General features: G+C 68.7%; 57 protein-coding genes (2 of these 57 running past the window's edge). 17 read left to right on the top strand and 40 right to left on the bottom strand.

What is annotated here, in order from left to right:
• Positions 1-806, bottom strand: partial view of a dimethylargininase gene (ddaH, locus tag BLW75_RS21235; protein WP_091598015.1) — the 5' portion only. Its footprint begins 40 nt before the window's first position; only the first 806 of its 846 coding nucleotides appear in the window; its start codon is at positions 804-806; its stop codon lies beyond the left edge, outside the window.
• Between the two features lie 74 nt (positions 807-880).
• On the opposite strand from ddaH, the gene BLW75_RS21240 reads away from it, so the two are divergent.
• The 4 genes from BLW75_RS21240 to BLW75_RS21255 all read left to right on the top strand — a co-directional run bounded on the left by BLW75_RS21240 (position 881) and on the right by BLW75_RS21255 (position 5,355).
• On the top strand, positions 881-1,327 hold the full coding sequence (locus BLW75_RS21240) for an Lrp/AsnC family transcriptional regulator (protein ID WP_005151923.1): 447 nt from the start codon (positions 881-883) through the stop codon (positions 1,325-1,327).
• Between the two features lie 13 nt (positions 1,328-1,340).
• Positions 1,341-2,093, top strand: a complete 753-nt coding sequence (locus BLW75_RS21245; RefSeq protein ID WP_034310728.1) for an enoyl-CoA hydratase — start codon at positions 1,341-1,343, stop codon at positions 2,091-2,093.
• A 290-nt stretch (positions 2,094-2,383) separates the two neighbouring features.
• A complete protein-coding gene (locus BLW75_RS21250; protein WP_034310727.1) occupies positions 2,384-4,291 on the top strand; it encodes a 2-oxoacid:acceptor oxidoreductase subunit alpha in 1,908 nt (635 codons plus the stop codon).
• On the top strand, positions 4,288-5,355 hold the full coding sequence (locus BLW75_RS21255) for a 2-oxoacid:ferredoxin oxidoreductase subunit beta (protein WP_034310725.1): 1,068 nt from the start codon (positions 4,288-4,290) through the stop codon (positions 5,353-5,355). The genes BLW75_RS21250 and BLW75_RS21255 overlap by 4 nt, the downstream gene beginning before the upstream one ends.
• A 70-nt stretch (positions 5,356-5,425) precedes the next feature.
• Here BLW75_RS21255 and BLW75_RS21260 read toward each other — a convergent pair whose 3' ends face one another.
• The 3 genes from BLW75_RS21260 to BLW75_RS21270 all read right to left on the bottom strand — a co-directional run bounded on the left by BLW75_RS21260 (position 5,426) and on the right by BLW75_RS21270 (position 8,334).
• On the bottom strand, positions 5,426-6,736 hold the full coding sequence (locus BLW75_RS21260) for a sunset domain-containing protein (RefSeq protein ID WP_034310722.1): 1,311 nt from the start codon (positions 6,734-6,736) through the stop codon (positions 5,426-5,428).
• Between the two features lie 15 nt (positions 6,737-6,751).
• Positions 6,752-7,777 (bottom strand): polyprenyl synthetase family protein, encoded by a 1,026-nt coding sequence (locus BLW75_RS21265; RefSeq protein WP_034310720.1) that lies wholly within the window; start codon positions 7,775-7,777, stop codon positions 6,752-6,754.
• Positions 7,778-8,028: 251 nt separating this feature from the next.
• Complete coding sequence (locus tag BLW75_RS21270; RefSeq protein WP_034310717.1) at positions 8,029-8,334, bottom strand: DUF6204 family protein; 306 nt, start codon at positions 8,332-8,334, stop codon at positions 8,029-8,031.
• 180 nt (positions 8,335-8,514) lie between these two features.
• Here BLW75_RS21270 and BLW75_RS21275 point away from each other — a divergent pair, with 180 nt between their 5' ends.
• Both BLW75_RS21275 and BLW75_RS21280 read left to right on the top strand, forming a co-directional pair.
• Entirely contained in the window at positions 8,515-9,174 is a 660-nt protein-coding gene (locus BLW75_RS21275; protein WP_034310715.1) for a hypothetical protein, read from the top strand.
• A 112-nt stretch (positions 9,175-9,286) separates the two neighbouring features.
• Positions 9,287-9,922 carry an SRPBCC family protein gene (locus BLW75_RS21280; RefSeq protein ID WP_034310712.1) on the top strand — a complete coding sequence of 212 codons (636 nt, stop codon included), beginning with the start codon at positions 9,287-9,289 and terminating at the stop codon, positions 9,920-9,922.
• Here BLW75_RS21280 and BLW75_RS21285 read toward each other — a convergent pair.
• From BLW75_RS21285 to BLW75_RS21295, 3 genes are read right to left on the bottom strand one after another with little or no spacing between them, the layout of a single operon-like run.
• The gene (locus BLW75_RS21285; protein WP_034310709.1) at positions 9,898-10,638 is read right to left on the bottom strand and encodes an HNH endonuclease; all 741 of its coding nucleotides are present in this window, start codon (positions 10,636-10,638) and stop codon (positions 9,898-9,900) included. The genes BLW75_RS21280 and BLW75_RS21285 overlap by 25 nt on opposite strands.
• Entirely contained in the window at positions 10,635-11,822 is a 1,188-nt protein-coding gene (locus tag BLW75_RS21290; protein ID WP_034310707.1) for an AAA family ATPase, read from the bottom strand. The genes BLW75_RS21285 and BLW75_RS21290 overlap by 4 nt, the downstream gene beginning before the upstream one ends.
• Before the next feature lie 26 nt (positions 11,823-11,848).
• Positions 11,849-12,997 (bottom strand): hypothetical protein, encoded by a 1,149-nt coding sequence (locus BLW75_RS21295; RefSeq protein ID WP_241783528.1) that lies wholly within the window; start codon positions 12,995-12,997, stop codon positions 11,849-11,851.
• Positions 12,998-13,296: 299 nt separating this feature from the next.
• Between BLW75_RS21295 and BLW75_RS21300 the strand changes: the two genes are divergently transcribed.
• From BLW75_RS21300 to BLW75_RS21315, 4 genes are read left to right on the top strand one after another with little or no spacing between them, the layout of a single operon-like run.
• Positions 13,297-13,719: a hypothetical protein gene (locus BLW75_RS21300; RefSeq protein ID WP_034310703.1), complete on the top strand. Its 423-nt coding sequence runs from the start codon at positions 13,297-13,299 to the stop codon at positions 13,717-13,719.
• A complete protein-coding gene (locus BLW75_RS21305) occupies positions 13,719-14,333 on the top strand; it encodes a DUF3558 domain-containing protein (RefSeq protein WP_091598018.1) in 615 nt (204 codons plus the stop codon). The genes BLW75_RS21300 and BLW75_RS21305 overlap by 1 nt, the downstream gene beginning before the upstream one ends.
• Positions 14,333-15,619 carry a PPE domain-containing protein gene (locus tag BLW75_RS21310; protein ID WP_034310699.1) on the top strand — a complete coding sequence of 429 codons (1,287 nt, stop codon included), beginning with the start codon at positions 14,333-14,335 and terminating at the stop codon, positions 15,617-15,619. Before BLW75_RS21305 ends, BLW75_RS21310 begins: the two co-directional genes overlap by 1 nt.
• 27 nt (positions 15,620-15,646) lie before the next feature.
• Positions 15,647-16,399, top strand: a complete 753-nt coding sequence (locus tag BLW75_RS21315; protein ID WP_034310697.1) for an ESX secretion-associated protein EspG — start codon at positions 15,647-15,649, stop codon at positions 16,397-16,399.
• Here BLW75_RS21315 and BLW75_RS21320 read toward each other — a convergent pair.
• The 20 genes from BLW75_RS21320 to BLW75_RS21415 all read right to left on the bottom strand — a co-directional run bounded on the left by BLW75_RS21320 (position 16,352) and on the right by BLW75_RS21415 (position 38,895).
• Positions 16,352-17,134 carry a helix-turn-helix domain-containing protein gene (locus BLW75_RS21320; RefSeq protein WP_034310800.1) on the bottom strand — a complete coding sequence of 261 codons (783 nt, stop codon included), beginning with the start codon at positions 17,132-17,134 and terminating at the stop codon, positions 16,352-16,354. The two genes, BLW75_RS21315 and BLW75_RS21320, sit on opposite strands and share 48 nt — an antisense overlap.
• Before the next feature lie 310 nt (positions 17,135-17,444).
• On the bottom strand, positions 17,445-19,010 hold the full coding sequence (gene nuoN / locus BLW75_RS21325) for an NADH-quinone oxidoreductase subunit NuoN (RefSeq protein WP_034310695.1): 1,566 nt from the start codon (positions 19,008-19,010) through the stop codon (positions 17,445-17,447).
• 3 nt (positions 19,011-19,013) lie between these two features.
• Positions 19,014-20,564 carry an NADH-quinone oxidoreductase subunit M gene (locus tag BLW75_RS21330; protein ID WP_034310692.1) on the bottom strand — a complete coding sequence of 517 codons (1,551 nt, stop codon included), beginning with the start codon at positions 20,562-20,564 and terminating at the stop codon, positions 19,014-19,016.
• Positions 20,564-22,462, bottom strand: coding sequence for an NADH-quinone oxidoreductase subunit L (nuoL, locus tag BLW75_RS21335; RefSeq protein ID WP_034310690.1), 1,899 nt, complete (start codon positions 22,460-22,462; stop codon positions 20,564-20,566). The genes BLW75_RS21330 and nuoL overlap by 1 nt, the downstream gene beginning before the upstream one ends.
• 10 nt (positions 22,463-22,472) lie before the next feature.
• Positions 22,473-22,772, bottom strand: a complete 300-nt coding sequence (gene nuoK, locus BLW75_RS21340; RefSeq protein WP_005151882.1) for an NADH-quinone oxidoreductase subunit NuoK — start codon at positions 22,770-22,772, stop codon at positions 22,473-22,475.
• Positions 22,769-23,617: an NADH-quinone oxidoreductase subunit J gene (locus BLW75_RS21345; protein ID WP_034310688.1), complete on the bottom strand. Its 849-nt coding sequence runs from the start codon at positions 23,615-23,617 to the stop codon at positions 22,769-22,771. Before BLW75_RS21345 ends, nuoK begins: the two co-directional genes overlap by 4 nt.
• Positions 23,614-24,159: an NADH-quinone oxidoreductase subunit NuoI gene (gene nuoI, locus BLW75_RS21350; protein WP_034310686.1), complete on the bottom strand. Its 546-nt coding sequence runs from the start codon at positions 24,157-24,159 to the stop codon at positions 23,614-23,616. The genes BLW75_RS21345 and nuoI overlap by 4 nt, the downstream gene beginning before the upstream one ends.
• Positions 24,146-25,483 carry an NADH-quinone oxidoreductase subunit NuoH gene (gene nuoH / locus BLW75_RS21355; protein WP_034310683.1) on the bottom strand — a complete coding sequence of 446 codons (1,338 nt, stop codon included), beginning with the start codon at positions 25,481-25,483 and terminating at the stop codon, positions 24,146-24,148. Before nuoH ends, nuoI begins: the two co-directional genes overlap by 14 nt.
• The gene (locus tag BLW75_RS21360) at positions 25,480-27,948 is read right to left on the bottom strand and encodes an NADH-quinone oxidoreductase subunit G (protein ID WP_034310680.1); all 2,469 of its coding nucleotides are present in this window, start codon (positions 27,946-27,948) and stop codon (positions 25,480-25,482) included. Before BLW75_RS21360 ends, nuoH begins: the two co-directional genes overlap by 4 nt.
• Positions 27,945-29,225: an NADH-quinone oxidoreductase subunit NuoF gene (gene nuoF / locus BLW75_RS21365; protein ID WP_034310678.1), complete on the bottom strand. Its 1,281-nt coding sequence runs from the start codon at positions 29,223-29,225 to the stop codon at positions 27,945-27,947. The genes BLW75_RS21360 and nuoF overlap by 4 nt, the downstream gene beginning before the upstream one ends.
• Entirely contained in the window at positions 29,225-30,097 is an 873-nt protein-coding gene (gene nuoE / locus BLW75_RS21370; RefSeq protein ID WP_034310675.1) for an NADH-quinone oxidoreductase subunit NuoE, read from the bottom strand. Before nuoE ends, nuoF begins: the two co-directional genes overlap by 1 nt.
• On the bottom strand, positions 30,094-31,473 hold the full coding sequence (locus BLW75_RS21375) for an NADH-quinone oxidoreductase subunit D (protein ID WP_034310674.1): 1,380 nt from the start codon (positions 31,471-31,473) through the stop codon (positions 30,094-30,096). Before BLW75_RS21375 ends, nuoE begins: the two co-directional genes overlap by 4 nt.
• Complete coding sequence (locus tag BLW75_RS21380; protein WP_034310798.1) at positions 31,470-32,234, bottom strand: NADH-quinone oxidoreductase subunit C; 765 nt, start codon at positions 32,232-32,234, stop codon at positions 31,470-31,472. The genes BLW75_RS21375 and BLW75_RS21380 overlap by 4 nt, the downstream gene beginning before the upstream one ends.
• A 5-nt stretch (positions 32,235-32,239) precedes the next feature.
• Complete coding sequence (locus tag BLW75_RS21385; RefSeq protein WP_005151847.1) at positions 32,240-32,788, bottom strand: NuoB/complex I 20 kDa subunit family protein; 549 nt, start codon at positions 32,786-32,788, stop codon at positions 32,240-32,242.
• 6 nt (positions 32,789-32,794) lie between these two features.
• Positions 32,795-33,202, bottom strand: coding sequence for an NADH-quinone oxidoreductase subunit A (locus BLW75_RS21390; RefSeq protein ID WP_034310796.1), 408 nt, complete (start codon positions 33,200-33,202; stop codon positions 32,795-32,797).
• Positions 33,203-33,730: 528 nt separating this feature from the next.
• Positions 33,731-35,017: a geranylgeranyl reductase family protein gene (locus BLW75_RS21395; RefSeq protein ID WP_034310672.1), complete on the bottom strand. Its 1,287-nt coding sequence runs from the start codon at positions 35,015-35,017 to the stop codon at positions 33,731-33,733.
• Entirely contained in the window at positions 35,014-35,718 is a 705-nt protein-coding gene (locus BLW75_RS21400; protein ID WP_034310671.1) for a demethylmenaquinone methyltransferase, read from the bottom strand. Before BLW75_RS21400 ends, BLW75_RS21395 begins: the two co-directional genes overlap by 4 nt.
• Positions 35,719-35,786: 68 nt before the next feature.
• A complete protein-coding gene (locus BLW75_RS21405) occupies positions 35,787-36,557 on the bottom strand; it encodes an AfsR/SARP family transcriptional regulator (protein WP_034310670.1) in 771 nt (256 codons plus the stop codon).
• Positions 36,558-36,626: 69 nt separating this feature from the next.
• Positions 36,627-37,730 (bottom strand): glycosyltransferase family 4 protein, encoded by a 1,104-nt coding sequence (locus BLW75_RS21410; protein WP_034310667.1) that lies wholly within the window; start codon positions 37,728-37,730, stop codon positions 36,627-36,629.
• A 46-nt stretch (positions 37,731-37,776) separates the two neighbouring features.
• The gene (locus tag BLW75_RS21415; RefSeq protein WP_198935717.1) at positions 37,777-38,895 is read right to left on the bottom strand and encodes a glycosyltransferase family 4 protein; all 1,119 of its coding nucleotides are present in this window, start codon (positions 38,893-38,895) and stop codon (positions 37,777-37,779) included.
• A 111-nt stretch (positions 38,896-39,006) separates the two neighbouring features.
• Here BLW75_RS21415 and BLW75_RS21420 point away from each other — a divergent pair, with 111 nt between their 5' ends.
• Positions 39,007-39,837, top strand: coding sequence for an inositol monophosphatase family protein (locus BLW75_RS21420; protein WP_034310664.1), 831 nt, complete (start codon positions 39,007-39,009; stop codon positions 39,835-39,837).
• Between the two features lie 305 nt (positions 39,838-40,142).
• Here the strand turns inward: BLW75_RS21420 and BLW75_RS21425 are convergent, their stop codons facing one another.
• The 3 genes from BLW75_RS21425 to menD all read right to left on the bottom strand — a co-directional run bounded on the left by BLW75_RS21425 (position 40,143) and on the right by menD (position 43,907).
• Complete coding sequence (locus BLW75_RS21425; RefSeq protein ID WP_034310662.1) at positions 40,143-40,595, bottom strand: DUF3592 domain-containing protein; 453 nt, start codon at positions 40,593-40,595, stop codon at positions 40,143-40,145.
• 22 nt (positions 40,596-40,617) lie between these two features.
• The gene (locus tag BLW75_RS21430) at positions 40,618-42,132 is read right to left on the bottom strand and encodes a M1 family metallopeptidase (protein ID WP_034310660.1); all 1,515 of its coding nucleotides are present in this window, start codon (positions 42,130-42,132) and stop codon (positions 40,618-40,620) included.
• A 98-nt stretch (positions 42,133-42,230) separates the two neighbouring features.
• On the bottom strand, positions 42,231-43,907 hold the full coding sequence (gene menD / locus BLW75_RS21435; RefSeq protein WP_034310657.1) for a 2-succinyl-5-enolpyruvyl-6-hydroxy-3-cyclohexene-1-carboxylic-acid synthase: 1,677 nt from the start codon (positions 43,905-43,907) through the stop codon (positions 42,231-42,233).
• 57 nt (positions 43,908-43,964) lie between these two features.
• On the opposite strand from menD, the gene BLW75_RS21440 reads away from it, so the two are divergent.
• The 4 genes from BLW75_RS21440 to BLW75_RS21450 all read left to right on the top strand — a co-directional run bounded on the left by BLW75_RS21440 (position 43,965) and on the right by BLW75_RS21450 (position 47,240).
• Positions 43,965-44,888: a 1,4-dihydroxy-2-naphthoyl-CoA synthase gene (locus BLW75_RS21440; RefSeq protein ID WP_034310655.1), complete on the top strand. Its 924-nt coding sequence runs from the start codon at positions 43,965-43,967 to the stop codon at positions 44,886-44,888.
• Positions 44,889-44,939: 51 nt separating this feature from the next.
• Positions 44,940-46,064: an o-succinylbenzoate--CoA ligase gene (gene menE, locus BLW75_RS21445; RefSeq protein ID WP_034310652.1), complete on the top strand. Its 1,125-nt coding sequence runs from the start codon at positions 44,940-44,942 to the stop codon at positions 46,062-46,064.
• Positions 46,065-46,126: 62 nt separating this feature from the next.
• On the top strand, positions 46,127-46,285 hold the full coding sequence (locus tag BLW75_RS42880; RefSeq protein WP_167337758.1) for a hypothetical protein: 159 nt from the start codon (positions 46,127-46,129) through the stop codon (positions 46,283-46,285).
• Positions 46,286-46,370: 85 nt separating this feature from the next.
• Positions 46,371-47,240 carry a 1,4-dihydroxy-2-naphthoate polyprenyltransferase gene (locus BLW75_RS21450; RefSeq protein ID WP_034310650.1) on the top strand — a complete coding sequence of 290 codons (870 nt, stop codon included), beginning with the start codon at positions 46,371-46,373 and terminating at the stop codon, positions 47,238-47,240.
• Positions 47,241-47,441: 201 nt separating this feature from the next.
• Here the strand turns inward: BLW75_RS21450 and cds1 are convergent, their stop codons facing one another.
• The 3 genes from cds1 to BLW75_RS21465 are packed head-to-tail and all read right to left on the bottom strand — an operon-like array spanning position 47,442 to position 49,284.
• Positions 47,442-48,524, bottom strand: coding sequence for an L-cysteine desulfhydrase Cds1 (gene cds1, locus BLW75_RS21455; protein WP_034310648.1), 1,083 nt, complete (start codon positions 48,522-48,524; stop codon positions 47,442-47,444).
• Positions 48,521-48,799 (bottom strand): DUF4229 domain-containing protein, encoded by a 279-nt coding sequence (locus BLW75_RS21460; RefSeq protein ID WP_034310645.1) that lies wholly within the window; start codon positions 48,797-48,799, stop codon positions 48,521-48,523. Before BLW75_RS21460 ends, cds1 begins: the two co-directional genes overlap by 4 nt.
• Before the next feature lie 11 nt (positions 48,800-48,810).
• Entirely contained in the window at positions 48,811-49,284 is a 474-nt protein-coding gene (locus BLW75_RS21465; protein WP_034310644.1) for an Lrp/AsnC family transcriptional regulator, read from the bottom strand.
• A 248-nt stretch (positions 49,285-49,532) separates the two neighbouring features.
• On the opposite strand from BLW75_RS21465, the gene BLW75_RS21470 reads away from it, so the two are divergent.
• Positions 49,533-49,745, top strand: a complete 213-nt coding sequence (locus BLW75_RS21470; RefSeq protein ID WP_005151795.1) for a BldC family transcriptional regulator — start codon at positions 49,533-49,535, stop codon at positions 49,743-49,745.
• A 148-nt stretch (positions 49,746-49,893) separates the two neighbouring features.
• Positions 49,894-50,076, top strand: coding sequence for a hypothetical protein (locus BLW75_RS21475; protein WP_005151794.1), 183 nt, complete (start codon positions 49,894-49,896; stop codon positions 50,074-50,076).
• 9 nt (positions 50,077-50,085) lie between these two features.
• On the opposite strand, the gene BLW75_RS21480 is transcribed toward BLW75_RS21475, so the two are convergent.
• The 7 genes from BLW75_RS21480 to BLW75_RS21510 form a co-directional block, all read right to left on the bottom strand.
• Positions 50,086-51,420: a MinD/ParA family ATP-binding protein gene (locus BLW75_RS21480; RefSeq protein WP_034310641.1), complete on the bottom strand. Its 1,335-nt coding sequence runs from the start codon at positions 51,418-51,420 to the stop codon at positions 50,086-50,088.
• Positions 51,421-51,498: 78 nt separating this feature from the next.
• A complete protein-coding gene (gene ccsB / locus BLW75_RS21485; RefSeq protein WP_034310638.1) occupies positions 51,499-52,467 on the bottom strand; it encodes a c-type cytochrome biogenesis protein CcsB in 969 nt (322 codons plus the stop codon).
• A 5-nt stretch (positions 52,468-52,472) separates the two neighbouring features.
• Positions 52,473-54,050, bottom strand: coding sequence for a cytochrome c biogenesis protein ResB (gene resB, locus BLW75_RS21490; RefSeq protein ID WP_034310637.1), 1,578 nt, complete (start codon positions 54,048-54,050; stop codon positions 52,473-52,475).
• Positions 54,047-54,820 carry a cytochrome c biogenesis CcdA family protein gene (locus BLW75_RS21495; RefSeq protein ID WP_034310635.1) on the bottom strand — a complete coding sequence of 258 codons (774 nt, stop codon included), beginning with the start codon at positions 54,818-54,820 and terminating at the stop codon, positions 54,047-54,049. The genes resB and BLW75_RS21495 overlap by 4 nt, the downstream gene beginning before the upstream one ends.
• Positions 54,821-54,953: 133 nt before the next feature.
• Positions 54,954-55,643, bottom strand: a complete 690-nt coding sequence (locus BLW75_RS21500) for a rhomboid family intramembrane serine protease (RefSeq protein ID WP_034310631.1) — start codon at positions 55,641-55,643, stop codon at positions 54,954-54,956.
• Between the two features lie 118 nt (positions 55,644-55,761).
• Positions 55,762-56,343 (bottom strand): TlpA family protein disulfide reductase, encoded by a 582-nt coding sequence (locus BLW75_RS21505; protein WP_034310630.1) that lies wholly within the window; start codon positions 56,341-56,343, stop codon positions 55,762-55,764.
• Positions 56,340-56,650 carry the end of a histidine phosphatase family protein gene (locus BLW75_RS21510; protein WP_034310627.1) on the bottom strand. Its footprint extends 322 nt past the window's final position, so 311 of the gene's 633 nt are visible here — the last part of the coding sequence; the start codon falls outside the window, past its right edge; its stop codon occupies positions 56,340-56,342. Before BLW75_RS21510 ends, BLW75_RS21505 begins: the two co-directional genes overlap by 4 nt.

The raw sequence follows: 56,650 nt of genomic DNA on the forward strand, positions 1-56,650 counted from the left end.
CCCGCCTTCCTGAGCTCGGAAATGTCCAGGAAGACGACCTCGTAGCCGCGGTCGGTCAGCCGCGCCGCCAATCCGGTCGCCTCGACCGGCAGAACGACGTTGCGGCCGTCGGACACCCCGTTCAGGCCGAAGCACTCCGCGTCGGCCCGGTCCGCGATTACCGCGTCCGGGAACATCCGCTCCAGCACCCTCCGCGACCCGGCCGAGAAGGCCTCCGGGAAGTAGGCGATCTGGGCGGGCGTGGTGTCGGTGGCCTCGGCGAGCACGAACAGCGCGGTGTCGAGGTGGTAATAGCTCGGGTCGATCAGCCGCAGCGACACGACCGGGACACCGAGGACCTCCTGCGCTTCGGCGTGCGCGGCCGGGTCGGTCCGGAAGCCGGTGCCGGCGAGCAGGACCTTGCCGGTCCACGCGAAGTCGCCCTCGGCTTCGTTGATCTTCTCGGGCATGGTGATGTCGCGGTAGCCGTGCTCGACGAACCAGCGGCGGAAGTGCTCGGCCTCGGCGGTGCGCTGCGGCGCGCGGAACCGCGAACCGAGGACACGACCGTCGACGACGGTGCCGGAGTTCGCGGCGAACACCATGTCGGGCAGCCCTGGCTGGGCCTCGATCTCCTCGACGGTGTGACCGAGGCGCCGATAGGTATCGCGGAGTTCGGTCCATTGCGCCATCGCGGTGTCGACGCTGACCGGGACCGACGGGTCCATCCAGGGGTTGATGACGTAGTCCACCGCGAAGTACCGCGGCGGGCACATGAGGTAGCGGCGCGTCGTGGGTACACGGGGCTGCTGCTCCAGTTCCGGCATACCCGAAGGGTAAGGCTGACCTAATTCCGCAATCAATCGCTGTTCGCTGCGCATATACCTGCTAAACATTGCGTGTGAACACCATCGACCAGCGAATCGTTTCATGCCTGATGGCCAACGCGAGGTCCAGCTACGCCGACATCGGCAAGGTCGTCGGTCTGTCCGCGCCCGCGGTGAAGCGACGGGTCGACAGACTGCTCGAAACCGGGGTCCTGCGCGGCTTCACCGCGGTCGTCGACCCGGAGGCGCTGGGCTGGGGCACCGAGGCGTTCGTCGAGATGACCTGCAACGGCAACATCACCCCGGCCCGGATCCGCGCCCGGCTGGAGCCGTTGCCGGAGGTCGTCGCGGCGTACACGGTGTCGGGCGCGGCCGACGCGATCGTCCATCTGCGCGCCTCGGACATCCACCATCTGGAGACCGCGCTGGAACGGCTGCGCGGGCTGGAGATCGTCGACCGCACGGTGTCCACCGTCGTCCTGTCCCGGCTACTGGAGCGCCCGCCGACACCCGAAGCGTGACACCCTCGTTCCCGTGACCGATCAGATCCGCTCCAGCCACGACGGCGGCGTCGCCGTGCTCACCATCGACGCGCCCGCGACCCGCAACGCCCTGACGCTCGACCTCTCCGCGCAGCTGGCCGAGGCCGTTTCGCGCGCCGAAGCCGACGAAAGCGTCCACGCTCTGGTCATCACCGGCGCACCGCCGGCGTTCTGCGCGGGCGCCGATCTGGACACGCTCGCCGGCGCCAAGGAAGACGGGCTCCGCGCGATCTACGACGGATTCCTCTCGGTGGCGCGGTGTTCCCTCCCGACGATCGCCGCGGTCGGCGGTGCCGCCGTCGGCGCCGGACTGAACCTCGCGCTCGCCGCGGACGTCCGCATCGTGGGACCGAAGGCGAAATTCGTGGCCAGATTTCTCGATCTGGGCATCCATCCCGGCGGCGGGATGACGTGGATGATCCAGCGGCTCGTCGGCCCGCAGAAGGCAGCGGCGATGACGCTCTTCGGTGAAGTCGTCGGCGCCGAAGCCGCTGTCGAATGCGGGCTCGCGCTCCGGCTCGCCGACGGGGATCTGGTCGAGGCCGCCCGTGAACTGGCGAAACCCGCCGTCGGCGCGCCGCGCGACGTCCTTCTCGCGACGAAGCGCACGCTCCGGCACACCTCGTCGCTGACCGACCATTCTGCCGCCGTCGACGCCGAGATCGCACCGCAGCTGGCGTCACTCACCGCACCCGCGTTCACCGAACGGCTGGCCAGGCTGCGAGCGTCGATGACCGGCCAATGACCGTTCCTCGACCGGACTTCACTACGCTGGAAGGAGATACGGCTCACAATCGAGCCGCATCGCCGACCGTTACCATCGGTAACAGATAAACCGGATAATCCCCGCTCAGCGCCGAGCTCAGGACACTCGAGGAGTAGGTCCAGACCGTTTTTACGGCAACCTGGAAAGTGTCCCGAGGACTAACCTCGGGACATGGCACCTGTGACCTGGCCGACACCGCCGGGCGAGGCACGCCGAACTCCGGCATGGCCGGGGACGACGCACGTCGGGAGAGAGGGAATCCCTGACCTATGAGCACGAGTGCGAACGGCAACGGCTCCTTGTCGGCCGTCAGGCCCACCGAGGTCGCCAAGCTGGACCGGGTGGTCATCCGGTTCGCCGGTGACTCCGGTGACGGCATGCAGCTGACGGGCGACCGGTTCACCTCCGAAGCGGCCGCCTTCGGCAACGACCTGTCGACCATGCCGAACTTCCCCGCGGAGATCCGCGCGCCGCAGGGCACCATCCCCGGCGTCTCGAGCTTCCAGGTGCACTTCGCCGACTACGACATCCTGACGCCGGGCGACCGGCCGGACGTCCTGGTCGCCATGAACCCCGCCGCGCTGAAGGCGAACGTCGCCGACGTCCCGGCGGGCGGGACGATCATCCTCAACACCGACGAGTTCTCGAAGCGGAACCTGGTCAAGGTCGGATACGAGAACGACCCCCTCGACGACGACACCCTTTCGGCCTATCAAGTCCACCGGGTGGCCATGTCGACGTTGACCAGAGGGGCGCTCGAAGAGACTGGACTGTCCAAAAAGGACGCCGAACGCGCGAAGAACATGTTCGCACTCGGGCTGCTCTCGTGGATGTACCACCGGCCGACCGAGGGCACGGAACGCTTCCTGCGCGAGAAGTTCGCCAAGAAGGCCGACATCGCCGAGGCCAACATCCTGGCCTTCCGCGCGGGCTGGAACTACGGCGAGACGACGGAGTCGTTCGCGACGACGTACGAGGTCGCGCCCGCGAAGCTGAACCAGGGCACGTACCGCCAGATCACCGGGAACACCGCGCTGGCGTACGGGCTGGTCGCCGCCGGGCAGCAATCCGGCTTGCAGATCCTGCTGGGCACGTACCCGATCACCCCGGCGTCGGACATCCTCCACGAGCTGTCCAAGCACAAGAACTACGGCATCCTCACCTTCCAGGCCGAGGACGAGATCGCCGGTATCGGCGCCGCGCTCGGCGCCTCGTACGGCGGCGCGCTGGGCGTCACCTCGACGTCCGGGCCCGGTGTCGCGCTGAAGTCCGAGGCCATCGGTCTCGCGGTGATGACCGAGCTGCCGCTGGTGGTCGTCGACGTCCAGCGCGGCGGCCCGTCGACCGGCCTGCCGACCAAGACCGAGCAGGCCGACCTGCTGCAGGCGATGTTCGGCCGCAACGGCGAATCCCCGGTGCCGATCGTCGCGCCGCTGTCCCCCGCCGACTGCTTCGACGCGGCGCTGGAGGCCACCCGGATCGCGCTGAAGTACCGCACCCCGGTGTTCCTGCTCTCGGACGGCGCGATCGCGAACGGCTCCGAGCCATGGCTGATCCCGGACGTCGAAAACCTGCCGGATCTGCGCGTGGAATTCGCCACCGAGCCGAATGCCGAGGACGGTTCCGGGGAATTCTGGCCGTATGTGCGTGACCCCGAGACCCTCGCCCGCGCGTGGGCGGTGCCGGGCGCCGCCGGGCTGCAGCACCGCATCGGCGGGCTGGAGAAGGCCGACAAGACCGGCCACATCTCCTACGACCCCGACAACCACGACAAGATGGTCCGCCTGCGCCAGGCCAAGATCGACGGCATCGACGTCCCGGACCTCGTCGTCGACGATCCGAGCGGCGGGAAGGCACGGGTGCTAGCGCTCGGCTGGGGTTCCTCCTACGGGCCCATCGGCGCCGCGTGCCGCCGGGTCCGCAAGGACGGCATGCCGATCGCGCAGGCACATCTGCGCCATCTCAACCCGTTCCCGGGCAACCTCGGCGACGTACTCCGTTCGTACGACACCGTCGTCGTCCCCGAAATGAACCTCGGACAGCTTTCGATGCTCCTGAGGGCCAAGTACCTCGTCGATGTGAAGTCGTACACGAAGGTCGCCGGGCTGCCCTTCAAGGCCGAAGAGCTGCAAGGCGTCTTCTCGGAGATCATCACCAGTACGGAGGGGACGAAGTGACCGCGATCGATCTGGGGATCCCCACCCTCGGCGGCTTGGACCTTGTGCCGACCGAGACCGAACCGCAGAAGGCGAAGGACTACAAGTCGGACCAGGAGGTCCGCTGGTGTCCCGGCTGCGGTGACTACGTCGTGCTCAACGCCGTGCAGTCGTTCCTGCCGACACTCGGCCTCAAGCGCGAGAACATCGTGTTCATCTCGGGTATCGGGTGCTCGTCCCGGTTCCCGTACTACCTGAACACCTATGGCATGCACTCGATCCACGGCCGGGCGCCGTCGATCGCGACCGGGCTCGCGACCGCGCGGCCCGATCTGTCGGTGTGGGTCGTCACCGGTGACGGCGACGCGCTGTCCATCGGCGGCAACCACCTCATCCACGCGTTGCGCCGCAACGTGAACATCAAGATCCTGCTGTTCAACAACCGGATCTACGGCCTCACGAAGGGCCAGTACTCGCCGACGTCCGGGCCGGGCATGGTCACGAAGTCGACCCCAATGGGCTCGGTCGACACCCCGTTCAACCCGCTTTCGCTGGCGATCGGCGCCGAGGCGTCGTTCGTGGGCCGCGCGCTCGACTCGGACCGCAAGGGTCTGACCGAGGTGCTGGAGGCCGCCGCGAAGCACCGCGGGTCGGCGCTGGTGGAGATCTACCAGAACTGCCCGATCTTCAACGACGGCGCCTTCGACGTCCTCAAGGACAAGGACGAGGCCGCGACCCGGCTCATCCCGCTGAAGGCGGGCGAGCCGATCAAGTTCGGGCCTCAGGGCGAATACGGGGTCACGCGAAGCGGCTGGGCCGGCCTGGAGGTCGGGAAGGTCGCGAACATCGGCGAGGAGAACCTCGTCGTGCACGACCCGGCGATCGAGGACACCTCGTACGCTTTCGCGCTTTCGCGGATCGGCGACCAGAACCTGAACCACGTGCCGACCGGCATCCTGCGGCAGGTCGAGCGGCCCACCTACGACGACCAGGCGCGCGCCCAGGTCGCGGAGGCCCAGGCCGCCCGCAAGCCCGACCTTCAGGGGCTGCTGCGCGGCAAGGACACCTGGACCGTCGTCAGCTAGCCGGTCCTCAAGCGCGTGAAGGCCCCCTTCCCTCGGCTGAGCCGAGGGAAGGGGGCTTTCGCGCGCTTCATCAGGTGAGGGGTCGGAAGCCCACTCGCTCCGCGTCGGCGGCGGAGCGGAACCAGACCTCCGCGACCATCTTCGGGAACTGCGGCGAGTCCTCCGTGCAGTACCGCAGAGCGGTCACGCTGGCCTTGACCGCGAAGTCGTCGGCGGGACGGCCACCGCCCGGCCGTGGCATCGCCGAACCGGGACCGAACGGGCCGGGCGGGACGGACTCCGTCACCGGAGCGACCTGCCGCGCGGGCGGGGGCTCGGGGGCGGGCATCGCGTCGCCGGGCTGGACGGCGGGCTCGAACAGCGAGCCGCTCTGCCCGCCGGACAGTTCCGGCTCACGACGTTCGATCGCCCGCATGGACGGCTGGATCGGCTGCGGCGGCTCGAAACCCCCGCGCACCGCACCGCGCGGCGTGCGCTTGGGCAGCACCTGGGTGGCTTCGGCGGGCGTCTCGGGCTCCGAGTCGAGGAGACCGCCCTTCGCTTCTTCGTCGGAACCGAAGGCGTACGCGGGCGGCGGGTCGTGCAGCTCTTCTTCCCGCTCGAACCAGTTGGTCTCGACGGGGGCCTGCTCGGTCTCCACACGCGACGCGGGGCTGAACAGCGAAACCGGCTCCGGCTGCGTCTCGGCGCCTTCGGGGTCCAGCTGCATCTCCAAGCGGGACCGGTACGGCCCCTCGCCCGGCAAGGACGGCTGCGGCTCGGGTTCCGGCTCCGGCTCGACGTCGAGCTGCGAGGCGGGCTGAAGGTAGTCGGTCGCCGCGGCGACGTACGGGTTCTCGGGCTGCGGCTCGGGTTCGGGCTCCGGCTCCGGCAACGCCGCCGGGATGTACTGCGTCCGCTCCGCAGCGAGCTCCGCGTCAGGCTCGGGCTCGGGGTCCGGCTGGGGCGCGGTGCGGTACTCGGCCTCGTACTCTTCTTCGGGCTCGAAGATCTGCGTCGAAGAGTGCTCCGGCTCCTCGGCAGGCTCTTCGTCCTTGACCGGCTCCTCGGCAGGCTCGGTCCACTGCTGCGCGGGCTCCTGCTCGGTGAGCGTCTCGGGGTACGCGGGCTTCGACGGCTCCTCGACGGCCGCGAACTCCTCGTCCAGCTCGTCGTGCGACGGCTTCGCGAGATACGCGGTCCCGCCGGCGACGGCCGCCGCCCCCGCGCCGAGGCTCACCCCGGCCGGCAGTCTCGACGTCTCGGCGTGCGCGGTGGCCAGCGAGCTTTCCAGCTCACGGATGCGCTTGCGCGCCGGGAGCACCAGCACCAGCCAGGTGAGCAGCGCGCCGACGACGAACGCCAGCAGACTCCACAGCCAAACCTGTCCGAAAATGGACATCTAACCTGCCCTTTGTCAATGCGTTCGCGCGACCAGGTAGTCGGCGACCGATTCGCAGGCGTCCCGGGCGGGCGACGCGGGCAGCGCCGCGAGCTCGGCACGCGCCCGACGAGCGTAGTCGGAAAGAGTTTCGCGTGCGCGTTCGAGTCCGGACGAAGCACGCAGCAGGTCCAGGGCCTCGGCGACGAGCGCGTCGTCGGAGATCGGGCCCGACAACAGCTCCACCAGGCGCGGGTCGGTGGCCGGGTCGGCCAGCGCGTACAGCATCGGAAGCGTGCGGACGCCTTCGCGCAGGTCCGTTCCCTGTGCCTTGCCGAGCTCGTCCGAGGCGGACGCGATGTCGATGACGTCGTCGGAGATCTGGAACGCCGTCCCGATGATGTCGCCGAAGCGGCGAAGCGCGTCGATGTAGTCGTCGGGCGCGCCGGACATCATCCCGCCGAACCGGCCGGAGGTGGCGATCAGCGACCCGGTCTTCTGCGCGATGACCGTGAGGTAGTGCTCGACCGCGTCGTCGCCGTCGGCCGGGCCGACCGTCTCGCGCATCTGGCCGGTGACCAGCTCGCCGAAGGTCTCGGCGATGATCCGGGCCGCGTCGGTGCCGAGGTCGGCGACCAGCCGCGAGGCGTGTGCGAACAGGAAGTCGCCGGTCAGGATGGCGATGGTGTTGTCCCAGCGGGCGTTGACGCTCTCCGCGCCGCGGCGCATCGTCGCCTCGTCCATCACGTCGTCGTGGTACAGCGTCGCGAGGTGCACCAGCTCGACCGCCGCCGCGGCGGTGACCACCTGGTCGCCCTGCTTCGGCCCGAACTGCGAGGCCAGCAGCGTGAACAGCGGACGGAACCGTTTGCCACCCGCCTCGACCAGGTGCGAAGCCGCGTCCTCGACGGCCTTGACGTCACTGCGGACGACCTCGCGGAGCAGCGTCTCGACATCGGCGAGACCGGTCGCGAGCGTGCGCAGGAGCTGCTCGTCGGCGATCTGGAGCCCCACGGACGCGCGCAGGTCCTCGATGGCACCACCTGGGGCAGGTGAAGACACAGACACGTCGGCTCCGCTCTCTTTGACACCGTTCGGGGTTGCTCCCAGCGTAGTGGCTACCCGCTGAGGCCTGTTGACGTGCTGTCCAGGGGAAACGGTGACGAAGATGACACCCCCGCCGAGTATCCTGCTCGCTTCGGCGCGAACTGGGGGAACGACATCGGCGGTCCGGACGATTCCGGCGACAGACCGGCGTGGAGACCTCCGGCCGAAGACCACCGCCTGATGCCGACCGTGGCAGGCGGCCTGAGTCAGCGGCGGCGGATCTTGATGTCGTCCATGCAGGTCGCCTTGCCCGCGACGTCGCGGTACGGGTAGCCCTTGGCGTCCAGCAGCTCCATGACCTTCAGCTCGGCCTCGTCGAGCACCTCGCGCTCCTCTTCGCCCCGCAGCGTGATGCGGAAGGTGAACGCGCCGAGGTGCGCGCTGTAGGTGAGCAGGCCGTCCTCGGTGAACCCCATCGACTGGTGCCGGTCGAGCTCGGCGAGCAGCCGGGCACGGGTCTCGGCGTCGGGGTGGTCGAACTTGCCGTTGACGAGGACGCGGTAGGTCGGCATGCACTCGAATATACAGACCTGTATCCGGATACGAATCCGAATATCCAACGGGTGCCCATGATCCACGGTCGAGTGAAACGACCGTCACGCACGCAACGGGCGAATCCGACACGCAGATAGTGATGACAAAAGGAAGAACGGCCAACCGGCTCGCTCTCCGTCACGTGAGGAGGACGTGGAATGCGCATCACCATCGCAAGCCGGGCAGGCCTTGTCGGCGCCCTGCTGCTGGCAGGTCTCGGCGCCGGGGTGACCCCGGCGGCCGCGTCGAACCCCGCGGGCGTCGCCTCACTCGGCTCCGCCGCCTTCACCAAGGGGAGCTCGGCGCCGATCTCGATCGCTTCGATCGCCGAATGCGCGGTCGAGGGACCGACGAGCAACTCGTCCGGGGTCGTGACCAGGACCGGGATCACGTTCGGTGGCGGCACTTCGACGTGCACGACCACCGTCGTCGATCCCGAGAACGACGTCACCACGACGAAGTCGGAGGCCAAGGGACAGAACTTCGAGCTGTCGGCACTGGTCACGTCGGGCGGGCCACGGATCAAGATCAGGTCCTACTCGGTCAGCTGCACGGCCACGCAGACCAGCACGAACGCGAACTGGACCTATGGCGGCGCGACCGGGCTCGGCACCCTGCCGTCGCCGGTGCCGGTCGGCTACGTCAAGCCGATCACCAAATCCAACGGCACCCTGCTCGCCGAAGCGATCTTCAACGAGCAGACGCTGCCGGGCAACGGCAGCATCGCGCTGACGATGCTGCGGATCAAGTTCGCCCCGGCCTCGAACATCACCGGCGAAGTGGTCGTCGGGCGCACGGCCTGCTCCCCCACTCCGTAAGCCATCCCGCCGGGAAAGGGGCGTCCGGGACTCACCGGGCGCCCCTTTTCCATTCTAGCTTATATAAGCCTCGACTGATACCTTGTCGGCAACCTAGCCGAGGAGGGCACCGATGGTCGACGTGACCAGCCAGATCAACTCCGTCCAGCGCAAACTGGGCAAGCGCGTGGTCGAAGCGGGTGAGGCGGTGACGGCCACCGTCAGCCAGGTCTACGACACCGGCCTCGACGACCTCTGGGACGCTTGCACCAATCCCCAACGCATCCCGCGCTGGTTCCTGCCGATCAGCGGCGAGCTGCGCGTCGGCGGCAAGTACCAGCTCGAAGGCAACGCGGGCGGAACGATCGAGCGCTGCGACCCGCCGAAGAGCTTCGCGGCCACCTGGGAGTACGGCGGCGACGTCAGCTGGATCGAACTCCGGCTGAGCCCCGAAGCCGACGGGCGGACGCGGTTCGAACTCGACCACACCGCCGTACCCAATGAACACTGGAACCAGTTCGGGCCCGGCGCCGTGGGCATCGGCTGGGACATGATGCTGAACGGGCTCGCGCTGCACCTCGAATCCGGCGAGGCCGCCGACCCCGAGGCCGCCATGGCCTGGATGACCAGCGAAGAGGGCGTGCGGTTCATGACGTTGAGCAACGAGGCCTGGTACGAGGCCGACGTCGCCAACGGCACGGACGCCGCCACTGCCCGCACCCGCGCCGACGCCACCTTGGCCGCCTACACCGCGCCGCCGGAGAGCTGAAGGTCCTCGGCGAGTTCCGGGGCGCGAAGCAGCTTGATGAGCTCGTCGTCCACTCGGAACACGGCGCGGGCTCCCGGCATCTCCGCCTGCCGGAGCATCGCGTGGAGGACGTCGGCGTGCGGCTGGTCGAGCAGGGTCCAGACCATCGCGCGCCGCTTCCCGTCGTCGCCCAGTTCGCGCGCGGCCCACCAGCCCAGGACGAGCGCGCTCACCTGGTTGACCGCCGTTTCCCGCCCCCGCGCCAGTTGCGCGCGGTTCAGCCCGCACACCTTGATGGTCTGCTCGCCCTTCGCGGTCAGCGCGCGGTAGGTCCCGATCGACAGCACCAAGAACAAGTGCTCCAGCGGGTCTTCGGCGGTCGGATCGATGAGCAGGCTGTTGCCGTCTTCGTCCACCGGGAAGAGATCGCGTTTGTGGTGGCTGTTGCAGTACTCGCAGGCGAGCACGTGGTTGAGCCAGTCGAACGCGCGCCCCGGATTCCGCGCGATCGGCTCGAAATGGTCCACAGTGGACCCGAGGCCGTCGCCGCAGTACATGCAGTAGCCGCGGCCGGCGGCCATCACGTCCAGGCCCGCCCGCAGAGAACGCCGCACGGCACGCGAAACCCGCCAAAGCCGCCGGGCTTCTTTCGTGTCACCGGGAGGGATCCGCGCCGTCAGCTCTTCGAGATCGTCCACCACCCGCTCCGGCAGCGCGACCCGGCGGATCGCGATCACCGATCGTCGGCCTCGAACCGCCTGGCCACCTCGTCGACCCGGCTCGGCGGCGAACTGCTCAGCATGCCCCGCAGCCGTTCCCATTCCCGGACGCCGTTCGCGTCCGCGCGGCCGGAAGCCACCTGGAATTCGAGCTCGGCCAAATGCTCCCGCAATTCGACCGCCTGCGGCGAATACGGCGTGTCCAAGCCGAAAAGGTCGGACAGCACGGCGTCGTCGCCGGAGCCGAACACGACCCGCTCGTACAGCTCCTCGGAAACCACGCGCGGCGGGACGTCCTCGTCGGGCCCCGAAAGCCGGATGAGGCCGCCCGGGTCGGCGGCCTGGCAGACGTAGGGGCTGTGCGTGGTGACGATGAACTGGATCCGCGGGAAATGCGCCTTGAACCACGACCCCATGCGTTTCTGCCACGACACGTGGAGATGCGCGTCCACCTCGTCGATGATCACGACACCGGGACTCTCGTGGTCGAGGCCGGCGCCGTCGAGTTGTTTGAGCAGGTCGACCACGAGCGCGGTCACCGTGCGGTAGCCGTCGCTCATCTCGCGCAGCGGGAACCGGTCGCCCCGGTACTCGACCCAGAGCCCGTCCGAATCGACGTCCCGGATCCGGTACCCGCCGGGCAGGAGGCCGTCACCGAGGATCTCCAGCGCCGCGTCCTTCAGCTCACGGGCGCCCGCTTTTCCTTCCAGGGCACGGAGATGCTGGTTGATCAGCCAGGTGACGCCCTCGGCGAGCGAGGCGTCTTCGTGGAACAGGCTGGCCATCCGCGCCAGCGATCCCGCGCCGCGCATCCACGACTCGGCCTCGCCGCTCCCGCCCGCGAGCCGCCGGAAGGGCCCATACGCCGCGCAGAACGGCTGGCCAGGCGGAAGCCCGGAAATCGGCAGCAGGCCGGAGTCGAGCCAGCGGACCTCGACCGGCGCCGGGCCCTCTTCGCGCATCACCGACAGCTCGATCGATCCGGACGTCTGATCGTTCGAGATCCAGCTGCCGGCGTCCGACAGCAGCCCCCAGGCGACGTCCGGCGCCGCCGCGACCGCGATGGCGCGCAGCAGCGACGTCTTGCCGGAACCGTTGCGCCCCGCGAGCACCACCCAGCCAGGGCCGGGCAGCCGGAGGTCGACGGCGCGGGCGCCGCTGAAGCCGCGGATGTTCTCCAGCCGGACCCGCTCGATGTACATGGAGAAAGCTTACGACGGCGCGGACGTCACCTGGGCCCCCGAAAGTGGGTCGCCATCACGAGCTCCATCACGGCGTGGGCCTTGGCGACCTCCACGGCCGGGAGCGCCCTGGACCGCGGCCATTCGTCGATCCCCCGCTCCCGCTGCGACGAAATCAGCAGCCGGACATGCCCGCGCGAGCCGAGATTCCCGAACGGCGAAACGTACATGAGGAATTCGCTCTCGTCCTTGTTGCGGAGGGTGACTCCCGGATTTCCGCTGAACGAGTGCTGACGATGGTCTTTGAAGGTGCCGTTCGGATCCGCGTGCCACTCACCGGGCGCGCCGCCGTTCGCGGTGGCCCCGGCCTCGATCTGCACCCGATGGCGCGGCTCGACGAAGTAACAGGAACCCGGCGTCGCGATCGGCTCGAACTCCGGCCCGAAGGTCTTCTTGATCGCGTCCCGGAACACCGCGCACTCGACGTTCGGGTCCGCGGCGCCGGCGGCCAGGATCACCTCGGCACCCGCGGGCACCTGGGCCTCGACCGCCGGATCGCAGGTCTCGCCCTTGCTGTTGGAAACCCAGTTCGCGCAGGCGCCGACCCGGGCGCTGTCCTGAGCGTCCGGCGGGTAGACCAGGTCGCGTGGCAGCTTCGCGGCCCCAGCGGTGGCGAAGTCGCGGAGGAGTCCGCAGTCCTTGCTCCGGCTCTGGAGCCCCAGTTCGAACTTGACCGCGCGCTGGAAGCTGACCGGGACTGTGATCGCGCAGCCGTCGCCTGCGCCCTCACGCCGGGACTCGATCTCGTACGCCTTCACGCCGCCGAGGTCGATGACGGCTCCGTCGTTGCGCAGGGCTGCGTGTGACGGGTCCACGTCCTGGACGTAGAGCAGGGCCTCGTAGCCGCCACGCATGAGAGTGCACGTCTTCCTGCCGTACTTCACCTTGGGCTCGCGCATCACGGGCCGGGTATCGCCTCCCTTCCTGCGGTCGTAGGCGGCCAGGTCGATCAGCTCGCAGAAATCGAGGGCGGCCAGCGCCGCGTCGACCGCCTTTGCGTCGCGATCCGCAGGACGTGGCTGCTTGGGCTGCCATTTCGGAAACTGCGGTGTCGGCGGGGGCGTATCCACGGAATCCGCACAAGCCGCCAGCAGCCCGAGGAGTACTGCGCCGAGAATCACTCTTCGAAACCTCATTACGCAGAGTGTGCGATTTCACCGGGTTGACGACCATGAAGAACCCGGTTTCCTGGGGCAGGTTCACACGATTGATTTTCACGGATAGTCACCATGTTCGCCGAAGCTATTCAGCGGGGAACGAGACTTTATGCAGCCGGGTTCACCGCCCCGGGAACCCTGGTAATCTTCCCGGCGTCGGATTACGCAGGGTGCATCGGGGAGACGCGCCTTGTAGCCACGGGAGGGGCAGATGACGACGGTGACTTCGGGGCGGCTTCGGCCATTCAGCGGGGAACGGTTCGGCGCCATGGGGGTGCATGGCCGTGCCTGAGGGGACACCTGTCTACCAACCAGGCTTCAACCCGGGCTCGGTCTGCAAAGCCCCGCCTACTGGCGGCTCCTACGGGACACCAGTCCCGGCGGGCGCGGGGTTCAAGTACGACGAGGCGACCCTTCACGAGCTGGTGAAAGAGTGGAACGACCTCGCCCAGGAGTACAGGGACGACCTCGTAGATGCAGAGTTCATCGCCAAGGTCGAGCCCCCTGGTCGGGAGTACGCGAGCGAAGACAACGCCACAATCACCCGCCAGTCCGGTCAGGCGCTCGTAGACGCCCTCAATCAGCGCGTCGCCTACTGCAAAAATATGGCCGCAAAGTATGTAGCCGCGCTCGGCAAGTACGCCACTGCGGACGAACACGCCAGAACGGTCATCAACCAGCAGTCGGAGGGCATCGCCTGATGCGACGCACCATTCTCGTCCTTAGCGCGGCCGCGCTCGTTCTCTCCGCGTGCTCGACGCCCACCACCAATGGCACTCCCACACCCAGCACCACCGGGTCAAGCCCGAGTCCCTCGAACTCGGCCAGCCTGCCGCCTGGTGTGCCCAAGGTCGAGCACTCGATCGACGTGACACAGTTCAAGCAGGCCCCCTGCACTGCCCTCACTGATGCACAGGCCAAAGAGATCCTCGGACCTACTACCGAATCCAAGCAGCGAGACGGAGCAGCGGGTCCTGCCTGCAGGTGGACCGTGCCTTCGTCTCTCAATCCACGGATCGACGTGGTCTTTGGCAGCGGTCCAGATGGAGGCACGGCTAGCGTCTATGCCGCAAAGGGAAAGGCTTACAAACTCGTCGAACCGCTTGAGCCCATTGACGGCTACCCGGTGACTGCATACGGCGTCACGGACCGCCGTGCCGAAGGCGACTGCTCAGTCTCGCTAGGAATCAGCGACACACAAACCATTGGCATCGCCTTGCTCCAGTCCGAGGCGAATATCGGCAAGAAGGACCCCTGCGACGCCGCTCGTGAAGGCGCAGTCAGGGTGCTGGCCACCATTCGAGGGGGCAACTGATGCCGGCAGGACCGCTCACTGCAGCCCAGATCTACGAACAGGTCACCGGAGGCGAAGGCACCGGTTCACTCTCTGAAGCACAGATCCGTGCCTTCAACCTGACCGCCAAGCACCACGAGCGCGCGCAGAAGCTCACCGCGCTCACCCAGAAGACCATGGCCGGCTGGCAGGGTGGCGCCAGCGACGCGGCCGCCGACGCGACGAAGCCTGTCGTGGAAGCCGCGTACGACGACGCGATGCATCTGGCCGTGGCGCAATCGGCGATCAGCGCGCAGATGGACGCGTTTGGCACGGCCAAGAACTCGGTCAAGCCGGTTCCGCCCGAGCAGCCGGCCCCGACGGCCGAAGACGTCAAGGCGCTCATGGGTGGCGGCGGCCAGTTCACCTACTGGGACAGGGTCAAGGGGTACCAGGCCGACAGCCAGCACAACATCGACACCTTCTCGAGCTACCACTCCGCCAGCACCGCCAACGGTGACGAGCTGCCCGCCCAGTACGCGCAGCTCACCGACCCCGGTGGCAGCGTCACCTTGGACGAGGGCGGTGCCGGGAAACCGGCGGTCAGGGGATTCGGCGACGGCTCCGACGGACGCGAACACGGTGTCGGCGAGCCCTACCGAGGCCCCAGTGGCCCCAGTGGCCCCAGCGGACCGAGCGGCCCCAACGGGCCGAGTACACCGGCACCGGGCGCAGCTGACAGCGGCCCGCAGCCTGAGCAAGGGCCCCAGCCCGGTCAGCATCAGCCCTACCCCGTCGGGCATCAGCCGGACGACGGAACTCGCGCGAATTCGTACACGCCACCCCAGACCACTCCGGTCGTGCCGCCTGCGGCGAACCTCGACTTCGGGCCGACCGGCAAGCCGAACCCGACGTACAACACGCCCGGAGCCTTCCCGCCCGGGTACGGCCCGGGAACGAGCGGTCCCGCGGTCCCGGGTTCGGGCGCCAGGTCACCAGGTGGGCCAGGCGGCGGCGGTTTCCGCGGCGGCGTCCCCGGGCCCGGTGGGACAGGCGGTCCCGGACAACAGCCCGGTATGGGTGGCCGAAGCGGCGCCGGGATGCCCGGCGAGGGCGTGGCCGGCCGTGGTGCGGCGGGCACGGCAGGCGCCGCCGGTCGTGGCGGGGCGAACGGGATGCCGATGGCGCCCGGCGCGGCTCGCGGGAAGGGCGAGGAGGACAAGGAGAAGAAGGCTCCGGCGTACCTCCAGAACCCGGATCCCGACGAGACCTTCGGCGGCTACATCGAAAAGCCGATGCCGCCGGTGATCGGCGAGAAGAAGAAGTAGCACCACAGTCCCAGGGGAGGGAGGCACGTGGTGCTCGCGCGCCCGGTCGAGATCACGCTCGACACCTTGTTGACCGCGTTCCGTCACGCCGGCTGCGGAGATCCGCATCTGATCTTCGCCGGCGGGCTGCGCTACATCCCGCCGTCGTCGCGAAACGGCGAGGACAGGGCGGCGTTCGAGGAGCTCGGCGGGCTTGGGTTCACCGAGGGCAAGCGGCTGACCAGCGACTTCGAGGACGTCCTGCACATACTCGACCGGCCGAACACCGAGTACTACGCGACGTTGCGAACGGAGACGGAACAGTACAACGTGCTCGTCGCCGTCCGCGGACGTGCCGCGGTGACCGCGATCTGCGAAGGCAACCGCGTGTGGCTGAAAGGCGTACGGACCGCCGACCGCGCGGCGGCGCTCGTGATGAACCTGCCCGAGTACCCGTCGGCGCGGTTCGCCCCGTTCTCCTTGCCCCAAGACGACTTCAACGACAGCGGTGGGGACGGTCTCTACGACGAGCCCGAGTCCCGAAGCCGCGAAGCGCGGCAGCTGGACGAGGTCTTCGACCAGCCCTATTTCGGGGTCGGTTTCTTCGCCGCGGCCATGCGCCCCGACGGGGGTAAACGCACAGAGGCCACGGACGGCCTGTCCTATTTGGACCTCGACGCCGGACGCGTGGCCATGCACGTGAGCGGTTCTCCCCGGAACCGGTACATCACCGTCCTGCCCGGCGAACCCACACTACTGGCCCAGAAAGTCGCCGCACTGCGCGCGAGCCTCGATCACTGACTCGATCAGGCGCACCGACCGCACCGGATCCAGCGCGACGGCGTCCATAGTGGGCCGAAGGTAGGGCGCGACATCGCAGGGCCGGTGCAGGAACAGCCCGCATCGCCGATGCTCCAGGTACACCACCGGCGATGCGTCGCCGAATTCCAGCAAGACGTAGGCACCGCCCGCATGTGCCCCGGCGGCGAACGGGATGACCCGGAGTTCGACGTTGGGCCGCTCCGCCATCGAGATGAGATGCCGAAGCTGATTCGCCATCACCCGCGGCCCACCGACCTGGCGATGCAGCGCCCCTTCGTCGATATACGCGACGAACCTCTTCTGCTCCATCAGTTTGCGCCGCAGTGCCGAGGACGCGGCTCTCGCGTAGGAGGGAGTCTGCAGCAGATCCGGCAGGAACGTGACCCCGAAGGCGACGATCTTGGTGGCCTCCTTTTCGTATTGCGCAAGCGTTTCACTCTGAAGAGCCACGTCGGCGAACCACCACGGCCCGCTGTCGCGAGACAGCGAGAGCAGCGCCTCTCGTCGCTCCCCGGTGACCTGATACACCGCGAGCAGCGCCGACACCTCTTCCGCGGACGCCGCACGCGTACCGGTTTCGATCCGGCTGATCGTCGACTGGGACCACGCCAGTTTGTCGGCCACTTCGGTCGCGGCCAGTCTGGCGGCCTTCCGCGCGACTCGAAGTCCGTCGGCGAGGGCCCTCGCATGGGGTGCAGGTCTCGGCTTCGGCATCACGAGCACCTTGCCCGGTGCGCTCGGGCAAGTCATTCCCCGAGCCGGGCGACCTCGCGAACGGCTTCGGAAATGGTCGGGAAGTCCTTACGCGGCAAGGCTCCGTGGTTGCTTTCGACCTTCGCGCTCACCTTGACGCCCGGGTTGCGCTCGGTCTCGCCGTCGAGACTGCCGAAGGAGGCCGCCGGTGTCTTCGACGGGGAGCATTCCGGGCCAGATAGAGGAAGTCATGAGGGAACTACGGCTCTGACGTCGCACTGACACGAAAAAGCCCCCTCACGACAGCGAGGGGGCCTTCCGTGAAGCGGGACTACTTGAGGGCGAAACCGCCGGAGCCCGCCCAGTCGAGGGCGAACGCCGGGAGCAGGCCGAGGACCAGCGTGACGATGACGCCGAGCGTGATCGCCGTGGTGGTGAACGCGCCGGGCACCGTGACGGTCGGGCCGTCGGGGGCGGGCTCGGAGAAGTACATCAGCACGATCACCCGCAGGTAGAAGAACGCGGCGACGGCGCTGAAGATCAGGGCGACGACGACCAGCGGGGCCATCCCGTCGGACAGGGCCGCCGAGAACACCACGAACTTGCCGACGAAGCCACTGGTCAGCGGGATACCGGCCAAGGCGAGGAGCAGGAAGGTGAACACACCTGCCAGCACTGGAGACCGCTTCGCCAGGCCCGCCCAGGCGGACAGGTGCGTCGCCTCACCGTTCGCGTCCCGCACCAGCGAGACGACACCGAACGCGGCGAGTGTGGTGAAGCCGTAGGCCAGCAGGTAGAACAGCGTGCTCGAGAGGCCTTCTTCGGTCATCGCGATGGCACCCACCAGCAGGAAGCCGGCGTGCGCGATGGACGAGTAGGCGATCATGCGCTTCACGTCGGTCTGCGTCAGGCCCAGCACCGCGCCGATCAGCATCGAGATGATCGCGACGCCCCAGAGCACGCCGCGCCATTCCCAGCTCGTCGACTCGAACGCCACCTGGAACACCCGCAGGATCCCGCCGAACGCGGCGACCTTGGTGCAGGCGCCCATGAACGCGGTGACCGGGGTCGGCGCGCCCTGGTAGACGTCCGGGGTCCAGGTGTGGAACGGGCCGACCGAACCCTTGAACAGCAGGCCCACCGCGAGCAGCCCGAGCCCGGCGAACAGCAGCGTGTCCGACCGGTCCGAACCGGCGGCGGCGTTGGCGATGTCCGACAGCTTCACGGAGTTCGCGTAGCCGTAGAGCAGCGCGAGACCGTAGAGGAAGAACGCCGACGAGAAGGCGCCGAGCAGGAAGTACTTGACCGCGGATTCCTGCGAGAGCAGGCGGCGACGGCGCGCGAGACCGCACATCAGGTACAGCGGCAGGCTCAGCACTTCGAGCGCGATGAACATGGTGAGCAGATCGTTCGCCGCGACGAAGGCCATCATGCCGCCGAGCGCGAACAGCGTCAGCGGGAAGACCTCGGTCTGCATGCCGGTGGTGCCGACCTGCGCGCGGTCCTGGACCGTGCCCGGCCGGATACCGGCCTGCGCGACGAACGCGCCGCCCGGCTCGACCGAGCGGTCCGCGATCAGCAGCAGCGCGCCCAGCGCCAGCGCCAGCAGCGTGCCCCAGAGGAACAGCGACGGCCGATCGACGGCGATCGAGCCGCTGAAGGTCGTGATGCCGTTCTTCGGCGCGGACGAACTGGCGTACCAGGCCAGGAAGACGCCCGCCGCCCCGATCCCGACCAGGGACAGGAAGACCTGCGACGGCCACCGCATGTGCTTGGGCAGGAAGGCTTCGAACAGCACGCTGACACACGCGGCCCCGAGGATGATCAGGATCGGCGTGACGGCGAAGTAGTCGATCGACGGCACCGTCACCGGTGGCGCCTGAGTCAAGAAGTGCACGGTTTACTTGCCTCCCTGCACGGCAGACATGGTCTGCTGCACCGACGGGGTGATCGTGTCGAGCACCGGCTTGGGATAGAACCCGAGCGCGATGATCAGCACGACCATCGGCGCCAGGATCGCGATCTCCTTGCCGCCGAGGTCCTTGATGGCTTTGGTCGCCCCGAGTTCGGGGGCGATGGCCGTGCCGGGGCCGCCACCCGCGCCGATCAGGGCGTCACCGCGGACGGGGCCCTGCATGACGCGTTGGTAGAGCCAGAGCACGTACGCCGCGGCCAGCACCATGCCGACCGTCGCGATGATCGTGTACACCGGGTAGTCCACAAAGGATCCCAGCAGCACCAGGAACTCACTGATGAAGGAGTTCGTGCCGGGCAGGGACAAAGTGGACAGACCGGCGATGAGCAGCATCCCGCCGAGCAGCGGGGTCACCTTCGCCATGCCGCCGTAGTCGGAGATCCGCGTGGACCCGCCGCGCATCACGATCAGGCCGACGACCACGATCAGCATGCCGGTGGCGAGGCTGTGGTTCAGCATGTACGACACCGAGCCGACCATCGCCTGCTCGTTGAAGGTGAAGATGCCCAGCGCGATGAAGCCGAAGTGGGCGATCGACACGTAGGCGATGAAGCGCTTCATGTCGCGCTGCCCGGCTGCGAGGATCGATCCATAAAGGACACCCGCGACCGCGAGCACCAGCACCCATGGCGCGAGTTCCTTGCTGGCCTCCGGGAACATCGGGAGGCAGTAGCGCAGGAACCCGAACGTGCCGACCTTGTCCAGCACGCCGACCAGCAGGACCGCGACGCCGATGGGCGCCTGGCCCGCGGCGTCCGGCAGCCAGGTGTGGAACGGCACCAACGGGGCCTTGATCGCGAACGCGAGGAAGAACCCGATGAAGAGCCAGATCTGGGTGCCCAGCGGGGCGTCACGGACGACCGTGACGAGCGTTTCCCAGTCGAAGGTGCCCTTGCCGAGTTCGTCCGAAGCCAGCGAGTACGCCCCGATCGCCGAGGCCAGCATGATCAGGCCGCCGAGGAACGAGTACAGGAAGAACTTGACCGCCGCGTACTGCCGGTTCGCGCCGCCGTAGCCGCCGATCAGGAAGTACATCGGGATCAGCATGATCTCGAACAGCACGTAGAACAGGAAGACGTCGGTCGCGGCGAACACCGCGATGGTCAGCGCCTCCTGCACCAGGATCAGCGACAGGAACCCGCCCGCCGAGCGCCCGGCCGGGAGCTTGTCGGTGAGGCCCAGCGCGCCGACCACGATCGGCACCAGCAGGCCGATCACCGCGATCATCACCAGCGCGATGCCGTCGATGCCGAACGAGATGTGGATGCCGAAGTTCGGGATCCAGTCCATCGAGGACTTCTGCTGGATCCGGTCCCCCGAAGGCGTGTAGCTCGCCCACATCGGGATCACCAGCAGGAACGTCAGGAGCGACACCACGAGCGCGGTGAGCGTCGCCAGCCTGTCGTTCTTCTTCATCCCCGCGACGACCGCGGCGCCGGCGAGCGGCAGCAGGATGGATGCGAGTACCCAGGTCATCAGGAGAACCTCACCAGCAGGAGTGCCGCCAGAAGCAGGAATGTGCCGCCCAGCATGGACAGTGCGTACGAGCGGACGAAGCCGGTCTGCAGGCGGCGCAGGCGCCCGGATCCGCCACCGAGCGCGGCGGCGAGGCCGTTGACGGCGCCGTCGACCCCGCGGTTGTCCACGTAGACCAGCGCGCGGGCGAGCCAGGTGCCCGGGCGGGCGACCAGCGTCTCGTTCAGGGTGTTGCCGTACAGGTCGTTGCGCGCGGCCTTGACCACGGCGGAGACCCGCTCGGGGCGTTCCACCGGAACGTCCTTACGGCCGACGAAGAGCCACGCCGCCGCCGCGCCGAGCACGGACAGCGCCACGGTGAGGATCGGGACCAGCGCGTGCGGGATGACGCTGTGGCCGCCCTCTTCGAGCGGGCCGACCACCGGCGAAAGCCATTCGGCGAACCGGTCGCCGAGGGCGAAGAACGCGCCGGCGCCGATCGAGCCGATCGCCAGGATGATCATCGGCCACTTCATGATCGCCGGAGACTCGTGCGGGTGGAAGTCGCGGCCGTCGCTGGACTTGATCTCCTTCCAGCGTTCCTTGCCGAAGAAGGTCATCACCATCAGTCGCGTCATGTAGAACGCGGTGAGCCCGGCGCCGAGCAGTGCCGCGCCGCCCATCACCCAGCCGCGCCAACCGCCCTGGGACAGCGCCGCTTCGATGATCGCGTCCTTGGTGAAGAAGCCCGAGAGCGGCGGGATGCCGATCAGTGCCAGGTAACCGAGCGCGAAGGTCCAGAAGGTGACCGGCATGTGCTTGCGCAGCCCGCCGTACTTCCGCATGTCGACCTCGTCGTTCATGGCGTGCATGACCGAACCGGCCCCGAGGAACAGCCCGGCCTTGAAGAAACCGTGCGCCACGAGGTGCATGATGCCGAGCGCGTAGGCGATCGGGCCGAGACCGACGGCCAGCATCATGTAACCGATCTGGCTGACCGTGGAGTACGCCAGGACCTTCTTGATGTCGTCGTAGGCGCAGCCGATGATGCACCCGATCAAGAGCGTGACCGTACCGACGAGCGTGACGATCAGGCGGCCGTCCGCGGTGGCGTTGAAGATCTCGTGCGCGCGGGCGACCAGGTAGACGCCGGCGGTGACCATCGTCGCCGCGTGGATGAGGGCCGAGACCGGGGTCGGGCCCTCCATCGCGTCGGGAAGCCAGGCCTGGAGCGGGAACTGGCCGGACTTACCGCAGGCGCCCAGCAGCAGCAGGATCGCGATCGCGGTGACCGCGCCGGTCGGGATCTGGCCGACGGCGCCGAAGACCTCGGCGTACCCGGTGCTCCCGACGTACTTGAACATCAGGAAGATCGCCAGCGCGAGCCCGACGTCACCGACGCGGTTCATCAGGAACGCCTTCTTCGCCGCGGTGGCCGCGGACGGGCGGTCCTGGTACCAGCCGATGAGCAGGTACGACGCGAGACCCACGCCTTCCCAGCCGAGGTACAGCGTCACGAAGCTGTTGCCCAGCACCAGGATCAGCATCGAGGCGACGAACAGGTTGAGGTACGCGAAGAACCTCGACCGATCGCGATCCTCGGCCATGTAGCCGATCGAGTAGAAGTGGATCAGCATGCCGACGCCGGTGATCAGCAGCACGAACGTCAGCGAAAGCGCGTCGATCCGGAGCCCGAAGTCGACCTGCAGCGCCGAAACCGGGATCCACGAGAACAGTTTGACGTCCGCGGTGGCCTTCGTGTCGGCCGTGAAGAACAGGATCAGGCCGTACACAAAGGACAGGGAGACGGTCGCACTGCCGAGGAGGTGCCCCCAGGGACGAGCGCGTTTACCGGCCAGCAGAAGAATCAGTGCGCCAAGAGCCGGGAAGGCCACCAGCAGCCACGATGATGCGGTCACTCTTGAACCCCTAGTACTTCAGCAGGTTGGTGTCGTCGACCGAGGCCGAGCGCCGGGTGCGGAAGATCGCCATGATGATCGCGAGCCCCACCACGACCTCCGCGGCGGCGACGACCATCACGAAGAACGCCATCACCTGGCCGTCCAGCGACCCGTTGATCCGGGCGAACGTGACCAGGGACAGGTTCGCCGCGTTCAGCATCAGCTCGATGCACATGAACACGACGATCGCGTTGCGGCGCACCAGCACCCCGACCGCGCCGATGGCGAACAGCAGCGCGGACAGGAGCAGGTAGTACGTCGGGGTCATTCCTCGTCCCCTTCTTTCTTACCTACGAGCGCGTGCGGCCCTACAGCGTCGTCGGCGGTCCCGGCGACCTGCTTGCGCTCGGTTTCCAGCTGCGCGGCCGAAGTCGACTCGATGATCTCCGAGAGCGACTCCCTGGCGATCGAGCCGTCGGGCAGCAGCGCCGGGGTGGCGACCGAGTTGGCCGTGGCGAAGACACCCGGGCCGGGCAGCGGCGAAGGCCGGTCGTGCTTCCCGGTGAACCGGTCGACGACGAGTTCCTTCTGGTTCTTCTTGCCGCCCTTGGCGTGCCGGTCGGTGAACGCGAGCACCATCGCGCCGAGCGCGGCGGTGATCAGCAGCGCCGACGTGAGCTCGAACGGGAACAGGTACTTGGTGAAGATCAGCCGTCCCAGCCCGCCGGGGCCGCCGCCGTCGACGTTCGCCGGGTCGACCGGCAGGGCCGGGGTCACGTTGGCCATCGCGCGGGCGAGACCCGCGGCGAGCAGCCCGCCGACGCCGATACCGAGCAGAGTCGCCATGACCCGCTGTCCGCGCAGCACTTCGACGACCGAGTCGGAACTCTCGCGACCGACCAGCATCAGCACGAACAGGAACAGCATCATGATCGCGCCGGTGTAGACGATGATCTGCGTGAAGCCGAGGAACGGCGCCTGCTGGATCATGTACAGCGCGCCGAGGCACAGCATCGTGAGGACCAGCCACAGCGCCGAGTGCACGGCGTTGCGGGAGAAGATCATGCCGAGCCCGCCGAGCAGCGCGAGCGGCCCGAGCACCCAGAAGGCGATGGTCTCGCCAGTGGTGATGCCTGCCGAAACGTCCGTCTGGGCGAGGAAAGCCGTGATCACTTGACGGCCTCCGCTTCGGTGGCCCCGGTGGGCTTGCGCGCGAGCTCCGGACCGTTGACGTAGTAGTCCTGCTCGTTCTCGCCCAGCCGCATCGGGTGCGGCGGCTGCTCCATACCGGGCAGCAGCGGCGCGAGCAGGTCTTCCTTGGTGTAGATCAACCGCTGCCGGTCGTCGTCGGCCAGCTCGTAGAAGTTGATCATCGTCAGGGACCGGGTCGGGCAGGCCTCGACGCACAACCCGCAGCCGATGCAGCGCAGGTAGTTGATCTGGTAGTCGGCGCCGTACCGCTCACCGGGCGAGTAACGCGCCTCTTCGGTGTTGTCGCCGCCTTCGACGAAGATCGCGTCCGCCGGACAAGCCCACGCGCACAGCTCGCAGCCGACGCATTTCTCCAGCCCGTCCGGATGCCGGTTGAGCTGGTGCCTGCCGTGGTAGCGCGGAGCCGCGGGGGCGCCCGCCTCCGGGTACTCCTCGGTGGCGACCTTCTTGAACATCATCCCGAAGGTGACACCGAAACCCTTGATGGGATCAAACATCCCCATCGCCGGCCTCCCTTCCACTGGAAACCGCCGCGGGCTTGCGCTTGGCAGCCCGGGCTTCGGCCTTCGCGAGGGCCTTCTGACGCGGGGTCTTGTCCGGAACCTGCAGGTCGAGCGGCGGCACCGGGAACCCGCCACCGGTCACCGGGACGTAGTCGTCGTCCGGGACCTTCTTGTCCGGCAGCAGCAGGCTCAGGATGACGACGACGAGGATGAGCGCGCCGCCGCCGATGAGGATCTGCGGAGTGGACAGGCCACCCGAGTTCTTGATCGCGCGGACCGTGACGATCACGACGATCCAGACCAGGTTGACCGGCACCAGGACCTTCCAGCCCAGCCGCATGAACTGGTCGTACCGCAGTCGCGGCAGCGTGCCGCGCAGCCAGATGAAGCCGAACAGCAGGATGAACAGCTTGGCGGCGAACCAGATCAGCGGGAGCCAGCCCTGGTTCAGCGCGTGGTCGGCGCCGACGAACGGGAACTTCCAGCCGCCGAGGAACAACGTGGTCGCGAACGCCGAAACGATCACCATGTTGACGTACTCGGCGAGGAAGAACATCGCGAACTTCATCGAGCTGTACTCGGTGTGGAAACCGCCGACCAGCTCGGATTCGGCCTCGGGGAGGTCGAACGGCGCGCGGTTGGTCTCGCCGACCATGGAGATCAGGTAGATCACGAAACTCGGCAGCAGCAGGTAGAAGTACCAGCCGCTCTGCTGCGACTCGACGATCGCCGACGTCGACATCGAACCGGCGTAGAGGATGACGCCCACGATGGACAGCCCCATCGCGATCTCGTAGGAGATCACCTGGGCCGCGCTTCGCAGACCACCGAGCAGCGGATACGGCGAGCCGGACGACCAGCCCGCCAGCACCAGGCCGTACACGCCGATCGAGGAACAGGCGAGGATCACCAGCACGCCGACCGGCAGGTCGACCAGCTGGAGCGTGGTGCGCTCGCCGAAGATCGAGACCACCGGGCCGAACGGGATCGCCGCCAGCGCGATGAGCGCCGGCACCGCGGAGATCACCGGCGCGAGGAAGTACACCTTGCGGTCGGCGGTGTCCGGGATGATCTGTTCCTTGAACGGCAGCTTGATCGCGTCCGCGAGGGACTGCAGGTAGCCGCCGGGGCCGACCCGGTTCGGGCCGGGACGGTTCTGCATCCGGCCGACCGCTTTCCGCTCCCAGACGATCAGGAAGATCGTCAGGATCGGGCCGATCAGCAGGATGACGACCGTCTTGATCAGGATCAGCCACAACGGGTCGTCGGCCAGCAGCGCCGCCCGCTCGGCGGCGTCCGGCATCTGGCTGAGCAACGGAGTCACTTCTCACCTCCGGTGAGGGTGACGGCCGAGCCGTGACCGGCCGCGAGCGCGGCGCGGACGGCGGAGCCGTCGGAGTTGCCCGGGAGCCACACGACGCCGTCCGGCAGGTCCGCGACCTCGATCGGCAACGTGATGGAACCGCGTTCGGTGGAGACCTTCACGGTCTTGCCCAAGCCTTCGGCGGTCTTCGCCGAAAGCTTGGCGACGACCTCGCGCTGCGTGCCCTTGAGGTGCGGCTCGCCGTCCTGCAGCGAACCGTTGTCGATCAGCTGGCGCCAGGTGGCGAGGAGGACCTTGCCGTTCCCCGAGCTCGCGGCGGCGGCCGCCACCGGCTCGAAGGTCGCGGGCTCGGTCTTGCCGGGCAGCTTCGCCAGATCGGCGGCGGAAGCGGCCGGGGTCTGCGTGAAGATGTCCGCGTCCATCTCGACGGCGAGGGTGTCGAGCACCCGGCAGTCCGGCAGGGCGCCGGTGCCTTCGAGGGTGACGGCGAACTCGCGGCGGCGGCCTTCCCAGTTCAGGTAGCTGCCCGCCTTCTCGACCGCCGGAGCGATCGGGAGGACGACGTTCGCGTGCTCGGTGACCGCGCTGTGCCGCAGCTCCAGGCTCACCACGAACTTCGCGTTCACGAGTGCCCGCAACGCCAGGCCCGGATCCGGCAGGTCGTCCGGGTCGACGCCGCCGACCAGCAGGCCGTCGAGGCCGTTCTCGGCGGCCGCCTTGAGGATGGCGGTGGTGTCGCGGCCTTCCGTGGCGGGAAGCGTGACGCCCCAAGCCTTTTCGACCTCGGCGCGAGCCGCGGCGTCGGCGACCGGGCGGCCACCGGGCAGCAGCGTCGGCGCCGCGCCCGCCGCCAGGGCACCGCGTTCACCCGCACGACGCGGGATCCACGCGAGCCGGGCGCCGGTGCGCTCCACCAGCCGGTGCAGGGCCGAGAACAGGCCGGGGACCTCGGCGGCACGCTCGCCGACGAGGATCACCGAACCCTCGGCCGAAAGTGCCTGGTCGACGTCCTGCGCGTGCTGCGCGATGCCGTCGATCGCGGCGGCCTCGGAGCCCGGCGCGCAGGCCAGCAGCTCACCGAAGGTCTTGCGGACCGACGAGGTGGTCCACTGTCCCAAGTGGACGACGCGGGTGCGGTTCTTGCGGGCCGCCTTGCGCAGCCGCAGGAACACGATCGGCGCTTCGTCCTCCGGCTCGAACGCGACGCACAGCACCGTGCGTGCCCGCTCGATCTCGCGGAAGGTGACGCCGCTTTCCGGCGTCGTGCCGACCACGTGCGACGCGAGGAAGCCCAGCTCCTCGGCCGAATGCGGGCGGGCCCGGAAGTCGATGTCGTTGGTGCCCAGGGCGATCCGCGCGAACTTCGAGTACGCGTAGGCGTCCTCGACGGTCAGGCGGCCACCGGTCAGCACCGCAGCGCCCTTGCCGTCCCGCGCCTCGGCGAGCCCGGCGGCGGCCGCGCGCAGCGCGTCGGTCCAGGAGGCCTCTTCCAGCACGCCGTCGGCGTTGCGGACCAGCGGACGGCGGATGCGGTCGTCAGCCGTGGCGTACCGGAACGCGAACCGGCCCTTGTCGCAGATCCACTCTTCGTTGACCTCGGGGTCGTCGCCCGCGAGCTTCCGCATGACCTTGCCGCGGCGGAAGTCGGTCCGCTCGGCGCAGCCGGACGAGCAGTGCTCGCACACGCTCGGCGAGGACACCAGGTCGAACGGCCGCGAACGGAACCGGTACGCGGCCGACGTCAGCGCGCCGACCGGGCAGATCTGGATGACGTTGCCGGAGAAGTACGACTGGAACGGCTGGCCCGACGTCGTTCGCGAAGCCAGGTCCAGCACGTCCGCGGTCTCCGCGGTGCCGATCTGCTGGTGGGCGCCGCGTTCGAGCAGTTCGATGAACGGGTCGCCGGCGATCTCGCGGGAGAACCGGGTGCAGCGCTGGCAGAGCACGCATCGCTCGCGGTCCAGCAACACCTGCGAGGAGATCGGCAGCGGCTTCGGGAACGTCCGCTTCGTGTCGACGAAACGGGAGTCCGCGCGGCCGTGCGCGAGCGCCTGGTTCTGCAGCGGGCATTCGCCGCCCTTGTCGCAGATCGGGCAGTCCAGCGGGTGGTTGATGAGCAGCAGCTCCATCACACCCTGCTGGGCCTTGTCCGCGACGGCCGAGGTCAGCTGGGTCTTCACGACCATGCCGTCGGCGACCGTCATGGTGCACGACGCCTGCGGCTTCGGCATCGGGCGGCCGCCCATTTCGACCTCGACCAGGCACTGGCGGCAGGCCCCCGCCGGGTCGAGCAGCGGGTGGTCGCAGAAGCGCGGGATGACCGTGCCGAGCCGTTCGGCGGTGCGGATCAGCAGCTCGCCCTTGGGCGCGATGACCTCTTCGCCGTCGATGACCAGTTTGACGTGGCCTTCGGGGACCGGGGTCTCTTCGACCTCGGTTCCGGGCTTGTCGGGTGCGATCGTCATGCCTGCGCCCCCACCAGTTCGCGCTTGTTGGTTTCACACAGTGCGAGGAATTCCTCGCGGAAGTACTTGATCCCGCTCTGGATCGGCGAGACCGCGCCGTCGCCGAGGGCGCAGAACGAGCGGCCGAGGATGTTGTCGCAGACGTCGAGCAGGGTGTCGATGTCCTCCTCGGTGCCGTGGCCCTCGACCATGCGCTCCAGGATCTGCGCCAGCCAGTACGTGCCCTCGCGGCACGGCGTGCACTTGCCGCAGGACTCGTGCTCGTAGAACTGCGTCCACTTCATCACGGCCCACGGCACGGAAACGGTCTCGTTGAAGACCTGCACGGCCGTCGTGCCCAGCATCGACCCGGCTTCCGCCGCGCCTTCGAAGTCCAGCGGAACATCGAGGTGCTCGGCGGTGAACATCGGCGTGGACGAACCACCCGGCGTCCAGAACTTCAGCGGGATGCCGTCCTTCATGCCGCCCGCCATGTCCAGCAGCTCGCGCAGCGTGGTGCCGAGCGGGCATTCGTACTGGCCGGGCTTCTCGACGTGGCCGGAGATCGAGTAGATCTTCGGGCCGGGCGACTTCTCGCGGCCCATCTGGCGGAACCAGTCGGAACCGCCGTTGACGATGTACGGCGCGCTCGCGATGGTCTCGACGTTGTTCACCGTGGTCGGCGCGGCGTAGAGACCGGCGGCGGCCGGGAACGGCGGCTTGAGCCGCGGCTGGCCGCGACGGCCTTCCAGCGAGTCCAGCAGCGCCGTCTCCTCGCCGCAGATGTACGCCCCGGCGCCCGCGTGCACGGTGATGTCGAGGTCGAATCCGGAGTCGAGGATGTTGTTGCCGAGGTAACCCGCTTCGTACGCCTCGCGCACGGCCGCGTTGAGGCGGCGGATGCAGTGCAGCGCCTCGCCGCGGACGTAGATGAAGCAGTGGTGCGAGCGCATCGCGTACGAGGCGATGATGCAGCCCTCGATCAGCGAGTGCGGGTCCGCCATCATCAGCGGGATGTCCTTGCAGGTGCCCGGCTCGCCCTCGTCGGCGTTGATGACGAGGTAGTGTGGCTTGTCCTCGTTCGGCGGCATGAAGGACCACTTGATGCCGGCCGGGAAGCCCGCGCCGCCACGGCCGCGGAGGCCGGAGTCCTTGACCAACTGGACGATCTGCTCGGGAGTGGCCTTCAGCGCCTTGCGGATCGCGGTGTAGCCCTCGAGGGCTTCGTAGGACTGGATCGTCCAGGAGTTGGGCGAAAGCCAGCGCTTCGTGAGGACCGGAGTGATGGGATCGGCCATTACTTCTTCTCCACTTCCGGAAGCGGAACGTCCTTCATCGCGGGCGCGGTCCAGCCGCGGTCCTGCGCGACCTGCGCTCCCCGCAGGGTTTCGACGGCCTGAGAAGGACCATCGACGTCCGTGCGGTACTGCTGCGCGTCCTCCGGGAAGAACCCGGCGAGCTGCAGTTCGGCGCCCTTGAAGTTCGTCAGCGGCGCGCCGCGCGTCGGGGCCGGCTTCTTGCCCGCCTGCAACGCGTCGACCAGCGCGACGGCCTTGTCCTCGGTCTGGTTGTCGAAGTACTCGTAGTTGACCTGGATGACCGGGGCGAGGTCACAGGCCGCGAGACATTCGGCGTGCTCCAGCGTGATCGAACCGGGCTCGTTCGGCGTGCCCGCGGTCTCGTTGTGCCCCAACGGCTTCTCTTCGGAACCGAGGTGCGTCTGGAGCTTCTTGTAGATCGCGTCGCCGCCCATGGCCGCGCACAGCGTGTTCGTGCAGACGCTCACCAGGTGCTCGCCGCACGGGCGGCGCTTGTACATGGTGTAGAACGTCGCGACCGCGCTGACCTCGGCGTCGGACAGGTCCAGGTTCCGCGCGCAGAAGGCGATGCCCTCCTGGCTCACGTAACCCTGCACCGACTGCACGAGGTGCAGCATCGGCAGCAGCGCCGACCTCGACTGCGGGTACCGCGCGATCAGGTTCTGCGCCCTGGCGTAGGTGTCGGCGTCGAAGATGTCTTCGAGCTTCGCGTTCTCCAGGATCCCCTCCGCCTCGGCGGGATCCGGCGCGATCGCGATCACGTCGACGTCACCACCGGCGGCGATATGGGTCTGCTCGGCCAGGCTGGTGCCGGGCTCGGGCGTCGGTGTCGTTCCGGGCTGGGTGCTCAACGGTCCACTCCCCCCATGACGGGGTCGATCGAGGCGATGGCGGCGATCACGTCCGCCACCAGGCCGCCTTCGGCCATCGCGGGCATCGACTGCAGATTCACGAAGCTCGGTTCGCGCACGTGGACCCGCAGCGGCCTGGTACCGCCGTCGGAGACCAGGTGCACGCCGAGTTCGCCGCGCGGCGATTCCACCGACGTGTAGGTCTGGCCCGGCGGGACCTTGAAGCCCTCGGTGACCAGCTTGAAGTGATGGATCAGCGATTCCATCGACTGGCCCATGATCTTGCGGACGTGCTCGAGCGAGTTGCCCATGCCGTCGCTGCCGATCGAGAGCTGCGCCGGCCAGGCGACCTTCTTGTCCTCGACCATGACCGGGCCCGGCTCGAGCTTCTTCAGGCACTGCTTGATGATCCGCAGGCTCTGGTGCATCTCCTCGACGCGCAGCAGGTAGCGCGCCCAGCAGTCCGCCTCGGTCGAGGTCGGGATGTCGAACTCGAACTCGTCGTAGCGCGAGTACGGCTCGGTCTTGCGCATGTCCCACGGGAGACCGGCGCTGCGCAGCACCGGGCCGGTGACGCCGAGCGCGAGGCAAGCGTCGACCGGCAGGTACCCGACGCCCTTGAGCCGGTTGCGCCAGATCGGCTGACCGGTGAAGAGCTTGTCGTACAAGGGAAGCCGCTCGTCCATCGTCTTGACGAACGCGCTGACCACCTCTTGGTAGTCGTCCGGCATGTCCTGCGCGAGGCCGCCGGGGCGGATGAACGCGTGGTTCATCCGGAGACCGGTGAGGTGCTCCAGCAGGTGCAGGACCTCTTCGCGCTCACGGAACCCGAGCGTCATCGCCGTGGTGGCACCGAGTTCCATGCCGCCGGTGGCGATGTAGACCAGGTGCGAGCCGATGCGGTTGATCTCCAGCAGCATCACGCGCAGCAGTTCGGCGCGGCGCGGGGCCTGGATGCCGAGCAGCTTCTCGACGCCGAGGCAGTACGCCATCTCGGTCGACAGCGGGGCGAGGTAGTCCATGCGCGTCACGAAGGTGACGCCCTGGGTCCACGTGCGGTACTCGCAGTTCTTCTCGATCCCGGTGTGCAGGTAGCCGATGACCGAACGGAGCTGGGTGACGGTCTCGCCCTCCATCTCCAGCACGAGCCGGAGCACGCCGTGCGTCGACGGGTGCTGCGGGCCCATGTTGATGACCATGCGCTCGTCGTGGCGGGAGTCCTCGATGAGGTCTTCCCAGTCACCGCCGGAAACGGTGTAGACGCGGCCTTCGGTCGTGTCGCGGGAGTCCGCGTAGTCGACGTCGTCGGTGCTGTCGGCGCCTTGGGGGCCGGTGGCGGTGCCTGTCGTGACGTCGGAGAGGTTTTCGGTGCTCACGAGTACGACCTCCGCTGGTCCGGCGGCGGGATCTCCGCGCCCTTGTATTCGACCGGGATCCCGCCGAGCGGGTAGTCCTTGCGCTGGGGGTGGCCGTCCCAGTCGTCCGGCATGAGGATGCGGGTCAGCGCCGGGTGCCCGTCGTAGACGATGCCGAACATGTCCCAGGCTTCCCGCTCCTGCCAGTCGGCCGTCGGGTAGACCCCGACCAGCGACGGGACGTGCGGGTCTTCGATGTCGAGCGTGACCTCCAGCCGGATGCGGCGGCGGTAGGTCATCGACGTGAAGTGGTAGACCGAGTGCAGACGCTGCGGGACGTCGACGCCATAGTCCACGCCCGAGACCGAGCTGAGCAGCTCGAAGCGGAGACCGGCGTCGTCGCGCAGGACCTTGGCGATCTCGACGAGGTGCTCGCGGGAGACGTAGAAGGTGATCTCGCCGCGGTCGACCGTGGTCTGCAGGATCGCGTTCGCCGGGATCTTGTTGTCCGCCAAGGCCGCGTAGAACTCGTCGGCGAACTCGTCGAACCAGCCGCCGTACGGGCGCTCCGCCGGGGGCGGGCTGTACGCGGGAAGGCGGACGCCGCCGTAACCGGAGGTGTCACCGGTGCCGCGCACGCCGAACATGCCTTGGCGCTCTTTGCCGGTGACGACCGGCTCGGCCGGACGGGCGCCCTGCGGCTCGAGGCCGCCTGCGGGCCGGTCGGCGCTGGACTGCTCGCCGCCGGTTTCCGGGGTTTCGGGGGAGTTTTCTTCGGGCACGTCGCTCACTTCTTCGCGTACTTGATCGAGGAGGCGATCAGCTCGGTGCGCTCACCGCTGGCGGCGCGGATCGCGGCCCGGCGGGCGTTGATCGGCTCGTCCTGGATCTTGGCGTGCAGCTTCAGGATCGCGTCGAGCAGCATTTCGGGGCGCGGCGGGCAGCCGGGGAGGTACATGTCGACCGGGACGATGTGGTCGACGCCCTGCACCACGGCGTAGTTGTTGAACATCCCGCCGGACGAGGCGCAGACGCCCATCGCCAGCACCCACTTGGGCTCGGCCATCTGGTCGTAGATCTGGCGGAGCACCGGCGCCATCTTCTGCGTGACCCGGCCGGCGACGATCATCAGATCCGCCTGGCGCGGCGTCGCGCTGAAGCGCTCCATGCCGAAACGCGCGATGTCGTAACGGGAACCGCCGACGGTCATCATCTCGATCGCGCAGCAGGCGAGACCGAAGGTGGCGGGCCACATCGAGTTCTTGCGCGCCCAGTTGACCAGGCCTTCAAGGCTGGCGAGCAGGATGCCGTTGGGGAGTTTTTCTTCGAGGCCCATGCTTCTCTAGTTCCAATCCAGGCCGCCGCGACGCCACACGTAGGCGTACGCGAAACCGACCGTCGCGATGAACAGCACGATCTCCACCAGGCCGAACATGCCCAGCGCGTCCGCGGAGACCGCGAACGGGTAGAGGAAGACCATCTCGATGTCGAACAGGATGAACAGCATCGCGGTGATGTAGTACGCGACCGGCATCCGGCCGCCGCCGACGACCGGTTGCGGCGACGGTTCGATACCGCATTCGTAGGCCGCGAGCTTCGCCTTGTTGGCCCGGCTCGGGCCGACGAGCGGGCCGAGCAGCACCGAGAGCACCGCGAAGCCGAGAGCGAGGACGAACAAGAGGACCAGGGGGAGGTACATGTCCAGGTTCGGCACCGAGGGGGTGGTCGCCTGGGTCAGCACGGGCAACATCAGCACGGGGTTTTCGCCATCCTTTCCGCGCCGCTGCGGTTTTCGAGTCGGGGTTCACCGCTTCCCACGGTCGGCACCCTAAGTCACCTGGGTCACACCGCCGAGGGTTAGGCAACCCTTACGGGCCGTGCATGACGGCCCCCTTGCTTGTGAAATAGTTCACAAGCCTCCCGTCGAGGATGTGAAGCGATTCACAAAGCATGGGGCGAGTGTAGGACGTGACTCACATTCTTGTCCCTAGGCCCCGTGCTATAAGGCTGCCCTAACTTGGCCGCACGGCCAGTACGGTTACCTCCGGCGTGCGGTACCGATGACCTGCGACGTCGTTCCCAAGATCGGCTTCAAAGGGCTGTTCGACCATATTTGTCCTGTGACCGATACCACTGCCCGGAGTACCCGTGACTGGTCCAGACGTGTGGAACGGAGGGGAGAGGGACGGCGTGCGGCGAGGCGTCGGTCGGGTGGGTCGTGAGTGGTAAGTGTCGTTCTAACGACACTTACCACTCACGACCCACCCGACCCAGGCGGTCAGCGCGGAGAAGGCGTCGCCCTCGCCAAAGCGGCGATGAGGCGGTCGACGCCGTCTCCGCCCTTGGCGTCGTAGCAGCCCGAAAGTCCCTTGTACACCAACGGAAGGATCGAGTTGATCCGCAGCCCGTACTTCGTCGCCGCGTGCATGACCTTCGGCTTCCCGATCAGCTTCGCGAACACGTTGCCGAGCCGGTAGTAGCCGCCCATCAGCTCCGCGACGGCGCGCGGGTAGCCCTCAAGCGCACGCTCACGCGAAGGGCCTTCGCGGCGCGCCAGCGCCTGCACGACGAACTCCGACGCCAGCTGCGCGGACTCCATCGCGGCCGAGATGCCCTCGCCGTTGAACGGGCTGACCATGCCGCCCGCGTCGCCGAGCAGCAGCAGTCCGTCGCGGTAGTGCGGGGTGCGGTTGAAGCCCATCGGGAGACCGGCGCCGCCGACCTTGCCGATGGCGTTCTCCTCGCGGTAGCCCCATTCCTCGGGCGTCCCGTCGAGCCACTGGCGCAGCAGCGCGCGGTAGTCGGTGCTGCGGAACGCGGCCGACGTCGACAGCATGCCGAGGCCGACGTTCACCGTGCCGTCGCCCAGCGGGAACGCCCAGCCGTAGCCAGGCAGCAGCTTCGGGTCGCGCGGGTCCGAGCGGTCCCACAGCTCCAGGTGGCCCTCGATGAACGGGTCGTCGTGACGCGGGCTCTTGTAGTACTGCCGCACCGCGACACCCATCGGGCGCTTCTCGTTCTTCTGGATGCCGACACTCAGCGCGAGCCGCGCGGAGACGCCGTCGCAGGCCAGCACCAGCGGAGCGCGGTAGCTCACCGGCGTCTTCTCCGGGCCGACCTTCGCCTCGACGCCGATCACGCGGCCGGTGGGGCTGGTGATGGCGCCGGTGACGGTGGTGCGCTCGTAGAGCCGCGCCCCCGCCTTGACCGCGGTCTTCGCGAGCAGGTCGTCGAAGTCCTGACGGGTCCGCGAAACGCCGTACGGCGGGTAGCTGGTCAGGTCCGGCCAGTCGAGCTCCAGCGTGAGCTCGCCGGTGAGGATCCGCAGGCCGCGGCTGTGCACCCAGCCCGCGTCCTCGCTGGTGTCGATCCCCAGGTCGATGAGCTGCTTGACGCCGCGCGGGGTCAGACCGTCGCCGCACACCTTCTCGCGCGGGAACTCGGTCTTCTCCAGCAGCAGCACGTCGACGCCCGCGCGGGCGAGGTACGTGGCGGCGGTGGAGCCGGCCGGTCCGGCACCGACGACGATGACTTCGGCGTCGTGGTCAGCATTGCGACGGGTCATGCGCGCGAGTTTACGGATGGCTTCTTCGCACGGTGGATGGCGACGACGCCGAACGTGAGGTTCAGCCACTCCACCTCGGTCCACCCGGCACTCGCGATGATCTCGCCCAGGGTCCGCTGATCCGGCCACGCGAGCATGGATTCGGCCAGGTAGGAGTAGGCCTCGGGGTTCGACGAGGTCCGGGCGCCGACCCAGGTGAGCAGCTTCGCGATGAACTTCCGGTGCAGGAACCGGATCGGCGGGAATGTGGGCGTCGACACCTCGCAGATCACCAGGCGGCCGCCCGGTTTGACCACGCGCGCGATCTCGGTGAGCGCGGCCTTGGTGTCGACGAAGTTCCGCAGCGCGAGCGAGATGGTCACCGCGTCGAAGCTCTCGTCGGCGAACGGCAGCTTCATCGCGTCCGCGGCCACCATCGGGACGCCGCGGTGCTTGCCCGCCTTGAGCATGCCGACCGAGAAGTCCGCCGCGAGACACCACGCGCCGTTGCGCGCGTACTCGACGGTGGACACGCCGGTGCCCGCCGCGAGATCCAGCACCTTCTCGCCGCGTTTGGCGTCCAGCACCCGGCCGGTGATGGTGCGCCAGCGGCGGTCGAAGCCGAAGGTCATGAACGAATTCGCGCGGTCGTAGCCGTCCGCGACGTCGTCGAACATGGCGGCGACTTCGTGCGGATCCTTGTCAAGACTCGCTCGGGACATACCCGCACACTACTTCGCTCGTCCTGAGGGATCGCGGCCAAGCGGGAGCAAAGCGACGTCCCGTAGGTTCACCTGACCCGGTGAAGCAACGCCGGGGCACGGTGCGCACCGGCCCCCGCGACCTCGCCGGCGAGGATCCTCCGCTCCAGCAACCGCAGTTCCGGCCCAGGTTCGAGGCCGAGCTGATCGACCGAGACCCGGCGCGCACGCCGGTACGCCGCCAGCGCGTCGGAGGTGCGCCCGGCTCGCCAAAGAGCGTCCATCAGGAGGTACTGGGCACGCTGCCGCAACGGGTTCCGCCGCACCAGATCCGCCAGCTCGACGGCCGCGCTCGCGTGCCGCCCGAGGTCCAGATCGGCCTGGTAGAGCTCTTCGAGCAGGACCAGCCGGTGCTCCGACAGGCGCATCGTCTCGTCCGAAAGCAGCGGGACGTCGAGGCCTTCGTAGGGGGCGCCGTGCCAGTGTGTGAGGGCCTGCCGGATCAGCGAGGCGCGCTGCGCGGGGTCGGTGGATTTGAGCGCCTGGCTCGCCAGCGTCTCGAAGGTCTCGACGTCGAGTTCGCCGGGGTGGACCTCCAGCCGGTAGCCGCCGTTGTCGAAGCCGAGCCGGTCGCCCTCGGGCAGGGCCTGGCGCAGCTTGTGGACGTGCCAGTGCAGCTTCGGCACCGCGCGCGGCTCCCACTTGCTCTCCCACAGGGCCTCGGTGAGCACGTTCACCGGGACGAAGGTGTTCGCGCGGACCAGCAGCACGCCGAGGAGCGTTCTTCTCATCCGGCCGTGCAGCGGGACCGACCGCGATCCGGTGGAGATGCTGAACGTGCCCAGTACTTCGAACCTCACGTGCCGTCCTCTCGCTCGATGGCGTGAGGGGACGATGAATGCCGGTTGTACAAAAGAGATACAAAGTGATCAAGCGAGTGCGGAGAGCATTCCCTGCACTGACCGCGGCCAGGCGAATTCCTCCGCCCGCGCCCGCGCCGCCGCGCGCCGCGCGTCCTCGGGGCGCTCCAGCAGACCCGTGACAGCGCCCGCGAACGCCGGGGCCAGATCGTCGACGGCCTCACCGCAGCCAGGCCGCACGATCTCCCGCAGCGCCGACGACGCCGAGACCACCACCGGAGTGCCCGAAGCGAGCGCCTCCAGCGCGGCGAGCCCGAACGTCTCGTGTGGACCGGGCGCGAGAGAGACGTCGGCGCTGGCCAGCAGCCGCGCGACGTCACCACGTCCGGAAAGGAAGCCGAGGAAGGTCACCGGAAGCCCACGCGCCCGCCGTTCCAGCGCACGCCGCCGAGGGCCGTCACCGGCGATCACCAGCCGCACGTTGTGCCCTGCCTCGGTCAGCTCGGCGACGGTGTCCACACTGCGTTCGACGTGCTTCTCCGGCGACAGGCGTCCACAGTGGACGATCAGCGCGTCGGCGTCACCGGACAAGGTGTGCCGCCAGCCGTCGTCGCGCCGGGCCGGGGTGAACGTCGTGAGGTCGACGCCGAGCGGGACCCGGCGCACATTCGGCGCGGCGATCCGGTCGAACTCCGCGCGGGCGAACGCCGTCGTGCAGACGACCGTGTCGTAGCGCCGCGCCATCCGCCGGTTCGCGACGTCCGCGACGCGCCGCGCGACGGGTTCCGGCATGAGGAACTGCTCCAGGAGCCGGTCCAGCCGCTCGTGCGAGATCACCATGCTGGGCACGCCGTTGCGCCGCGCCCAGACGCCCATGCCGCGCAGGGTCAGCCTGTCGGACACTTCCAGTCTGTCCGGCTCCAGGCGTTCCAGCACGGCGCGCACGCGATGCGGATCGACCGCGCGATAGCCGCCGGTACCCGGGATCTGCGGGGCGGGAAGGGAAAACCGGCGGACGCCCGAGGGCAACGTCTCGTCCGCGTGGCGCCGCCCTGGCACCACGAGCGTCACCTGATGTCCATTCGCCACGTATCCGGCGCCGAGGTGGTGCAACGCCGTCCGCAGGCCGCCCGAGCGTGGCCCGTAGAAGTTGGCCAGCTGGACTATATGCATTCCAGTCCACCTCGTGCCCGGTCCTTTCCCAGCCGGTGCATTTTGGTTACGCCGCGCGAGCGACTTTGCCTTGGACGGCCTCGTAGTGGCCGACCAGTTCGTGACAGACCGCGGGCCAGGTCCGGCCCAGAACGACCTTGCGCGCCTTCTCCCCCAGCCTGGCTCGCAACGCTTCGTCGCGCAGGTCGTTCACCTTGTCCACCAGCGCCGCCGCGAACCCGGCGCGGTCGGCGGGCAGCAGATAGCCGGTGCGGCCGGGTAGGACCAGGTCCTTCGGACCGCCCGCGTTCGGCGCCAGCACCGGCAGCCCGGACGCCATCGCTTCCTGGATGGCCTGGCAGAACGTCTCGTGCGGTCCTGTGTGGACGAAGACGTCGAGGCTCGCGTACGCGGCGGAGAGCTCTTCGCCGTACCGGGCGCCGAGGAATGCCGCACCCGGGATCCGTTCGCGCAGCATCGGCAGCTCCGGACCGTCACCGACGACGACCACGCGGATCCCGTCGACCCCGGCGAGCGCGGTCAGCCGCTCGACCTCCTTCTCGGGCGCGAGCCTGCCGACGAAACCGACCAGCAGTTCGCCGTTCGGCGCCAGCTCGGCGCGCAACGCGGGGTCGGCGTGGACCGGTGAGAACCGCTCGATGTCGACGCCGCGCGCCCAGCGGTGCACCCGAGGGATGCCGTGCAGTCTCAGCTGTTCCACCGAATCCGTCGACGGCGCGAGCGTGCGGTCGGCTCGCGAGTGCAGGCGGCGCACCCAGCGCCAGGCCGCGCGGGCGGCGATGCCGAAGCCGTAGGCGGCGGCGAAACCGGCGATGTCGGTCTGGTACACCGCGACACACGGCACCCGCAGCCGTCTTGCCGCGGCGAGACCGCGGGCGCCGACCACGAACGGCGACGCCAGATGCACCACGTCCGGTCCGAAGTCGGCCAGCGCGGTGAGCACCGTCCTGGTCGGCACGCCGACCGGAAGAGAGTTCACGCCGGGGAAGTCGAGGGCGGGAATGCGCACGACCGGGGCGCCGAGGTACTCGACGGGACCCGGCCCCGGGGCGATGATCAGCACGTCGTGCGCGCGGTCGCGGAGGTGTTCCACGACGCGGAGCACGGAGTTGGTCACGCCGTTCACCTGGGGCAGGAAACTTTCGGTGACTATCGCGACTCGCACGCGGATCACTGTCGCATCCGGTTGTGACGCCCACCCCAACAGAAACGGAACAGACGACATGTCATCTCAAGGTCGTGTTCCGTAAACCAGGCTCGGCCACACTAGTCAGGCATGACCCTCCTGTCCTCAAGGCCGCCTCAGCCCGTCGAGCCGGGGCTGGTGTCGAGGGCCCTCGAAGTGGCCGGGCGGCTGGCCAACGACGCGACCGACGTGATCACCGCGACCGCGGGCCGGGGCGCCCAACCCGATCCGAAGGACTCGCCCTTCGACTGGGTCACCGACACCGACCGCATCCTCGAACGCCACACCCGCCGGGTGCTGACGGCGGAATTCCCCGGTATCCCCGTGGTCGGCGGCGAATTCGGTGCCGACCACGGTGCCGACGTCGCCGAATACCGCTGGGTGGTCGACCCGGTCGACGGCACCGCGAACTACGTCGCCGGTGTCCCCTGGTGCGCGTACAGCCTCGCCCTGATCGACGCTTCGGGCCCGGTGGTGGGCGTGGTGGCGGACCCGTACCGCGCCCAGATCTACGCCGCCGCGCGCGGCCGCGGCGCGCGGGCGAACGGCAAACCGATCACGCTCACCGACCGCTGCGGGACCGCCGGGGCGATCGTCTGCACGGAACTCACGCGCAAGGGTGTCTGGCCGGGGATGGGCCAGTTCATCGAACGGGCCGCCGCCGCGCACGCCGGGGTCCGGGTGCTCGGCTCGGCGGCGCTGGCGATCGCGCAGGTCGCCTTAGGCCACGCGGCCGCGGCGGTGCTGCACAGCTACCGCGAATGGGACGTCGCCGGATCGGTCGCGCTGGCCATCGAGGCGGGTGCCGTGGTGCTGGACCGGCACGGGGAGGACACCGCCTTGCCGGTCGACGCCCTGCTCGTGGCGGCCCCCGGCGTGGCCGACGAGGTCCTGGGCTGGTGGCAGGAGTCGGTGGGCTGAGTTCGCCCCCCGATCACGCGAGTTACGCCCCCAAGCACGCGAGTTACGCCTTTGATCACGCGAGTTACGCCTTCGATCACGCGTGTCGTCCGCCTGATCACGCGTGTCGTCCATGTGATCACGCGTGTCGTCCGTCTGATCACGCGTGATCGCCGGTTCCGCACGGCAAGCTCGCGCGACTGAGCACTGAACTCACGTGATCGGGAACGGGACTCACGTGATTGGAGGCGTAACTCGCGTGATTAGAGGCGTAACTCGCGTGATCAGAGGGACGACACGCGTGATTGGGCGGACGGCACGTGTGATCAGGCGGACGTCACGGCGAGCGAGCGCCGGTAGGCCAGCCGTTGCCGCCGGATCCACCACAGCAGCGGGCCGGCGATCAGCCAGGTGAAGAGGATCATGCTGCCCAGTGGCAGCAGGGTGTTCGCCGCCGAGCGGCCGGCCACCCGCGCGAGTTCGGGGTCGCCGACGTCGTACTCGATGTTCACGAGCTGCCCGGCGGCCAGCCCGGCCGGGTAGAGCACGCCGTTGGCCGGGCTGTGCATGATGCCGTCGGGGGTCGCGTAGTTGATGATCGTGCGGTCGAAGGCCACCGACTCGACCTGCGCCGTCGCCTGCCCGAGCTCCGCTTCGATCGCACTGTCGTTGCGGATGGCGGCGAACAGCAAGGAGACACCGAGCACGGTGACGAGTGAGGCGACAGCGAGGGCGGCATACCACCCGATGCGCCTCACCCGCTCCGTTTTGGCCGTCACGCCGCGAGCGTAGCGCTACCCGTCAGTGGGCGTGTCGCTCGGCGAGGAATTCATGCGTCGCCTTGATCTGCGGGTAGGACTTCGGTGCGACCGGGGCCACAGCGGCCCGGAGAGCCTGAGCACCGTTCGGGCCCACCGCGGGCTTGCCCTTGGTGTACAGCCACGTCTGGAACAAGTCGTACAGCGGCTTGCCCGAGATCTTCTCCGCCAGCGCGATGAACTCCGGGATCACCGCGGACTTGGCCTTCTTCACCTGCTGCCAGGTCTGCAGGATCCGGAAGAACGTGTCGTCACCCACGGCCTTGCGCAACGCGTGCACGGCGAGCGCGCCGCGGTCGTAGACGGCCGCGTCGAACTGGTTGTCCGCGCCCGGGTCGGCGGGCAGGACCTGCCAGAACGGGTCCTCGGCAGGCACCGAGTCGTAGATGTACTGGGCGAGTTCGTCGGCCGTGCCCTCGCCGCTCTCCTCCGACCACAGGAACTCGCCGTAGGAGGCGAAGCCCTCGTTCAGCCAGATCTCGCTCCACTTGCCGAGCGTGACGCTGTCGCCGAACCACTGGTGCGCCTGCTCGTGCGCCACGATCGAGGTGTTGGAGCCGGACCGGAAGGCCCTGGCGCCGTAGACCGGCCGCGTCTGGTTCTCCAGCGCGAAGGTGATGCCGGTGGTGACGACGCCGCCCTGTGCCTCGAACGGGTAGGGCCCGAACTTCGAGGCGAGGAATTCGGTGATCTCCGGTGTCCGCTCGATGCTGGCCTTGGCCGCGCCGAGCGATTCGCCGAGGTCGGCGCCGTAGGCGGTGATGAACGGCTTGCCGTCCGGCGTGGTCTGCTCGTTCACCTCGAACTTGCCGACCTCAAGTGACGTGAGGTACGTCGCCTGCGGTTTGGTGCTGCGCCAGTTCCAGCGCGTCCAGCCGGGCCGCTGCACCGTCTTGCGCACGAGCGTGCCGTTCGACAGCGCGGCGACGTCGTTCGGGACCTCGACCGAGACGTCGTAGGTGGCCAGGTCGGTCGGGTGGTCGTTGGACGGGAACCACCAGGCCGCGCTCTGCGGCTCGTCGACGGCCAGCGCGCCGTCCGGGGTCTTCTTCCAGGCGGTGAAGCCGTCGATCTTCACCTTCGACGGCGTGTCCGCGTAGGCGACGACGACGGTCGCCGTCCGGCCCTTCTTCAGCGGCGAGGCCGGCGTGACGGTGAGCTCACCGGTGCCGTCGGTCGACGTCGCGAACTTCGCGGGCCGGTTGTCGACCCGGACGCTCGACACCTTCAGCCCGAAGTCGAGGTTGAACGCCGAGAGGTCCTGCGTCGCGGTGAGCAGGATCGTCGTGGCACCGGACAGCAGGTCGGTGGACGGCTGATAGGTCAGCCGGAGGTCGTAGTGAGCGACGTCGTAGCCGCCGTTCCCGGCGTGCGGGTAGTACGGGTCGCCGATGCCGATCGAGCCGGGTGCGGGGGCGGCCGCCGCGGAGCCGGCGAGCAGCACCGAGACGACACCCGCGGTCAATCCGGCGAAGCCGGCGCGAGTCTTCAAGCGCATTGCGAATCCTCCCAGGATTTGTCAGCGCGCTCGAACGTAGCCAGACGATCAACGCGGAGACACGTCCGAAGGAGGGGTTCCTACCCTCTGGAATACGGCTAGACAGCACGCACGGCGGAGGACACCGCCGTACGGAGGCGCGCGTGCAGCTCGCGGTGACGCGTTCGGTCCACGCGGACCTCCACCACCCGCAACCCCGGCGCGGGCTTGAGCGCCGCACGGAATTCGGTGAGCGTCTCGGCGACGACGTGCGGCACGCGGTAACCGGCGCACAGGGCACCGAGGTCGGCGCCGTGCGGCGTGCCGAAGACGCGCTCGAAGCTGGCGTTGTGCTCGGGCGCACCCTGCTCCAGCAGGGAGAAGATGCCGCCACCGTCATCGTTGAGCACCACGATCGTCAGGTCGGGGCGCTGTTCGGCGGGCCCGGTCAGCAGGCCGCTCGCGTCGTGCAGGAACGTCAGATCGCCGAGGAGGGCGTACGAATGTCCCCTGTGGACGGTCGCCGCGCCGATCGCGGTCGACACCATGCCGTCGATGCCGGCGACGCCGCGGTTGCGGTGCACGAGGACGTCGGGCCGCAGCCGTCCGGCGAGGGCGACGTCACGGGTCGGGTTGGACGAGCCGACGACCAGCAGCGACCCCTCCGGGACCGCGTCGACCAGCTCGGTCGCCAGGCGCAGCCCGCTCGGCCACGGCTCGTCGGCCAGCGCTTCGGTGACCGCCCCCGACGCCGCCTTGTCCGCACGCTGCCAGCTCGCCAACCACTCCGGATCGGCCGGTTTGGTCGGCTCGTCGAACCACTGGCCGACCTGGCGGACGTTGTGCGCGGGCGCGGGCCAGTCCGAATCGGGCCGGACCAGCAGCACCTCGACGTCCGGATCGGACAGCACCCGCTGCACCTGCCGGAACACCGTCGGACGCCCGATGCACAGGACCTGCTCGGGTTTGTGCCGCGAGATGAACTCCTCGACGCCGAGCAGCCACGCGCCGGACGAGATCGCCGTCGCGCCCGCCATCCCGATGCCGCCGGTCTCGGAGACGACCGGCCAGCCATGCAGCTCGGCCCATTCGCTGGCCGCCTGCACGCCGGTGTCGCACGCGATGACCAGGCCGTGGCGCGCCGAGGGCACCACGAAAGAGGGAAGCGCGCCGAAGTCCGGCAGCTCCGTCCAGCGAGCGCCGTCGGGACGCCCTTCGAGTGACTCGTACCACTCGCCGTCATCATCGACATCGGGCACGAGCGGCTCGCGGAACGGGATGTTCAGGTGCACCGGCCCGCAGCGCCATTCGCCGTACGCGGCGTTCCACGCGCGGCAGATCTGGCCGCGCCAGTACGAGTTCTGCCCGGCGCGGCGTTCGGCGACGGCGAGCTCGTCGAAGTAGCGGATGGCATTGCCGTAGAGCTGGTGCTGGTCGATGACCTGGCTCGCACCGGCGGCCCGCATCTCGGGCGGCCGGTCGGCGGTCAGCACGATCAGCGGCACCCCCGCGCGGTCGGCCTCCAGCACGGCGGGGTGGAAGTTCGCGGCCGCGGTGCCCGAGGTGCACAGCAGGGCCACGGGGCGGCCGGTGCGCGCGGCGATGCCGAGGGCGAGGAAGCCGGCGCCGCGTTCGTCGATGCGGACGTGCAACTGGAGGCGCCCGGCGGCCGCCGCGTCGTACAGCGCGATCGACAGCGGGGCGTTGCGTGAGCCCGGGCAGAGGACGACGTGCGAGACGGTGTTGCGGACGAGTTCGTCGACGATGACCCTGGCCTGCGCGGTGGAAGGATTCACCGGCAGACCTCGGGTTTCACACTACGACTCACGGCCACACGTCCTATTCTCCCAAACGTGGATGACGCCCAGGTTTCCGAGCTGTTCGACCCCGCCTTGTGGACGGAAGTCGACGGTTTCGACTTCACCGACATCACCTATCACCGCTCCTCTGAGAGCCGCTCAGGCAAACGTGTCGTACGTGTCGCGTTCGACCGTCCCGAGGTCCGCAACGCCTTCCGCCCGCACACCGTCGACGAGCTGTACCGCGCGCTCGACCACGCGCGGATGAGCTCGGACGTCGGCTGCGTCCTGCTCACCGGTAACGGCCCGTCGCCGAAGGACGGCGGCTGGGCGTTCTGCTCCGGTGGTGACCAGCGTATTCGCGGACGCTCCGGCTATCAGTACGCGGACGGGGAGACCTCGGACACGATCGATCCGGCCAGGGCCGGACGGCTGCACATCCTCGAGGTCCAGCGGCTGATCAGGTTCATGCCGAAGGTGGTCATCGCGGTCGTCCCGGGGTGGGCCGCGGGCGGCGGGCATTCGCTGCACGTGGTGTGCGACCTCACGCTCGCCTCGGCCGAGCACGCGCGGTTCAAACAGACCGACGCCGACGTCGGCTCCTTCGACGGCGGCTACGGCTCGGCGTACCTGGCCAAGCAGGTCGGGCAGAAGTTCGCGCGGGAGATCTTCTTCCTCGGCCGCGAGTACACCGCCGAGCAGATGCAGGCGATGGGCGCGGTGAACTCCGCCGTCCCGCACGCGAAGCTCGAGGCCGAGGCGCTGGACTGGGCATGGGCGATCAACGGCAAGTCGCCGACCGCGCAGCGGATGCTGAAGTACGCGTTCAACCTCACCGACGACGGTCTGGTCGGCCAGCAGCTCTTCGCCGGCGAAACCACCCGGTTGGCGTACATGCAGGACGAAGCCGTCGAAGGCCGCGACTCCTTCCTGGAGAAGCGTGCCCCCGATTGGTCGGCCTTCCCGTACTACTACTGACCTGCGTTTAGCGGGCTGAACGCGATCCGCGGGCGGACGTAGGGTGGAGTGATGCGCGCGGTAGCGGTGGACGGGAGTCCGGACTCGATCACCGGGCTGACCTCGGCACTGGCCGAGGCGCTCGATGGCGGCCCGCCCGTCCTCCCCTACGCGTCGGACGCCCTGCGGGACGCGATGGAACCGGCCCGCCCGGCCGAACCGGGGACGGCGGTGATCATCGCCACCTCCGGGTCCACCGGCGAGCCGAAGGGCGTGCTGCTGTCGGCGCCGGCGCTCACCGCGTCGGCCCGCGCCACCCACAAGAGGCTCGGCGGGCCGGGACACTGGTTGCTCGCGACCCCGGCGCAGTACATCGGCGGACTCCAGGTGCTGGTGCGCTCGCTGCTGGCCGGGACGACGCCGTCCGTACTGCACGCCTCCGGTTTCCGGCCGGACGACTTCGCCGAAGCCGCCGCGCCGCTGTTGTCCGTGGACGGGCCGCGCTACACCGCGCTCGTGCCGACCCAGCTCGGGCGGCTGCTCGACGCGGGCGGCCCCGGCCTGGCGGCGGCCCGCGCGTTCGACGCGATCATTCTCGGCGCCGCGGCGACGACGGCGGATCTCCGCGAGCGCGCCGCCGAAGCGGGCGTGAAGATCGTGCCCGCGTACGGCATGAGCGAGACCGCGAGCGGCTGCGTCTACGACGGCGTACCGCTGGACGGAGTACGCGTCGACCTGGAAGACGAGCGGGTCTGTATCACGGGTGACGTCCTCGCGCACGGCTACCGGCTGCGACCCGATCTGACCGCGGAGGCCTTCGAGGACGGCCGGTTCCGCACTTCCGACCGCGGCCGGTGGTCGGCCGACGGGCGGTTGGAGATCCTCGGGCGGATCGACGACATGATCAACACCGGTGGGGTGAAGGTGGCCGCCGCGGCGGTCGAGCGGATCTTGACCGCCCAGCCCGGAATCCGGGACGCCTGCGTGGTCGGAGTACCTGACCCCGAGTGGGGCGAAGCGGTCGTCGCGCTCGTCGTCGGCGCTGGTAGCGACGTCGAATCGCTGCGTGCCGCGTGCCGCGAAGAGGCCGGCGCGGCCGCCGCTCCGAAGCGGGTCGAATTCGCCGAAGAGCTGCCGCTGCGGGGCCCCGGGAAGGTCGACAGGACGGCCGTCCGGAATCTCCTACGAAGGTCGTGAATTCCCCACCGATTACCGGGACTTTGTTGACACGGTCATTACCCGCGGGTTTACGTCTACGTATGACGCGCTGGACACGCACAGTATTGGCCTGCACCGCCGTCACGATGGGACTGGTCGCTTTGGCCGGGCCCGCGCTGGCGGACGAACCGGAGACCGCCGTTCCGAACAGCGGCACGCTCACCTGGACCCTGGAAGACGCGATCGACGATCTCAAGTAGCGCGACTCGTCACCTGCTCGGGATGCCTCGAGCAGGTGACGAGCCCCGCATACCGGCCGGTAGTGGCCAGGGCCAGAATGGCGGCATGGCGACTGCTGGTGAATGGATCGAAGGGGCGCGCCCGCGGACGCTGCCCAACGCGGTGGCGCCGGTGGTCGCCGGAGTCGGCGCGGCGATCGCGCTCGACGGCTTCTCCTGGTCCCGCTCGATTCTCGCGCTGCTCGTCTCGCTGGCGCTGATCGTCGGCGTCAACTACGCCAACGACTATTCCGACGGCATCCGCGGCACCGACGAGAACCGCGTCGGCCCGCTGCGTTTGGTCGGCTCCGGAGTCGCGAAACCGAAGGCCGTCCTGGCGGCCGCTCTCGTGGCCCTCGGGCTCGCCGGAGTGCTCGGGCTCGTGCTCGTCGCGATCAGCGGCCTGTGGTGGCTGCTGGCGATGGGCGCGGTCTGCATCCTCGGCGCCTGGTTCTACACCGGCGGCAAGAAGCCTTACGGCTACTACGGTTTCGGCGAGATCGCGGTCTTCGTCTTCTTCGGGCTGGCCGGGGTGCTCGGCACCGTGTACGTCCAAGCCGGACAGCTCAGCTGGACCGCGCTCGGCTGCGCGGTCGCCGTCGGCTCGTTCTCGACCGGTGTGCTGACCGCCAACAACCTCCGCGACATCCCGACCGACATCGAGTCCGGCAAGCGCACGCTCGCCACCCGGCTCGGTGACCAGGGCACGCGCCGGCTTTACCTGGTGCTGGTCGCGGTCCCGTACGTCGTGAGCGTGCTGCTCGCCTTCGTGACGCCGTGGGCCCTGCTGGGCCTGCTGACCGCGCCGCTGCTGCTGAAGTCGGTCAAGGCCGTCGGCGGCGAGGCGCAGGGGCGGGCGCTGATCCCGGCGCTGCGGGACACCGGGTTCGCGATGCTGGGGTGGGCGGTGCTGACCGCGGTGGCGCTCGCGCTGTGAGGCCGTCACCGGACCTCTGATGCGGGACCGTGTGGATTTCGGGACGTTGGATGACCCGAAATCCACACAGGGGGCGCGAAAGGGCCGGTCACGCTCGCAGCTTCCGCCCCGGATCGGCGCCGGACTGCGTTCGGGGGATGCACGGACCGTTCATGCCTGAGGTAGGCCGCCCAGCCGACGTCGCGAAAGCAACCGAGAACCTCAGGCCTCCGGAGCGAGCTTTCCGCTCACCAGGAACTCCCGGTACTTCTCCAGGTAGGGCGCGATGTCGATGTTCTTCTGCGCCAGCCACGCGTCGTCGTAGTACGTGTTGGCGTACCGCTCCCCGCCGTCGCACAGCAGCGTGACGATACTGCCCGCCTGGCCTTCCGAGACCATTCGCGAGATCAGCGTGAACGCGCCGAAGAGGTTCGTCCCGGTCGAGCCGCCTGCCCAGTGCCCCGTCCGCTCGCGCAGCACGCGGATGGCCGCCAGCGAGGCGGCGTCCGGCACCTGGAACATCTCGTCGATCACGCCGGGCACGAACGACGGCTCGACGCGCGGCCGCCCGATTCCCTCGATCCGCGAAGGCATGCCGGTGCTGTAGTCGAGCGCCCCGGTCTGCCAGGCGCCGAAGAACGACGAGTTCTCCGGGTCGACGACGGCGATCTTCGTGGTGTGCCGCTTGTAACGCACGTAGCGGCCGAAAGTCGCGCTCGTGCCGCCGGTCCCGGCGCCGATGACGATCCACGTCGGCACGGGGTGCCGTTCGGACTGCATCTGCGCGTACACCGATTCGGCGATGTTGTTGTTCCCGCGCCAGTCCGTCGCGCGCTCCGCGTAGGTGAACTGGTCGAGGTAGTGGCCGTTGCACTCCGAAGCGAGCCGTTCGGCCTCCGGATACATGTCCGGCGCGCGGTCGACGTAGTGGCATTCGCCGCCGTAGAACTCGATGAGCGCGATCTTCTCCGGCGAGGTGCTGCGCGGCACCACGGTGATGAACCGCAGCCCGAGCATCCGCGCGAAGTACGCCTCCGACACCGCCGTCGAGCCGCTAGAGGCCTCGACGAGCACGGTGTCCGGCCCGATCTGGCCGTTCACCAGGCCGTACAGGAACAGCGAACGCGCGAGCCGGTGTTTGAGCGAGCCGGTCGGGTGGACGGACTCGTCCTTCAGGTACAGGTCCACGCCCCATTCGGGGGGCAGCGGGAAGACGTGGAGGTGCGTGTCGGCGCTGCGGTTCGCGTCGGCCTCGATGATGCGGACGGCTTCGCGGACCCAGCTGCGGCTCTGCAGGAGGCTCACGCCGCGCCGTCCACCCGGTCGCCGCGCAGCTGCGAGCGCAGTTCGGCACGGGCGCGAGCACGCGTTTCGTTGCGGCGGGCGAGCCCGGCGGTCACGCGCGCGTTCAGCGGGCGGAACAGCAGCAGGCCCAGCGGCAGCCCCACGACCAGGCCGATCAGCAACGCGACCAGCAGCGGGACGTTGACCAGCAGCAAGCCGCCTGCGATGACCCCGACCAGGAAGAACCTGGCCAGCACGTACAGCGTCAGGTCACGGGGCAGGTGATTATCGCTCACACCATGGCAGGCTACGCGCTGCCGTTGCGGCCTTCGTCCAGGCCCGCGTTGTTGGGGCGCCCTTCGAAGCGGGTGGAGAGCACGACGGTGGTGTTCGTGCGGCCGACCCCGGGGATCCGCCGCAGCCTGCCGAGCGTCCGCTCCAGATCGTCGACGGTGGCCACCCGCACCTTGACGACGAAGGCTTCGTCGCCCGCGACGGCGTAGCAGCTTTCGACTTCGTCCAGTGCCCCGAGCGCCTCCGCGACGTCGTCCTCGGTCGCGGTGTCGGTGGGGTGGATGCCGACCAGTGCCGTCACCCCGAGTCCGACCGTGTTCGGGTCGACCATCGCGTGGTAGCCGGTGATCACGCCGGCGGCCTCGAGTTTGCCGACCCGTTCGTGCACTGACGAAGCCGAGAGCCCGACAGACCGGCCGAGGTCGGCGTAGGTAGCCCGCCCGTTCTCCCGTAATGCCGCGATGATCTTCCGATCCACCTGGTCCACCGCTACACCTTAGGTGCCACGGCCCGATTCGCGTGATCAGGGCGCGTTTTCGTACATCCGTGACAAGACCACGGGGCCGGCGGGCGCATGTCGCGGTTGTCGGTTTTGACCTTTAAGGGCTCTTTACTGTTGGACAACCGTTCGAGTACCTGACGGGTGAGATGCAACGATTGCCGTGTTGGCTACCCGGCACGACGGGCACGAGGCCCGCCTCCGGTTTAGCACTGGAACCGTGAAGGAGGCGGAAAATGACCGCGACCATGGGCGGCAGGTTGCTCACCCCCGGCGAAGTGGCGGCTCTGTTCCGGGTCGACCCCAAGACCGTGACCCGCTGGGCGACCGCGGGCCGGATCGGCTCGATCCGCACTCCCGGCGGGCACCGCCGGTTCCGCGAGGCCGAAGTGAACGAACTCCTCGCCGAGCTCACCACCGACGCCAGCGAGCCCGCTCGCAAGGTCTGAGCAGGCGTTTCCCGCAAAAAGGACTCCAGTGACGAAGGGCTCGTAACCGCCCTTCGTCACATTGGGGTATCCATGAGTCCCCCCGCGCGCGGCAAAGGGGCTAGCCTCGTGGGACTGAGGAACGTCCTCCACGCGGAAGGGACCGAGCATGATCTATCTGCTCGCGGCCATCGGAGCGCTCACCGTCGCCGTGGTGTTGTGGCGCGCGTTCGGGATCGAGCGCGTCGGGGTGCCCTCGTCGCGACCGACGCTGGCCCCGGACGACGACCCCGACTTCCTGCGCAAGCTCGGTGAGCAGCAGCGCAAAGGTAAAGACGAGGACAAAGAGTAAAGAGCGGGACTAGGCCTGGATCGGCTGGTACGGCTGGCCACCGAACCCGTCGGCGACGGTGGCGGCCAGTTCCAGCAACGCCAGCCGGGTGTCCGCGTCGAGCCGGTCCAGCTCGATCTCGGCGCCCTCTTCCAGATGCGGGTCGAACGGGATCCGGCACACCGAACGGACACGCGCGCCGAAGTGCGCGGAGAGCTTGTCCAGATCGACGGAGCCACCCTTCGGCCGCACCGAGTTGATCACCGCGACGGACCGTTTGACCAGGTCGCCGTAGCCGTGCGCCTCCAGCCAGTCGAGTGTGGCCGACGCACTGCGCGCCCCGTCGACGGAACCTGAAGACACCACCACCAGCGCGTCCGCGACATCCAGGACGCCCTTCATCGCCGAGTGCATCAAACCGGTCCCGCAGTCGGTGAGCACGATGTTGTAGAAGTGCTCCAGCAGGTTGACCGTGCGCCGGTAGTCGTCCTCGGAGAAGGCTTCCGAAACCGCCGGGTCCTGCTCGCTGGCGAGGATCTCCAGCCGGCTCCCACCCTGCGAGGTGTAGGACCGGACGTCGCTGTACCTGGTGATCTTGTCCGCGTCCCGCAGCAGGTGCCGGACGGTCGCGGTGGTCTCGATCGGGATCTTCTGCGACAGCGTCCCGCGGTCCGGGTTCGCGTCGACGGCCACGACGCGGTCACCGCGCAGCGACGCGAACGTCGAGCCCAGCGTGGTCGTCGTGGTGGTCTTGCCGACGCCGCCCTTGAGGCTCAGCATCGCGATCTTGTAGCACCCGCGCAGCGGCTGGTTGATCTGCGCGATCAGTTCGCGCTTGCGCGTGTCCTTGGGGCTCTCACCCGGATTGACGAGCTTGCCGGTGCCCACGTAAAGCGCCTTGCGCCAGCCCGACTGCGGCTTGCGCTTCTGCGGCTTCACCAGGCTCGCGGTGGCGAGTTCGTCCGGCAGGGCGCGCCTGCCGTGCGGCTGCGGCAGCCCCGGGACCGCCTGCTGCGGCTGCGCGTACTGCTGCTGGGGCGGGTACTGGGCGGCCTGCTGCGGCGGCGCCTGCTGGGGCTGCTGAGGGTGCAGCGGGGGCAGGTTCTGGTCGTAGGGCTGCTGATACTGCCCTTGCGACGGCTGCGGCAGCGGCGGCTGCGGCTGGGGAGCGGGCTGCTGCTGCGGGTACTGGGCCTGCTGCGGCGGATACTGCGGCTGCACGACCTGGGTCGGCTCTGCCTCGAAACCGCCCGCGGTCGGATGCGGCGCCGAATCCGTCCGGTCCTCGGAGAACAACTCCGAGGGCTGGACGCTCTCGGTCGGTTCGGGGTGGCCAGGAGCCGATTCTTCGCTGGGTCCGGTCACCGCTGAATTCCTCCTCCGCGCACGTCTACCCCCATACCTCAGTATTGACGGTAGTCGTCGCGCGCGCAGAGGCGGCGGTCAGCCCCCGGCGTAGGAGTGCAGACCCGACGTCACCAGGTTCACGAAGAACATGTTGAAGATCGTCGCGGAGAACCCGACGATGTTGATGATCGCGGCCCGCTTCCCGCGCCAGCCCGCGGTGGCACGGGAGTGGAGATACGCCGCGTAGACGACCCACGCCACGAAGGCGACGGTCTCCTTGGGGTCCCAGCCCCAGAACCGGCCCCACGCCGCCTCGGCCCACACCGCGCCGCAGAGCACGCCGAAGGTGAAGATCGGGAAGGCGAAGATGGTGGTGCGGTAGGCGATGCGGTCGAGCACGTCCGCCGCGGGCAGCTTCGGGCCGAACTTGGCGAACTTCGCCGGGTTGTCGTCGTGGGCGGCGCGGAAAAGGTAAAGGACGCTCGCGACACCCGGCACCAGGAAGACACCGGAGCCGATGATCGCCGCGGAAACGTGGATGATCAGCCAGTACGACTGGAGCGCGGGCTGCACCGGCGCGGCCGTCGTGTACAGCATCGTGCCGTTGACGAACATCAGGATCACGACCGGCAGCAGCAGGAAGCCGGTGAGATGGCGGACCGGGAACTTCCGCATGATGACGAGCCAGGTCACGACGGCGATGAAGGTCGTGGCCATGCCGTATTCGTAGAGGTTCCCCCATGGCGCGCGGTGCACGGCGAGCCCGCGCAGCACGATCGCGGCCAGGTGCAGCAGCGCGGCCAGCACCAGCAGCGCGGCGCCCATGCGGCCGATGCGCTCGGGGCGGCCGACCTCGCGCGGGGGCTCGACGGGCGTCCCGTAAGCCGGTGGGCCACCCGCGCCGACCAGTTCGCGCGCCTTCTGCTTGCTGCGCTCGGCCGCCAGACGGCCCTTCGCACCGAAACCCTGCTCGATGAGGGCGAACATCAGCGCGAGGACGTAGATCGCCGCCGCGGTGGTGTAGGAGTAGTCGCTGTACTGGGACAGCGTCTCGTTGATCGGCATGACCTCTAGTTGCCTCTCTGCCCCTGGACCAGCTTGTCGCTGATCCGCTGGAACTCTTCGCCATAGCCCGCCTGATCGGTGCGCGCCAGCCCGGCGACCTCGATCACGGTACCCGCCTCACCTTCACGCGCCGGGGTCACCCGCACCCACACCCGGCGCCGTTTGACCAGCAGCGATCCCGCCAGCCCGATCAGCATCGCGACCGCGCAGACCAGCACCCAGCCCTGCACCGGATCGTGCGAGACCTGGATGGCGACCCATTCCTGGACGCCGTCGAAGCGGACCTTCGTGCCGTCGTCCAGCACGGTCTCCTGACCCTGGTCCAGGTTCTGCCGCGTGAGCTTCTTGAGCCTGCCGTCCGCGACGAGCGACTGGTCGATCTGGAAGATCGACTGCCCGCGGCCGGCGTCGAGGCCGAGGTCGCCGCGGTAGATGTCGACGGCCACGGCAGGCTTGTTCGCCTCAGGCCGCGACGACGTGAGCACGTTGCCGTGCATGAACGCGGTCGGCGCGAGCAGTCCGGTGATCGCGAGCTGGCGGGTGCGGCGTTCGATCGGGTCGGTGATCCCCGGCTGGTCGATCTTCGTCGCGCCTTCGGAGAGCTTCGTCGGCTCGTCGGCGGGACGCCACGGAGTGATGTTGGTCCGCACGGTGCCGTCGGGGAAGGTCACCGTGAACTTCGGGGAGTAGCCGAAATTCAGCAGGTAGACGCGGTCTCCCGCGGTGCGCAGCGGCGAGTTGACCTCGAGGCCGTACGGCTTCCACGCGCCGGTCTGCAGGTCTTCACCGGACTGGTACTCCATGTTGGAGTGGTAGTAGTTCGCCTGCCCGTTCTCGGTGTAGCGCGCCTCGAAGTCCTTGAGGCGGATGCAGAACGCGTTGAGGTCGGTGCCGTCGACGCGCAGCCCGGCGTTGAAGGTGTCGTAGCCGAGGATCCCGGAGTTGCACCACGGGCTGCCGTCGGCCTGGACGATGACCTGGCCTTCGTAGCCGAACAGCTTGCCCAGCGCGAAGAAGATGATCAGGCCGAGCATGCCGAAGTGGAAGACGAGGTTGCCGGTCTCGCGGAGGTACCCGCGTTCGGCGGAGATGCTCCGGCTTCCGTCGGCCTCTTCGCGTTCGACACGGCGCCAGCCCTTGAGCAGCGTGTGCGTGTCCTTCAGGACCGTCTCGGGAGCCCGGTCGGTCGTGGTCGACACGTGATGCGGCATCCGCGACAGCTTGCGCGGCGTGAGCACCGGCTTCGCGCGCATCGCCTTCGCGTACTCGAAGCTGCGCGGCGCGAGACAGCCGATGAGCGACACCATCAGCAGGATGTAGATCGCCGAGAACCAGACGCTGCCGTAGACCTCGAAGAACTGCAGGCGGTCGAGCAGTTCGCCCCACCAGCCGTGCGCGGCGATGTACTCGTCGGTCTTGGCGACGTTGAGGTTCCGCTGCGGCAGCAGCGCGCCGGGCATCGCGGCGAGCGCGAGCAGGAACAGCAGCACCAGCGCGGTGCGCATCGACGTCAAGCCGCGCCAGGTGTTGCGCAGGAAGGCGAAGACGCGCTTGAGCGGCGTCGGGCGATATTGAGTGGTCACAAGGGCAGCCTGATGTCGTTCACGAGGGTGTTCCGGATCCAGCCGGTCAGGTCGCCCCACAGTCCGGTCACCAGCAGGACGCCGACGACCAGCAGCAGGACACCGCCGAAGACCTGCACCTGACGGCCGTGGCGGCGCAGCCAGTCGGTGGCGCGGACGGCCCAGCGGGCGCCGAACGCGATGATGAGGAACGGCAGACCGAGGCCGAGGCAGTAGACCAGGATCAGCACGTACCCGCGCGCCGCCGCCCCGCCGGTGGCGCTGGCCATCGACATGACCGCGGACAGCGTCGGGCCGATGCACGGCGTCCAGCCGAGCCCGAAGACCGCGCCGAGCACGGGCGCGCCCCAGAGTCCGCCGCGCGGCACGTGGTGCGACCGGAACTCGCGCTGCAGGCCCGGGATCCAGCCGAGGAAGACCAGCGCCATCGCGATGGTCAGCACGCCACCGAGGCGCTGGAGGAGATCCATGTTGAGCTGGACGACGTCGGCGATCCACACCAGCGTTCCCAGCGTCACCACGAAGACGACGGTGAACCCGAGCACGAACAGCGCCGCCGCGCCGACGACGGCGTAGCGGCCCTTCTTGCGCCCCTCGTCGGGGCTGACCGCGGGGGCGTCCGCACCGACCAGCGCCGCCAGGTACGCGAGGTACCCGGGCACCAGCGGCACGACGCACGGCGACGCGAAGGAGATCGTCCCGGCCAGCAGCGCCACGCCCGCCGCGAGCAGCAGCGGCCCTGAGAGCGCCAGCTCGGTAACACCGTTCACGCAAAGGAGCGTAGGCAGTGTGTTCCAGGTGAAAACGCCGGGGCTGGCCCAACGGGACCTACGTCGCACCCGGTCAGGACCTTGGTCCCGTTTCCGGACGCACCGACCGTCGCACTTCGTCGACGAAGTGCGGTCAGTCCTGCTTGGGCGACGGCCGGAACGGGTCGGTCAGCAAGGGCATTGCCAGGATCGCGGGGTCCACCGGCTTCGGCTTGGGACGCCGGTCGCGGAAGACCCATCCGCCGATCAAGCCGCCGATGAACCCGAAAAGGTGTGCCTGCCAGCTGATCATCGCGTCCTGCGGGAACAGGCCAGGGATGTACTGATAGGCGAAGCACAACGCCATGACCAGGCCGATCATGATGTCGATCTTGTGCCGGTCGAAGAACCCACGGACCATCACATAGCCGAAGTAACCGAACACCAGCCCGCTCGCGCCGACACTGATCGAGTCGCCCGGCTCCAGAAACCAGCCTCCGAGTCCGCTCACCACCGCGATCAGCACCGTCACGCCGAGGAACTTCTTCACCCCACGGTAGGCGGCGAGGAAGCCGAAGATGAACAAAGGTCCTGAGTTGCCCGCGATATGAGCCCAGTCGCTGTGCAAGAGCGGGGAGGTGAACACAGTGGGCAACGAGCTGATCTCCCGCGCCCGTGACCCGTACTCGAGTGTGAGGTCGAAGCCGCTGAGTGCGTTGTACAGGTGGATGAGCCAGATGACCACGAGTACACCGGCCATCATCCCGAAGGCCTTCTTGGCCTCGGCGATCATGGCCTCCGCGTCACGAGCACCAGGTCTGTCGACGTCACCGACGTTGTTCATTTTTCATCCCCAGTTCGAAGCCGCTCGACGAGAACCGCGAGCGGTCAGTGCGGGGAGGATAACCGCCGACCCCGACAACCCGTCGTACTTCGTCGACGAAGTGCGGGTGCCAGGCAGGTCAGGCGGGTTCGGCGGCCAGGCGTTCGACGACGGGCAGCAGGTCCGAAGCCAGCAGTTCCCGCAGGAACACCGCCGCGACGCGGTGCTGTTTGTCCAGCACGATCGTCGACGGGATGATGTTGCGCGGGTAGCCCGAAAGCTGCAGCAGCGTCCGCCCCGACGGGTCGTAGATCGACGGGTACGTCAGCTTCCGGTCCCGCATGAAGTCCTGCGGCGGCTTCCGGTCGTTGTCGCGCAGATCGATGCCGATCACCTCGACGCCGGACGCCTTGGTCCGGTCGTAGACCTTCTGCATCTCCGGCGCCTCGACGCGGCACGGCCCGCACCACTGGCCCCACAGGTTCAGCACGATGACCTTGCCGGGGAAATCCGCGATCGAAAGCTGCTTGCCCTCGTTCATCAGGTCGTCGCCGGACAGCGTCGGCGACGGCTGGCGGTCCGCGACGTCGTAGGTGATGTCGACCTTCCCGCCCGGCGAAACGAAGTTGAACGAACCGCCGGTGACGACGGCGTCCTTGCCGGTGGTGCAGCCGGTGACGACGAGCGCCAGCCCGACGACGGCCGCCACGAGTCGCTTCATGCGCCGGTCACCTTCGGATCGGTCGTGCCGGCGGGCTCGCTGTAGACGATCCGCACCAGTTCTTCGCCCTCGAAGATCAGGCTGGTCAGCGACGCGAGCGAGCACTGCCGGTTGCGCGGGTCGTGCCAGAGCCGCTTCGCCTCCAGGAACCGCCGCACGGTCCAGATCGGCAGCTGGTGCGAGACGCACAGCGCCTCGTGCCCCTCGGCCGCCCGCCGCGCACGGTGGATCGCGCCGAGCATGCGGTGCGCGATCTCGACGTACGGCTCGCCCCACGACGGCCGGAACGGGTTGACCAGCTTCGGCC

It is taken from the genome of Amycolatopsis lurida, assembly GCF_900105055.1.
In the GTDB taxonomy this organism is placed as follows: Bacteria; Actinomycetota; Actinomycetes; order Mycobacteriales; family Pseudonocardiaceae; genus Amycolatopsis; species Amycolatopsis lurida.

Excerpts from the sequence above, each read along its gene's own strand:
- BLW75_RS21320 (WP_034310800.1), bottom strand. The coding sequence starts at position 17,134 with ATGCCGAAGCCGAGACCTGCACCCCATGCGAGGGCCCTCGCCGACGGA.
- BLW75_RS21475 (WP_005151794.1), top strand. The coding sequence starts at position 49,894 with ATGATCTATCTGCTCGCGGCCATCGGAGCGCTCACCGTCGCCGTGGTG.
- BLW75_RS21260 (WP_034310722.1), bottom strand. The coding sequence starts at position 6,736 with ATGTCCATTTTCGGACAGGTTTGGCTGTGGAGTCTGCTGGCGTTCGTC.
- BLW75_RS21430 (WP_034310660.1), bottom strand. The coding sequence starts at position 42,132 with ATGCGCTTGAAGACTCGCGCCGGCTTCGCCGGATTGACCGCGGGTGTC.
- BLW75_RS21505 (WP_034310630.1), bottom strand. The coding sequence starts at position 56,343 with ATGAAGCGACTCGTGGCGGCCGTCGTCGGGCTGGCGCTCGTCGTCACC.
- menE (WP_034310652.1), top strand. The coding sequence starts at position 44,940 with ATGCGCGCGGTAGCGGTGGACGGGAGTCCGGACTCGATCACCGGGCTG.
- BLW75_RS21470 (WP_005151795.1), top strand. The coding sequence starts at position 49,533 with ATGACCGCGACCATGGGCGGCAGGTTGCTCACCCCCGGCGAAGTGGCG.
- BLW75_RS21250 (WP_034310727.1), top strand. The coding sequence starts at position 2,384 with ATGAGCACGAGTGCGAACGGCAACGGCTCCTTGTCGGCCGTCAGGCCC.
- BLW75_RS21410 (WP_034310667.1), bottom strand. The coding sequence starts at position 37,730 with ATGCATATAGTCCAGCTGGCCAACTTCTACGGGCCACGCTCGGGCGGC.
- BLW75_RS21390 (WP_034310796.1), bottom strand. The coding sequence starts at position 33,202 with ATGTTGCCCGTGCTGACCCAGGCGACCACCCCCTCGGTGCCGAACCTG.
- BLW75_RS21295 (WP_241783528.1), bottom strand. The coding sequence starts at position 12,997 with ATGAGGTTTCGAAGAGTGATTCTCGGCGCAGTACTCCTCGGGCTGCTG.
- nuoK (WP_005151882.1), bottom strand. The coding sequence starts at position 22,772 with ATGACCCCGACGTACTACCTGCTCCTGTCCGCGCTGCTGTTCGCCATC.
- BLW75_RS42880 (WP_167337758.1), top strand. The coding sequence starts at position 46,127 with ATGACGCGCTGGACACGCACAGTATTGGCCTGCACCGCCGTCACGATG.
- ccsB (WP_034310638.1), bottom strand. The coding sequence starts at position 52,467 with ATGCCGATCAACGAGACGCTGTCCCAGTACAGCGACTACTCCTACACC.
- BLW75_RS21500 (WP_034310631.1), bottom strand. The coding sequence starts at position 55,643 with ATGAACAACGTCGGTGACGTCGACAGACCTGGTGCTCGTGACGCGGAG.
- BLW75_RS21385 (WP_005151847.1), bottom strand. The coding sequence starts at position 32,788 with ATGGGCCTCGAAGAAAAACTCCCCAACGGCATCCTGCTCGCCAGCCTT.
- BLW75_RS21270 (WP_034310717.1), bottom strand. The coding sequence starts at position 8,334 with ATGCCGACCTACCGCGTCCTCGTCAACGGCAAGTTCGACCACCCCGAC.
- nuoI (WP_034310686.1), bottom strand. The coding sequence starts at position 24,159 with ATGGGGATGTTTGATCCCATCAAGGGTTTCGGTGTCACCTTCGGGATG.
- BLW75_RS21450 (WP_034310650.1), top strand. The coding sequence starts at position 46,371 with ATGGCGACTGCTGGTGAATGGATCGAAGGGGCGCGCCCGCGGACGCTG.
- BLW75_RS21310 (WP_034310699.1), top strand. The coding sequence starts at position 14,333 with ATGCCGGCAGGACCGCTCACTGCAGCCCAGATCTACGAACAGGTCACC.
- BLW75_RS21395 (WP_034310672.1), bottom strand. The coding sequence starts at position 35,017 with ATGACCCGTCGCAATGCTGACCACGACGCCGAAGTCATCGTCGTCGGT.
- BLW75_RS21275 (WP_034310715.1), top strand. The coding sequence starts at position 8,515 with ATGCGCATCACCATCGCAAGCCGGGCAGGCCTTGTCGGCGCCCTGCTG.
- BLW75_RS21330 (WP_034310692.1), bottom strand. The coding sequence starts at position 20,564 with ATGACCTGGGTACTCGCATCCATCCTGCTGCCGCTCGCCGGCGCCGCG.
- BLW75_RS21280 (WP_034310712.1), top strand. The coding sequence starts at position 9,287 with ATGGTCGACGTGACCAGCCAGATCAACTCCGTCCAGCGCAAACTGGGC.
- BLW75_RS21400 (WP_034310671.1), bottom strand. The coding sequence starts at position 35,718 with ATGTCCCGAGCGAGTCTTGACAAGGATCCGCACGAAGTCGCCGCCATG.
- BLW75_RS21290 (WP_034310707.1), bottom strand. The coding sequence starts at position 11,822 with ATGTACATCGAGCGGGTCCGGCTGGAGAACATCCGCGGCTTCAGCGGC.
- BLW75_RS21305 (WP_091598018.1), top strand. The coding sequence starts at position 13,719 with ATGCGACGCACCATTCTCGTCCTTAGCGCGGCCGCGCTCGTTCTCTCC.
- BLW75_RS21420 (WP_034310664.1), top strand. The coding sequence starts at position 39,007 with ATGACCCTCCTGTCCTCAAGGCCGCCTCAGCCCGTCGAGCCGGGGCTG.
- BLW75_RS21360 (WP_034310680.1), bottom strand. The coding sequence starts at position 27,948 with ATGACGATCGCACCCGACAAGCCCGGAACCGAGGTCGAAGAGACCCCG.
- nuoF (WP_034310678.1), bottom strand. The coding sequence starts at position 29,225 with ATGGCCGATCCCATCACTCCGGTCCTCACGAAGCGCTGGCTTTCGCCC.
- BLW75_RS21300 (WP_034310703.1), top strand. The coding sequence starts at position 13,297 with ATGGCCGTGCCTGAGGGGACACCTGTCTACCAACCAGGCTTCAACCCG.